The organism is Janthinobacterium sp. HH102, assembly GCF_001758625.2.
In the GTDB taxonomy this organism is placed as follows: domain Bacteria; phylum Pseudomonadota; class Gammaproteobacteria; order Burkholderiales; family Burkholderiaceae_D; genus Janthinobacterium.
Map to the genome: position 1 here is coordinate 1,606,883 of NZ_CP062062.1, position 57,671 is coordinate 1,664,553.

Here is a 57,671-nt window from a genome sequence, read left to right on the forward strand (position 1 = left end):
GGTATCAGCGAAATATTAATTAAGTAATAATTTTTCGGGGTGCTTATGAGGGTAAATTGAAAATTGAATTTGTCCGATAACCAGTGCCAGCACGGCTCAAAGCCGAGGATAGGAATCCCCCTCTCGCCAGCCGGCTGTACTGAGGCTGGCTTGGCACGCGGGCGCGTTTTTGCATTACTCCCCTCATACATTGTCCCTTCTCAACTCCCCCTCAGTTTCCCGCATGTATCGTAAGCCTCTCCCACAAAGCCAGGAGAGCCCCATGTCCTACACCTGCACCAAAGTCACCGACCTGGAAAAAACCACCATGGTCGGCAACCATCAATGCGTCGCGCTGGTCCGTCACTACGCGGGTGCGCCTGCCACATTGGCCTGGAAGCAGGGGGAAGCGGTGCTGGGAAATCGTTTGCTGCGCAAGGGCACGGCCATTGCCACGTTCATCAACGGTAAGTATGCGAATCATCAGCAAGGCAATCACGCTGCCCTGTATATGGGGCAGGCGCTGGATGGGATCATTGTCATGGACCAGTGGACGGGCAAGCGCCCGGACATCGTGACTTCGCGCACCTTGCGTTCCAAAGGCCAGTACAAGAATGGCTTGCATATTGACCCCAGCAACAATGCCGATGCTTTTTTCGTCATCGAATAGGGAAGTATCCATGCAACCTAAACGTTTGTTGACCGGCGCCGCCTGCTGCCTATTCCCCGTGTTCGCGCAGGCTGCCATGCCCGCCCCCGCCCCCGCCGCTGATGCTTGCCCGGACAGCGTGCCCGAGGCGTCGATCAGCCTGAACGCCGTGCCAGCTGGCTGGACGCCGTATATCGGCAGTCCGCTCTACCTGAGTGCAGCGGCGCCGATCGATGGCGCACCGGAGCGCAGGGGGCAGCTCGTGCCCAGCGGGGAGCGCACGAAGCAAGGGCGTACAACGCTCAGCTACCGGCTGGAAGGCCGCTATCCAGACGGCAAGTGGTTGCAATGCAGCTACGGCGTGCATGGGGAAGTCACGCTGTCGAGGAGAATGGACGACAGCGTCAGCCTGTGCGAATTCACCTACAGAAAAGGCCGCAAGGCGGGGCAGAACGAGATCGATATCGTTTGCCGGTAAGTGAGTTGGTATCGGCGCTATTGCCTGGTGAATCGCAGGCCGCTGCAATCAGTGCCTGCGGCCGTGCATGTCGGCTTGCGCGTTCCGCTAAGCCGACCTACGCAACTGCCGCCTGCCCGTAGTGCAGACGCAAAAAAGCCCGCCGAAGCGGGCTTTCTCACTCTACAGCCAAGCCAAAAGCTCAGAACTGATTCATGGTGTTGTCTTTGCCAGCCGCCTTCAGCGCCGCTTCGCCGCTGAAGTAATCCTTGTGATCGTCGCCGATGTCCGAGCCGGACATGTTTTGATGTTTCACGCAGGCGATGCCCTGGCGGATTTCCTTGCGCTGCACGCCGGCCACGTAGCCCAGCATGCCCTGGTCGCCGAAGTATTCCTTGGCCAGGTTGTCGGTCGACAAGGCGGCCGTGTGGTAGGTCGGCAGGGTGATCAGGTGGTGGAAGATGCCGGCTTCGCGGGCCGAGTCGGCCTGGAAGGTGCGGATCTTCTCGTCGGCCTGGACCGCCAGTTCCGTCTGGTCGTATTCCACGCTCATCAGCTGGGCGCGGTCGTAGGCGGACACGTCCTTGCCTGCCGCTTTCATCGCATCGAAGATTTGCTGGCGGAAGTTCAGGGTCCAGTTGAACGATGGGCTGTTGTTGTACACCAGCTTGGCGTTCGGGATGACCTTGCGGATTTCGCTGACCATGCCGCCGATTTGCGCGATATGCGGTTTTTCCGTTTCGATCCACAGCAGGTCGGCGCCGTTTTGCAGCGAGGTGATGCAATCGAGCACGCAACGCTCTTCGCCGGAACCGGCGCGGAACTGGAACAGGTTGCTCGGCAGGCGTTTTGGACGCAGCAGCTTGCCTTCGCGCTTGAGGATGACGTCGCCATTGCCCAGCGCGTCGGCCGACACTTCTTCGCAGTCGAGGAAGGAATTGTATTGGTCGCCCAGGTCGCCTGGCTCATTGGTGACGGCGATCTGCTTGGTCAGGCCGGCGCCCAGCGAGTCGGTGCGGGCAACGATGATGCCGTCGTCCACGCCCAGTTCCAGGAAGGCGTAGCGGATGGCGCGGATCTTGGCCAGGAAGTCTTCGTGCGGCACCGTGACTTTACCGTCCTGGTGGCCGCATTGTTTCTCGTCGGATACCTGGTTTTCGATCTGGATGCAGCAGGCGCCCGCTTCGATGAACTGTTTCGCCAGCAGGTACGTGGCTTCCGCATTGCCGAAACCGGCATCGATGTCGGCGATGATGGGCACGACGTGGGTGATGTGGCCGTCGATCTTGGCCTGGATGGCTTGCTTGGCATCGCCTTGGGCCGCGTCCAGCTGGCGGAACAGGCCGCCCAGTTCGCGGGCATCGGCCTGGCGCAGGAAGGTGTACAGCTCGCGGATCAGACTGGTGACGGCGGTCTTTTCATGCATCGACTGGTCTGGCAGCGGGCCGAATTCGGAGCGCAGGGCGGCAACCATCCAGCCGGACAGGTAGAGGTAGCGGCGGTCGGTGCTGTTGAAGTGCTTCTTGATCGAGATCATCTTCTGTTGACCGATGAAACCGTGCCAGCAACCGAGCGACTGGGTGTACTTGGATGGGTCCGCATCGTAGGCGGCCATGTCGTTGCGCATGATCTTCGCCGTGTAACGGGCGATGTCCAGGCCGGTCTTGAATTTGTTCTGGGCGCGCATGCGGGCGGCGGACTCGGGATTGATGGCGTTCCAGGCGCTGCCTTGTTGCTCTTTCAAACCAGCAACAGCTTTGATGTCGTCTTGATATTGGGACATGTGAATCTCCTAAAAAGAAAAGCTATGTTTGAGAAAATCGCCGAGTGCGCCACAACGTCTTGTCGAAGCAAACTGCATGACTAAATAGTAGGCCGATTCGCGCCGATGTTCAAGTCTTATATAAGACATATAACTTAAATTAAGTCTTTGTTTTTCAATGGATTAATTATGATTTTTCATGATGTGGTATGAATTTTCAAAAAGTGAGAGCATCAATGGCTGAGCCTGCTGTTTGATATTTCGCGATGTGAAACGTCTTTTCAGAATTTGGTGCAGCGCGACAAATCGGGGCGAAAAAAAACCACCCGAAGGTGGCGTTGGCCGGCGTGTGGCTCCGTGCTGTGTGGTTTGGCGCAGTTGGCCAGCCGGGCTGGCCTCATCGTGCATGGCACCCACCCACAGCCAGATGGTGGATGCGACCTGGGCCTAGCGCTCAGGGCACTCCTGCCACCGGCCGATTCATGGTATTGCCGTCTGCACCTAGGGAAGGTGACTCGATTGCGCCGGCAGTCAATTCTGACAGCGGTACCGAGTACAAAATATGCCCGTCTCCAACGGTGATCTTTGTGGTCACCATCAACTTGTCGTCCTCAATGATTACATCTTTAAATCTGTAATGAAAAGCTACTTCATCTGGCGGCGTGACGAGGATGACGCGGTCGCAAATTGTTTCTCCCTTTTTGCTCACATGCAGCTTCAACGTGAATGCATCAAGCGTCATGCTGCAATCGAGGCGGCACCGTATGCCGGCGTGGCGAAAATTTTTGTCTTTGAATGTCCATGCATTGCGGTAACCGCCAGCCTTGAATGCATCCAGCCAGCGCAGCAAGTCGTCGAGCGGAATGGCCAATTCCGACGCTGCCCGCGTTAGCCCGATGACCAGCAGGTCGATGTAATACGCGGCAAGCAGGTGGGTAGGGATGGCGCGGCAGCGGTCGATGTCAAAGACGACAGGCACCGCCAGGGCATTGCTTGACACGAGATACATTGCGCGCAGCGGGGCGCTGCAGCCGATGATGCAAATTTTATTGAATTTTTCGCAATTGAACTTGAATGTTGCCAGCTGGCGTTCAAGGAAATTGCAGATATGGCGAGTCTGATCCCGGATGATGGCAACGTCTTGCGAGCGGCCCTGGAACTCCACCAGGTCGGGGTAGAGGTAAATTTGTTTTAATATCATGATCCGCTTGTGAAAGGTAACGTCAGCGATGCAGATTAACGGTATGGATTTACCCGTCGAGTATATTGCTTTTGCCGCAAGATATCGGAATGCGGCAGGATTTTGCAATTTGAGACTGAAGGAGGAGCTCGATTCTTTCGGTCGCACCTTGCAGACGGAATTGGCTCACATCTATACGGATGCCGTCGAACTGACTGCTCAGACAGCGAAGCTTGGGGCGTATTTCGTCGGCGATGGCTGCTATGGGGAGCCTGGAAGCGGCAGTGCTGGCCCGGGAGCCATGCCTGACATCGTTGATTTTACAGAAATCATTTGTTTCGGCATGGCCGGTGACGGCAGTCAATTCTGTCTCGATTTCAGGGGTGCCCGGGGCATGCCATCCGTCATCTTGTGGGACGATGATTACTGGCGAAAGATTTCAAATTCCTTTGAAGACTTTCTATTGCTATTTTCTTGATCGGTTGCCGGGGCAATTGCTGCAGCGCGCGAGGCAAGCCCGCGCGCTGCCCGAGTCTAGCGTCCTACCGTCTGCCGCTGGTCCTTGATGAACAGCGCCGTCAGCATGCCCACCACGCACACGCCGATCACGTAATAGGCGGGGCCCAGCACGTTGTTTTTCAGCATCAGGGTTACGACCACGGGCGTCAGGCCGCCGAAGATCGCATACGACAAGTTGTAGGAAAACGACAGTCCCGAGAAGCGCACCTGGGCCGGAAACGCCTGCACCAGCACGTAGGGCACGGCGCCGACGACGCCGACGAACAGGCCCGTCATCGCGTACAGGGGCAGCAGCAGGTCGGGGCGGCTGCCGACGGTGGTGTAGAAGAGATACGTACTGATGGCCAGCAGCACGGAGCCGGTGAAGATCACGCGCTTGCCGCCCAGGCGGTCGGCCAGCATGCCGGCGATGATGCAGCCGAAGGCCAGGCACAGGGTGGCCACGGTATTGGCCACCAGGGTGGTGCGCGGCGCGATGTGGTGGATCTTTTGCAGCAGGGCAGGCGTCATCAAGATGACGACGACGATGCCGGCCGACAGCATCCACGTCAGCAGCATCGATACGACGACGGCGCCGCGGTGGCTGCGCAGCACGGATTTCAAGGGCATTTCCGTGGACAGCGCCTTGCGCTGCTGCATTTCCGCAAAGACGGGGGTTTCATGCAGCCAGCGGCGCAAATACATGGCGCCAAAGCCGAAGAGGCCGCCCAGCAAGAACGGATAGCGCCAGGCGCCATCGGTGATTTCTGCCGGCGTGTAGACGGTGTTCAAGCCCGTCGCGACGAGCGAACCCAACAAAATACCGACAGTCAGGCCGGCCGTCAGCACGCCGCAGGCAAAGCCCGTGAAACGGCTCGGTACGTGTTCGGACACAAACACCCAGGCGCCCGGCACTTCGCCGCCCACGGCCGCGCCCTGGAAGACGCGCATCAAGAGCAGCAGCAGCGGGGCCGCCAGGCCGATGCTGGCATACGTCGGCAGCAAGCCGATCAGCAGGGTCGGCACGGCCATCATCAGGATGGACAGCGTAAACATGCGCTTGCGGCCCAGCAAGTCGCCGAAGTGGGCCATGACGATGCCGCCCAGCGGACGCACGACGTAGCCGGCGGCGAAGATGCCGAAGGTTTGCAGCAAACGCAGCCAATCCGGCATTTCCGGCGGGAAGAACAATTGGCCGATGGCGTTGGCAAAGAAGACGAAGATGATGAAATCGTAGAATTCCAGCGCGCCGCCGAGGGCGGCCAGCGACAGGGTTTTATAGTCTTGTTTGGTGAGGGGACGGCTTGCGGCGTTGATGGCGGCGGTGTTGGAAGTAGGCATGTGTCTCGTTCTTGTATGTTATCGGAGATTGCCAGATCTAGCATACGCATTTCCGCCGCGTGAGTAAATGCGGCGCGTATGGGGAGCAGCCTCAGCTGCTCTTAATACAACGCCGCTATCATCAGCGTTGACTTCATTGGAAAGGACACAGTATGCACATCATGATCGTGGGCGCCAGCCGGGGCCTGGGACGCGCGCTGGTGGACGGTTTGCTCGCTGACGGACATGCCGTCATCGGCGTATCGCGCCAGCAACCTGCCGACTTGCCTGCCGGCCAGGGCACACAGCTGCAATGGATCGCGGCGGACCTGGCCGCGCCCGCCGAGGCCGTCGAACGCATCGCGCGCGAAGCGCCCGCCGTGCTGGACGCGGTGATCTACAACCTGGGCGTGTGGGAAGAAAAGGCCTTCAGCGATGACTACGCTTTTCTCGGCGATGCGGACGAGGCCATCGTCGACATGGTCAATACCAACATCACGGCGACGATATTGCTGCTCAAGCGCCTGGTGCCGCGCTTGCTGGCCAGCAGCAAGCCGCAGCTGATACTCACGGGGTCGACGTCCGGCCTGCGCCAGAGCGGCCGCCCGGAAGTGACGTTCAGCGCCTCGAAATTCGCCCTGAACGGCATCGCCGACGCCTTGCGCGAAGGTTTCCGCGCACAGGGGCTGGCCGTGACGGCGCTGCAACTGGGCTATTTGAATACCTACGATGGCTTGTCCGTGCCGCTGGCGGACGCTGCCGCGCGGGGCGAGGGTGAGCTGATTCCCGTACATGACGTCGTTGCCGTCGTGCGCATGCTGCTGAACTTGTCGAATGCCTCGTTCGTGCGCGAACTGGTGCTGCCGGCGCTGCGCGACGAGCGCTTTTAGCCCCTAGGCGTCTATGCCGTAGACTGCGCTCCAGCCGAGACGCTCTTCCAGCCACTCGTCCGCTTCGGACGAGTCCATGTGCAGCAGCAGGGCGCCCAGCCGCAGCTGGCCCTTGGCCAGGGCCAGCACGGCGAACACGGATTCCAGCATGACGGGGTCCAGCTGGCCCTGCAGGTCGCGCGCGGCGATGGCGGGCAACTGCGCCCAGGCCGCCTGATAGCTGGCGGCCAGCCAGTCCGGCAGCGGCGGATTGTGCTTGCGGTGGCGTTCCAGCTCGATCAGGGTGATGAGCGCATAGAAATCTTCCGCGCGCGATGGTGCGTTGCCCAGCAGGTGGACGAGCTGGGGCACGGCAGCATACGAGGCGACGCCCACGTCGCCCTGGTGGTGCAGCTCTTCCCACAGCTCATGCCAGACGTCCTCGCCCGCCTGCATGGCCTTGAGCGCCCCGGCCACGTCGTAGGGCATGCGGTAGCCGCCTTCCAGGGTGGGCCAGATGGGATCGTCGAGTGATAACAGCATGGGTTTCCTTGATGATTGGGGAACGCTCGCCTGAGCAAACGCGCACTATACAAGCACTAAGCAAGCACCCGGCGCACGCAGCGCGCGTAGCCGTCAAACGCGCGCGCGTTCTGGTAGGCGACGCCCGTGTCGAAATCCTTGCACCAGGCTTCGTCCTCGATGTCGCCAGGCTCGCTTGACCAGTGCCAGTTCGGCCGGAACGCCTCTTTCAATGTCGCATACAGCAAGGTCTGCTCGCGCCGATCCGGCAGGCTGTGGCCCAGGCTGGCAGCCCAGTTGGATGCGGCTTGCCAGGAATGGTTCTCCTGCTCGTACTCGCCCGGCAGCAGCACCAGGTGGTAATCGGGCGCGCCATCCCAGCCGAGGATCAGGCCGGCATAGCGTTCGCCCGGCTGCAGGGCGATGGGCGCGTCGGCCGATGGCGCCAATGTGACCCGGCGCACGGCGCAGGCGCGGCCTGAATAAGTCTTGCGATAGTTGTACTGGGTGCCGTTGTCGAAATCGTGGCTCCACGCCATGCGGGGCAGGATGGCGTCCGCTTCCGACGACCAGTACCAGGCATCCGGGAAGGCATGGCCCAGGTTGGCGTGCAGCAAGGCCAGCTCGCTGCGCGTCGGCAGGCAGGCGCCGCGCGCCGCGGCCCAGGCTAGCGCGGCTTGCCAGGGCAGGGCATCGGCCTCGCCGGGCAGCAGGAACAACTGGTAGCCGGCGGCGCCATCCTGGCCCGGCATGATGCCCGCGTAGCGTTCGCCGGCAGCGGCGCCCAGCACGCCCGGGCAATGCTCAAACCAGCCATCGTCTTCTTCCGTGGCAATAAATGCCGCGATCAGCGCCTGCTGCGCGGGCGGCGCGGCGGCCAGCAGGGTGTTGAAGCAGGTGATGGCCGACGCATGGGGTGTGCCAGCGCCGTTGGCGATACCGACGAGAAAGTCACCCGCCCAGTCGGGCAGGGTGGCGATCAGGCGCGGCAGTTCGTGCAGCAGGGCGGTGCAATACGCCGTCTCGCCGAAACGCCAGGCGGCGCGGCTGGCCGTCTGGTAGGCGCCGTAATCGTGCTCGGCCTGTACGGATTGCACAATCGCCAGCGCGTAGTGCGCGCCCTCATTCCCCGTCAGCGCATCGAGCATGGCGCAGTAGCGCTGGAAGCGCCGCTGGGCTTCATCGGGCGGCGTGGAGGTATCGTCATCCTGGACGATGTTGCCCACAATTAGTAATTCGGCTTTCCAGAGTTCAAAGGCTGTTGGCATGGCTGTGGCTGGCGAGAGTGGCGGCGGACATGATTATGCCCCGACCATTGGTGTTTCAGCGTGCTGATTGAACATGCTACAGTCCGCCTTTGCCGCCAGCCCGGTGCGGCTTTGCCTGGATCAATGCGCTATGCCCAACTGGACTTCTCCGCCGCAACTCGTCGCCCTGGCCGCCTTTTATGCGCGGGCGCAAGCCCATCCTGAAACGATCAGCGACGCGGCCTTCCTCGAGGCCGTCAAGGCTGCCCACTGGCCCACCAATTGCTGGAGTTATGTGGAAGCATCGTTCGCCATCATCGCGCCCGCCTGCCTGCTGCGTCCGCATCTGACCGCCGGGCTGATCGTATTCCCCATCGATGCCATGATCGCGGGCGGCCTGGACGATGCGGGGCAAGTCATCGCGATTGGCCGGGCCTGCGCGACGCGCGACGCGCCGTACGTGGAGGTGAGCGAGGAGGGCAAGCGCTGGCTGACGCAGGTGTGGCCGGGCTTGGACGAACTGATCGGAGAGGTATTTGCGGCCAGACTGCGGGCGGCGCTGGCCGATGACGAGGAGTAAACGCTGACGCTTGACGCCGAAAGCCCGTTTACGTTAGGGTATACGTAACTACTTACCTATATTCTGCTCAACATGTCCTCCAACCTGCAAACCTACGGCTCGCTGATGCTGGCCAGCCGCCTGCGCCGTCTTTCCGATCAACTGTATGCGGGCGTCGATACCAGCTATCTGGCGGCCGGCGTCGAGCTGACGTCGCGCTGTTTCCCCTTGTTATTGCTGCTGCGCGACAACGGTCCCACGGCGATCACGGCCCTGGCCGCGCAAATCGGGCAGACGCATCCGGTGGTGGTGCAACTGGGGCGCAAGCTGCTCGACGCGGGCGTGGTGACGGAGCTGCCGGACGCCAAGGATGAGCGGCGCCGGCTGCTGGCGCTGTCCGACGCGGGGCAAGCCTTGCTGCGCGACATGGCGGCCCTGTGGGACGACGTGCGCGCGGCCGTCGATACGGTCTTCGAACACGGTACGCCGCAACTGATGGCCAGCCTGGACCGGGCCGAAGCGCGCTTGCAATCGCAAGGTTTCGGCGAAACGATCGCCGCCTGCCGGCGACAGCGCGAGCGGGCGGCCGTGGAGATCATCGCGTACGACGCCCAGTACGCGGCCGACTTCAAGCGCCTCAATATTGCCTGGCTGGAACGCTATTTCTATGTCGAGGCGCTCGACGACAAGGTGCTGTCCGATCCGCAACGCTCGATCCTCGACGATGGCGGGCAGATTTTCCTCGCGCGTTTGGACGGCAAGATCGTCGGCACCTGCGCCCTGATCCGTGCCGGCGGAGACAGCATCGAGCTGTCGAAGATGGCCGTCACGCCGGAATGCCAGGGCCTGGGCATTGCGCGCCGGCTGATCGAACGGGCCTTCGACGCCTTCGAGGCCAGCGGCGCCAAGCTGCTGTTCCTCGAGTCGAACAGCAAGCTGGCGCCCGCCATCCGCCTGTACGAAAGCAGCGGTTTTACCCATGTGGCGCGGCCCGCCGGCGACGCGCATTACCAGCGCGCCGACGTCTACATGGAGTGGCAAGGCAGGTAGCACACGCCAGGGCGCCACGCGGCGCTCCCCATCGGCCGTCTCCCGCGTTACAATACGTGCTCCCATAACGGAACCACGGTTCCACTATCGAGAGACGCCGACGCCGCATGCCTTCCTTTCCGATGCCCTTCCCGCAGATGATCGTTCCCCCGGAGCCCACTCAGGCGCGCAGCAAGCAGGCGTTCGAGCGCCTGCTGCTGGTGGGGGAACAGTTGCTGGCGGAAAACCGTTTCGATGAAATCGGCGTGGCCGACCTGGCCAAACTGGCGGAAACCTCCGTGGGCACGTTTTACCGTTTATTGGGCGATAAGGACACCCTGAGCCGCTTGCTGCTGCAGCGCTTTTTTTCCGACATGGTGGAAAAGGTCGAGACCCTGACGGAACTGCGCCAGTGGGAAGGGCGCAGCCTGGAAGAGTTCATCCGCGCCATGGTGGCCATGTTCGTGGCCGTGAATGGCGGGCGCAGCGGCGTCTTGCGCGCCTTGATCACGCGTGCGTCGCAGGATGCGCAATTTCGCGACAGGGTGCACCAGATCAATCATCTGATCTCGCAACGCACGGTCGCCGTGCTGGCCAGCAAATCGTCCAGCATCCGCCACCCGAACCCCACGCAGGCGATGATGGTCGTGCCGCCCGTGCTGCTGGGCATCCTGAACCAGCATACCTTGACGGGTTCGCTATCCTTTTTGTCGGGCGCGGCGCTCGAGGATGAACTGGTGCGTGTTGCTTTAAATTACCTGACTTGAGATATTTAGCGATTTAACTTGAAATCGGAATTCGGATTCCGTATTATGTTTTCCAACAGCAGGAAAACATATTCCTGCACCTGAACACAAAGCATGTTCAACAGCAAGGAGACAGAATGCGGCGTCACACGACATCCGATGTTCCATTGCATTACCTCGACCTGGGCAGGGAGCAGGGCGATCCCGCGCAGTCAGAGCCTATTTTTCTGTTGCACGGCCTCGGTTCCTGCGCCGAAGACTGGCGTCCGCAGATCGATGCCCTCGGCAGCAGCTTTCGCCTGATCGTGCCCGACCTGCGCGGCCATGGCGCCAGTCCCGCGCCAAACGGCGACTGGCAGATCGGCGACTTCGCCAACGACCTTTTCAATCTGATGGACCAGCTCGACGTGCCACGCGCGCACATCGTCGGCTTTTCCCTGGGCGGCATGGTGGGCCTGGAAATGGCCAACCGTGCCCCGGGCCGGGTGGCCAGCTTGTGCCTGATCAATTCTCAACCATTTCAGGGCAGCAAGCCGGCAGCGCTGCTGTTTGCCTACTGGCTGCGCCGCACGGTGATCGCCACCTTCGGCCTGAAAGCCATGGGCAAGATCATCGGCAAGAAACTGTTCCCCGAGCCGGCCCAGCAAGCGTTGGTCGAGCGCTTCGCCACGCAGATGGCGGGCATGGACAAGCGTGCCTACCTGGCCGCGCTCGATGCCATTTTCCACTGGGATATCGACATCCATTTCCAGGCCCTGGCCATGCCCGTCTTCATCATGGCGGCCGACCAGGATTACACGCCCGTCGCCAGCAAGCGGGCCTTTGCCGCACAGTTTCAGCAGTGCGAGATCGAGATCATCGCGAACTCGCGCCATGCCACGCCCCTGGACCAGGCGCAGCGTGTGAATACCTTGTTGCAGTCCTTCCTCGCCACACATTCAAAATAAACAGGCCACTCGCCGCACGGGCAGGGGCCGGGAAACAGTCATCGCAGGGCAGGTGCTCGCTTCACGTGCGCGGGTACCTTGACGTCTTGTGATCCTGGCCTCCGGCCGTCTTCCCTGGTGGTAAGCAAGCCTGACATTGGAGACGCTATGAAACTTGCTTTGAAATTGATGCCCGCCGCCCTTGCCGTTGCCGGTGCCTTCAGCTTTTCCACCCAGGCCCAGGCGCAGGAGGCCAGCCAGGCCACTGCTGTCAGCGCCCAGGAAGCCAGCGACGCAAAAGAACGCATGGAAACCGTGACGGTCTCTGCCCGCCGCCGCGAAGAACGGCTGCAGGACGTACCGCTGGCCGTCACGGCGTTTTCCGCCAAGGCCCTGGAACGGGCGAATATCCAGAACCTGGCCGACCTGCAGGAGCGCGTGCCGAACCTGACCGTGTACGCTTCGCGCGGCACGAATACCACCCTGACCGCGTTTATCCGCGGCGTGGGCCAGGCCGACCCCGTCTGGGGCGTGGACCCGGGCGTGGGTATTTATTTTGACGACGTCTACATGGCCCGTCCGCAAGGCGCGCTGCTCGACGTGTTCGACGTGCAGCGCATCGAAGTGCTGCGCGGCCCGCAAGGCACCTTGTACGGCAAGAACACCATCGGCGGCGCCATCAAGTACATTTCGCGCCCCCTGGCGAAGGAAAACGGTGCCTCGGCGGAAGTGGGCATCGGTAATTACAACCAGCGCAACTTCAAGGCCGCCTTCAATGTGGCCAACGAGAGCGGCACCTGGCGCGCGCGCCTGGCCGCCGCCAAGCTGGACCGCGATGGTTTCGGCCGCAATACGTTCAATGGCGAACAGGTCAGCGACCAGGACAGCACGGCCGCGCGCCTGTCCGTCGGCTACTTTCCGCAGGACATCCCGCTCACCGTCGTGCTGAGCCTGGACGCCACGGACGACAAATCGGGCGTGCGCGGTTTCCAGCGCATGGGCGTAAGCGCCTTCGACCCGCTCAAGCGGCCCGCCAGCAAGGATGCATATGACATCCAGAGCGGCATGCCGGGCAACAACTTCACGCATAACCGCGGCGGTTCGCTGGTGGCCAACTACACCTTGTCGAACGACTGGTCCGTCAAAGTGATCGGCGCCAAGCGGCGCAGCACCTCCGAGCAAACCATCGACTTTGACGGCTTGCCGCTGCCCATCGCCGACGTCTTCGGCGACTCGCGCGACGAACAGAAAAGCCTGGAATTGCAGGCCTCGTACAGCGGCGACTACGGCGCCGGCGTGATCGGCCTGTACCGCTTCGAAGGCACGGCCGGCGGCGGCATCTACAACAACTTCCTGGGGCGCCAGTTTACGGCCGCCGTCAGCACGGTGGAGACGGACAGCACGGCGCTGTACACGGACTGGACCTGGCCGCTGGGCAAGGTGTGGAGCATCAATGCGGGCTTGCGCCACACGCGCGAGGAAAAGCGCGCCATCGTGCTCAACCGCGCTTTTGCCGATGTGGGCTTCACGCGGCCCATCCAGACGGCGGCCGACTTCGACAAGTCCTTGTCGGTGAGCAATACCTCGCCGAAAATTTCCGTGCGCTATGAAGCGTCGAAGACGACGAATTTCTACAGCAACCTGTCGCGCGGCTTCAAGTCGGGCGGCTACAACGTGCGCGCCAACAACCTCGTGGTGCCCGATTCCGCGCGGCCCTACAAGGATGAAAAACTCGACGCGCTGGAGGTGGGCATGAAGTATGCGGCGCCCGACGACACCTTCGACGCCAACGTGGCCCTGTTCTACAACCGCTACAAGGATATTCAATTGTCAGTCTTCACCAGCTATGTGCAGCCGGGCGGCGTGCCGGGCTTCTATGGCGACTTCACGAATGCGGGCAAGGGCACCGTGAAAGGCGCGGAGTTCGAATTCTCGTGGCGGCCGAACCGCCAGTGGGAAGTCAACGGCTTCCTCGCCTTGCTCGATGCCAACTATGACGAGTTCATGAGCGGAGGCAAGAACATTGCGGATACGCAAAAGTTCAGCAATACGCCAGCCCGGCAAGTGGGCTTGAACGTGACGCGCACGGACCGCGACGTGTTCGGCGGTGCCTTGCGCAGCATGGTCGGCTATGGCTATCGCAGCAAGGTCTACCCGACGACGGACTTGAGCGAAACCCTGGCGCAGGGCGGCTACAGCATCTGGACGGCCGGCGTCGTGTGGGAAGCGCCAAAGAACTGGACCTTCAGCTTGCATGGCAGCAACCTGGGCAACAAGCGCTACCGCACGGATGGCTACAACATTCCCGCCGTGTTCATCCTCGACGGTTTCTATGGACCGCCGCGCCAGATCATCGCCAAGGCCGGTTACAAATTTTAGAGTTCTTCACTGCCGGGGCTGGACCCGCTGGGTCCGGCCTCGCGGGTCGGAAGTGCCGGCTTGACGGGCGTCAAGCCGGGTCGTTGTCGCTGTTTTCGTCGTGAATAATAATCAGGAGACTGGCATGGCACATCTGCATCAACAACTGCGTCACTTGTTATCTGCACTCATCGCCGCCTGCGGCTTGCTGGCCGCGTTGCCGGCTGCCGCCGGGCAGTGGGACTTCGGCCTGTACGCGAGCCTGTGGGGCTCGCGCGAATACCAGGTCTGGCTGCCGAGCAATTACAATCCGAATACGCCGCTGCCCGTCGTGCTGATGCTGCACGGCTGCGGTTCCGAGCCGAACAGCATGGCTGCCGTCAGCCGCTACAACCAGCTGGCCGACAGTGAAAACTTCATCGTCGTCTACCCGCGCCAGAACGTCACGGCCAACCCCATGCGCTGCTGGAATTTCATGTTGCCGCTGAACCAGGAGCGGGGCACGGGCGAACCGGCCGTGCTGATGGGCATCTTGAACAAGGTCAAGAGCAAATATGCGGTGCAGGACAGTCGCGTGTACGTGACGGGCATCTCGGCCGGCGGCGCCATGGCGTCCATCATGGCCGCCTGTTATTCCGACGTGTTCGCTGCCGTGATGGTGCATTCGGGCGGCATGTACAAGGGCGCCACCGGCCTGCTCACGGCTGCCGACTCGCTGTTCAACGGCAGTTCCTTCGACCCGAAAGTGCGCGGCAAGGATGCCTGGCGCTGCTCCGGTTCGCCGCGCCGGCTGATGCCAACGATGGTGTTCCACGGCACTTCCGACATCGTCGTCAATCCCGTCAACGGCGAACAGACCATCGAGCAATTCCTGCAGACCAGCGATTACGGCGACGATGGCCTCGACAACGACAGCGTGCGCTACCGTGCCGACAGCATCGTGCGCCAGACGGTGCCGTACGGCCGCAGCTATACCATCGACACCTACCTGCACAACGGCGCCGTCATCGCGCAAAAGTACACGGTCGAGGGCATGAACCACGCGTGGAGCGGCGGCCCTCCCGGCTGGCCATTCAGCGATGAGCTGGGCCCGGACGCCACCGTGATCAGCTGGAATTTCTTCAAGAATTACCAGCGCTGATGCTGTAAGGAACTAGCAGCTTGTACAATGGGGCGCAGCAATTGCGCCCCATTTTTATGCCCGTGAAAGATCCCATGCCTGCTTGCCGTTTGCTGTCCTGTCTTGCCGTTGTATTGCTGTCCGCTTGCGCCGGCGGCCCGTCCGCGCCATCGGCTGCCTACACGCAAGCGTTCGAGCGTGCCGCCCAGCAAGACAGCATGCGCAGCGAGTGCGACTGGAACGTGCGCTATGCGCCCGTCGCACCCAAGGACGCCAGCGTGGCGCAATTGCAGGCCATCGCCACGGCGCGCCTGGCGGCGCTGCAGCTGTCGCCCGCCTGGACCTTGTCCATGCCCGGCAGCGAGGCGCACGCCTTTACGGACTCGGCGCAGGACCGTGCCGGGCTGCAATTGTTGCTCAGCATCGTCTTGCCGGCCATGGAGCGCTACCCGGCCGGCGTCTTCGCGCGCACGGGCTTGCGCCACGTCGTGCTGGTGAAGGACTTGAGCGTGGACGGCCAGCGCCGCCTGGCCATGCCGGCGCCGGAAATCGACAGCGTCGTCTATGCCGACAACCTGCTGGCCGCCCTGTGTCCGTCCGGCATGGAGCTGCGCGTGCACCACGAGTATTACCACTTCATCGAATACCGGTTGTTCAACGATTTCTATTACCGCGACCCCGCCTGGCTGGCCCTGAACCCGCCCGGCACAGCCTATGGCCAGGGCGGCGCCAAGGCCTACGGCAAGGGTTTCCAGAACCTGGGCCACCCGCAGCCCGGGCTGGTGAGCCTGTACGCCGCCTACGGCCCCGAGGAAGACAAGGCGGAGGTGTTCGGCTGGATGATGGCGCCCGCGTATGCGTTGCGGCTGCAGCAGTGGACGGCGTTTGATCCCACCCTGCTGGCGAAGCGGCAAAGATTGATGGAAGTATTGGGAACCTTGGAGAATTCTTACTAAATATCAAGTATTTCCTTGCCGTCCCATGGCATTGTCGTTTCTCCAGCTTGATTAAATGCAAGTAAGAATGAGGAGAACGCCATGGACGGTGATGATTCGATATCGGGTGGCGAACGTCCCTTGCGCCTGCGCCTGGGCGTATCCCCAAAGGTGCCCGCCGGTGCGCTGATACCGCAGCGCGTCGCCGGAAGCGAGGCCATCTGTGGCGGGATCGAATACCGTGTGCTGTGCGTCTCGACGCATGCGGATTTGCCGCTGAGCAGTTTCATCGCCTTACCCGCCGCTATCGATATCGTCACCGACCAGGGGAAGTTGCGCAGCATCTGCGGCATCGTTACGCAAGCGAGTGCCGGTGACAGCGATGGCGCGCTGGCCAGCTATCAGCTGGTGCTGACGGACGCCTTCGCCATCATGGAAAAGCGCAGCAATACGCGTGTTTTCCGGCGCCTGACGGATATCGAGATCATCAAGATCCTGCTCGACGAATGGATACGCAGCAATTCCGTGCTGGGGCATGCCTTCCAGTATGTGTTTGCCGATTTCTTCGAGGCACAGACGTATCCACAGCGCGAATTTGTCATGCAGCACAATGAGTCCGATGCGGCCTTCGTCCGGCGCCTGCTCAAGCGCAGCGGCGTCGCCTGGTTTTTTCGAGCGGAAGGCAATGCGGATGCGCATGCCGAGCCGGCACATACCCTGGTGCTGTTCAACCATGCCGATGGCTTGCGGAAAAACATGGCCGATACCGTGCGCTATCACGCGGACCGCGCGACGGAACAGCGCGACACCCTGACGTCGTGGAACGAAGTCCGCAAGTTGCAGGCGGGCAAGGTGACGCGCCATAGCTGGAATGAGGAACATCCACGCGCGCGGCCGTTCATGACTGCCGACGCCATGGGGCAGGGCCGGCAAGGCATGCATGGCAATGCCGTTGCCGCCAGCCTCGATGATTACCGCGTGCTGCCGCCACGTGCGGGGAGCGATCATGATGCCTTGTGCCAGTTGGGCATGCTGGCCATGCAGCAGCATGACTACGAAAGCCATTGTTTTCATGCCGAGGGCAGCGTGCGCGACCTGTGTCCGGGCGAATACTTTAGCCTGGCCGAACATCCCGATATCGACGCACTTCCGCCGGCCGAGCGCGATTTTGTCGTGACGGCGCTACAGGTGGCGGCGCAGAATAATTTACCCCGGGAACTGGCCGCCAGGGTGGCGCGTTTGTTCGCGCGCAATCGCTGGCTGGCCGATGATGCATCGCTGCCGCAGCGCGAACTGGCGACGGCGGTGGACGATGGCCCCTTGCGCATGCATATCGAATTGAGCGCTGTGCGGCGCGGCGTGGCCATCGTTCCGGCCTACGACACGCGCATCGACCTGCCGCCAGTTACCATGCAAAGCGCCGTGGTGGTGGGGCCGGCGAATGAAGAGGTTCATTGCGACGCCATGGGCCGGGTCAAGGTGCGTTTTCCCGCCACGCGCAAGGTGGACCATGAGCATGCAGGCGGCACGGGCGCATCCGACACGGATGCCGATTCGGCCTGGGTAAGAGTCGCGTCGAGCTGGGCGGGAAGCGGACCTGGCAGCATGCAGCCGTGCGGCTATCTGGGCTTGCCCCGCGTGGGCAGCGAAGTCCTGCTGGCTTTCCTCGGCGGCGACCCGGACCGGCCCATCATCGTGGGACAGCTGTACAACCACAGTGCGTTGCCGATCGCATTGAGCAAGGCGGGCGACTTGCCCGGCAACCGTTATTTGTCCGGCATCCAGAGCCGCGAGATCAAGGGCACACGTGGCAACCAGCTGCGTTTCGATGATGTGCATGGGCAAATCAATGCCCAGCTTGCCAGCGACCATGGCTCCACCCAGCTCAACCTGGGCTGGCTGACGCAGGACCGGCGCAATGGCCAGGGAGAGGCGCGCGGCGAGGGCGCCGAGCTGCGTACCGATGAGCAACTGGCGATGCGGGCGGGCAAGGGCATGCTGATTTCTGCCTGGAAGCGCCTGAACGGCGACGGCGGGCACATGGCACGCAGCGAATATCTGGGGCTGATGGAAAATTGCCTGGAATTGTTTCGCTCGCTGGGCAGCTATGCTGCCACGAATCAGGCGCTGGAGAATACGGATGAAGCGCAGCAGGAGCTGCAGCACAGCTTGAAAAGCTGGGAAGGCGGCAGCAATACGCAGCCCCGTGCCGAGCTGGGCGGTGCGGCGGCGATTGCTGTCACGGCGCCGGCCGGCATCAGCTTTGCCAGTTCGAAGGCCATCATCAGCTATGCCGCCGGCAGCATCGATACGGTGGCGCAGCAGCATCTGCAAGCGGTGGCGGGCCAGCGCTACAGTGTGAACGCGGGCAAGGGCATTTCGCTGTTTGCCCATGCGGACGGCATCCGCGCCATCGCCCACCATGGCAAGTTCCTGCTGCAAAGCCAGCATGACGACATGGACCTCAACGCGGCGAAAAATTTGAAGCTCACCGCCAGCGAGGGCAAGCTGACGGGCATGGCCGATGAAATTGTGTTGATTTCCAAGCATGGCGCTTTCATCCGCATCGGCGACGGCATCACCTTTGGCAGCAAGTCGCCACTGAACTTCAATGCACCCAATTTCGTCTTCAATGACCCGCAAAGCATGGCAGTGCAATTGCCAAGCTTTGCCGAAGGCAAGGCCGATCAGCAATTCATCTTTCAATATGAGGGCGACGACAGTCCCGTCGATGGCGTGCCGCCAGCCCCCCAGCTGGCGCCGCAAGTCCAGTTTGCCGTGAAGCTGGAAGATGGCTCGTCGGCCGATGGCCGCAGCGACGGGGACGGCAAGACGGAGGTGCTGGAGCGCGCGGCCATGCACCTGGCCGCCATCGAAGTGTTCAACAACAAGGATTGATGACGCCAGGAGAGTGCAATGGGCAGCTATCCGAAAGTGCCGTACGTGGTGGGCGAAGACGTGACGCTCCTGCATTGCGAACGCAGCGTCTGCAAGAAGGTGAAAATACGCCGCAACTTGCCGGGTAATATCATCGTTATTCACGGCGTCAACGATGTGGGCGTCAGCTACAAGGCGGTGGAGCACGGCTTGTGCGAGGGATTGACGCAAAGGCTGGGGCGCGGCTTTACGCCAGCTTCTTACCGTATGCCTGTGGCGGCAGACAAGGACAGGCTGGAAGACGATCCCGACGCCGTGTTCTTCAAGCGCACTATCGCCAAGGATACCAACAGCCCCGTGATCCCGTTTTACTGGGGCTACCGTGAAGTGGGAGTGAAATGCAAAACGATCAACGGCCAGTTTGTTGACCGCTACGGCAACCGCCTCGACAAGGACCTGTCCAAGGAAGGCGGTCCCTTCGGCAACGCCACCAGCAGCTTGCCCGACATGTGGCGTCCGGGTATCTATGCGCCTGCGGATCCCATGGGCGATGCCTTGCGTCCATTGAGGACGGCGCCTGGCCGCATGTACATGGTATTGGCGGCCCAGCGTCTGGCCGCGCTCATTTCCATGATCCGCGATTATGATGCTGACGATACCGTCAGCATCGTCGCGCACAGCCAGGGTTGCCTGCTGTCGCTGCTGGCCCAAGCCATGCTGATGGAAAAGGGGCTGGCGCCGGCCGATAATTTGATACTCACGCATCCGCCGTACAGCCTGGTGGACAGCCTGCCTCTGCTGATGCGAGGCGCGGCCTGGTTCGACGGCGGCGAGGATGCGGCGATGAAGCCTTATTACCATTTGCTCAGTGGTGCGCAGACCATGGGAGCGCGCCTGAAGACTTTGGCGAATATCGTGGCCGGTGTGGCAAAGGGCAGTGGCCAGGCTTGCCAGCCGCCGCTTGCCGAACTGAAGAAGGACGAACATCGTGGCATGGTCGGCAGCCGCTGGCAGAGTGCCGACGACCGCGACAATCGCCGCAAAGTTTATCTGTATTTTTGTCCCGAAGACATGACTGTGGCACTGGATAATATCCAGGGCATGGGGTGGGATGGCGTACCGGATTATGCATCGGGAAGTGAACTCATAGAGGAAGAGGAGACGTCCAGCATTGATGGAAACAGCGTTTTTACTGGACATACCCGCATCGTGGAACGCGAGCAGGTACGCAATGCGCTGGCGGAACTGGGCGGCAGATTTTATCAGCGGATATTCAGCAATAAGGCCAGGCTGGATCCGGCCACTGGAAAGACCACGGTGTCGTTGGTAGGCAAGCCGCCGCCTTTTGACTTTCCACTGCGTCTTACAACAGAAAGCGAACAGGCACACGTTGATGTTTCATTACGAAAATATCGTGCGCAACACAAGGCGGTGGCTTGGCCTATCAATACCAGGTTGAGCAAGACGGAACAGCGTAATGGCATACGCACCATCACTGGCGAAGCATTGAAACAGCCGGTGCCGGCCGATTTGCGCGGCACCTCGCAAATCGATTCGCCCAATATTCCCAAAACTTCGATGATGCGAAACCGTAAACCTGAAGATCAGGGACCTGTGGAAGAAGTCGATCCCTGCGATGCATCAGTAGCACTTACCAGCGGAAGCGGCCTGCACACAAGCGTCGAGGATCGCCCGGATCCGGCCGGCTATCGCCGCTTTCCAGAGCGCGATGAAGCTATACGCGGGGCCGAATTAGCCTTGATGACGACTGCCTATAACAAGGAAAAGAAACTCGATGGCAAAGGGCCGCTCGATCAACGCAACGTCATTGCAGCCACCCGCTACACGGACGGAAATGTCTTGGCAACCATCCAGGAAAGCCCGAATGAGGCCCGCTTGCGCTGGCAGCGGGAGGTCAGCGCCAAGTCTTTTCATAGTTCTATTATCGGTAGCGCGAAGAATCATAGTCAAGTGACCGCGTATGACGTGGCGATTGGCAGCGGCAAGGCTAGTTCGGATCCGCAGTTTTATGCGTATTTATGTGCGGTGGCGGATTGGCGGGTGAAGAACCTAAAGAGCAATGAAAAAGGGCGCAATGGAATACGGATAAAAGAAAAGTTCATATTGGAGTTTGCGCCATATTTGTCCGTCGAGCCTGCCTGGAGAAGTGCCGTGATCAATGGCACCATTAACTATTACAACACTGGAGTTTTGCCCGCAGGATTACCCTTGCTATCAGGGCCATTGTGGAAAATTGTAGTGTCACAAACAAAAAATACAAAAATAGTGACTGAAAAAAAAGCGAAATAAATGGATTGTCGTAGCCCCGTCGGTAATAATTTTCTTCCGACTATTGTTCCTTCGAAACTGCAGGCCGAAAGGTGATAATCATGATGACGCTTCGTTGGTTGGGAATATCAATAGTTGTTGTAATTTTATTTTTTGGTTTGTTATGGCTCAGTGCCTTATCGAAGAGCCAGGCGCGTGAAATTGCGTCACAGTTGCAGGCGCAACAGCCAAAGAAACCTATGGAGCCAGAGCAAGAGTACGTGCTGGAAGTGATCGGATTGGGAGTGACGCTGGATAAATATCGTCAGGGCAAATTGTGGGAGGCCTTGCAAAAAGGAAGTGCTTACACCAGCATACGCGAACAAGATCCCAAGAAATACCCGTGGACGGGCGATGACAAGGACGGGGAAGGTGGCAGCAGGGCCTATGACGCGCTGGAAAATGGTGTAAATTTTACCCCATTATACTGGGGGCTGCCATCGTTCTATGCAGGTACTCCCATCCTTGACCCGGCGGCACAACCGAGCTTAACTGAGCCGATGGCGGGACTCGTGGCTGGCGCTGGCACATCTGGAATGGCTTGGCACTTGTTTTCGATTGCTTCCTGGAAGCTGGATGAGCATCCTGACCAATTGCTGATTGATGTGTTTGATTTTTTCGATAGGCATCCTGATGTACCCTACATCGTTTTACATTCCGAGGACAGTGTTGGCACGCGGGATGGCAACCGGAAGCCAGGCACTGCAAGGAAATTGGTAAACGGATATTTCATTCCTGATATGCCTGATGCCACGGCAGTATTTATCCTGGCACGGCGCGAACGTGTTGATTTTTTGCGGCAAGCGATATGGGACGATCCCGGAAATAAGTTCGTACAAGAGCAATTCAGAGCGATGTATTATCAATTGATGGAATCTCTGGCGAAACCAGATAAGGAACTAGGAGCGGAATTTCCTCCCATACCTCGCCAACCCACCGTCGCCGAATGGCTCGGCGCTGCCGCCTCTTTCGCCCAGCGGCCCGATATCCGTGGCGTCGGCTTGCACACCTTCGATAAACTCAATCCCTGGGAAAATCGTCCGCCGCGCGACTGGAAGCCGACTCCGTGGTTCCCCATTCCGTGGAACCGGGAACAGATGGAAACCTTCGACCGATTGCCTTCGTTTGGATTCGTGCACAGGCCCGTGTTCGTCAAGTTCGCGGATGAGGAAGGCAAGCCCGTCACGCGGTGCGATGCGCGCCAGAATATTTTTAACGCGGGCTGGCGGCAAGCGCTGCAGACCTTGCCGGAAGCCGAGCGCGGCAAGGGGCCTGCGCGCATCGTGGCCGGCACGGGAAACCAGCCGGAACAGTCGCTGATGTTGGAAAGCATGCTGCATGACTATGCGGCACAGGGCGGCCCCGAAATCGACAGCAGCAAGAGCGCGCAGTTCATCAATACTGATCTTCGCCTGGGCAACACGGGCGCGGCCACGTGGTTCATGCAGATGGCCATCGGCGTGATGGGCAGCTACCGCGATGGCGGCGCCAGTGCGGCGATTAATTTACGCGACAGTAATGAGGCCAGCATTATTTTTATTACGCCACCATCGGATGCCAAACGTCAGCAGCAGGATGCCAATGGTGATATCTTCCGCAGCCGCATCACGCCGGCCGTCGATCCGGCCAACTACGTGGCGCCATCGGTGGAAGCCATCCTGGAAAGCTCGGCGGGCAAGTAGAACGGGAGGTAGCATGCGCAAAGTCATCCGTTTGGGCGACGCAACGTCGCATGGCGGCAAGGTGCTCAGTTGTGCCGCCACGCACTTCACGGTCAATGGTATCGCTGTCGCCTGCGTCGGGGACTTGTGCAGTTGCCCCATCAAGGGGCACCAAGGCTGCAAGATTGCCAGCGGCTCGTCCCGGCATCGCATCAACGGCATCGCCATCGCCTTTGAAGGCGACACCACTACCTGCGGCGCCAGGCTGCTGGCTGGCGGCGTCAACTTCCGTACCTCCTGACGCGGCGCGCTCCTGGTATTTCCTGCTAACTATATAATCGGCGCTTGGGCGATACCCGTCCCTGAACGTCGATTGAAGGAATGCCATGCCCAGATATATCGTGCGCCCTTTGGCGCTGTGTGTAGTGTCGGCTGTCTGCCTCTCTGCCAGTGCCGCCGAGGCGGTGGTGGATGCGCAGCAGCGCGCGTCGTTGCTGGATTTTTATGCGCAGCAATATCCGGGCGAGCCGGCCACGCGCACTGTGTTTGAGAGCGTGCTCGTGGTGGGCGGCCGTGGCAGCGAGGTGGTGGGCAGCGTGGAAACGCCGCCGTATCGCGGCCATGGTGCGCTGTGCCGGACTCAGCGCACCAAGTTCGTGCTGCACGGCGAAGGCAAGCAGGCGCGCTGGCAGGAGGCGGGCATGGAGTATTACGCCTGGCTCGACCGTGGCACTTGCCGCGCGGTGGCCGAGCCCGTGCGCATGCTGCAACGGATTCCCGATGTGGAACTGGAAGGCGTGTTGCTGTACCAGAAGCCGTTGCTGGAGCGGGCGCGATTATTGATGGCGGGTAACACGGCCTGCGCCCCATTGCGCGCGCTGAAATTTACGCTGGCGGCCGTCGACGTGGGCGCCGCCGCACCGCGCGCCGAAGAGCGCTACGCGCTGGTGTTCAAGAGTGACCGCGACAGCTACACCCGCGTCTGGCTGCGCAAGAGCGGCGCCCAGTATGACGCCTGGAATGTGACTTGCCCGCCAGTGCTGTAAGCTGCGCTCCCTCGATTTATTTTTTGACTATTGTAACCATGAACGAAAATTCCACTTCCGCCCGCAGCTGGGGCACCATCGTCACGCATAGCGACGAGATGGCCATCATCTACCGCTATGTCGACACCTTCCATGACGACTGGGACCTGTCGTCGCAGCCGGACCGCATCATCATCGCCTGGCGCTATGAGGACGAGACGGGCATGCCCGCGCCGAACGAGCGCGAGCACATGGAGGAGCTGGAAGCGGCGCTGGCGCCCGTGGTGGAAGAAGAGGGTTTCGCCACCCTGGCGCTCGTATCGACGGGCGAAAACTTGCGCGAATGGATTTATTACACGCAGTCGGGCGAAGAATTCTTCAATCGCCTGAACACGGCGCTGGCCTCGCGCCCGAAATTTCCGATTGAAATCCGCAGCGCGGCCGATCCCGCCTGGTCGACTTATGCCGGCTTCATGGCCGCCCTGCCCAAGTAATTACGCCAGCGCGGCCGTCACGATGCGCGTGGCGGCCGTGATGATGTCCTGATTCGTGTCCGCGTTTTTCTGTTCGCGCGTGTAGTACACGGCGATGAGCAGCGGCGCGCCGCTGGGCGGGTAGGCCACGCCGATGTCGTTGACGCTGCCATAGGCGCCCGAGCCCGTTTTATCGGCTACTTGCCAGCCGGCCGGCACGCCGGCGCGGATGCGTTTGTCGCCCGTGGTGTTGCCGCGCATCCATGTGGCCAGTTGCTGGCGCTGCGGCGCCGGCAAGCTATTTTCCAATAACACTTGTTGCAAGCTGTGCGCCATCGACGCAGGGCTGGCCGTGTCGCGCATTTCGCCGGGGATGGCGCTATTCAATTCTGTTTCCCAGCGTTCCAGCTGGAATACCGTATTGCCGATGCTGCGTGCAAACGCCGTCACGGCTTGCGGCCCGCCCAATATTTTCATCAGGAAATTGGCCGCGCTATTGTCGCTGTACTGCAACGTGGCGGCGCACAGCTCGGCCACGCGCATGCCATCGGCCAGATGTTTTTCCGTGATGGGCGAATAGGTGACCAGTTCTTTTTTCTCGTAACGCACGAGCTGTTCCAGCAAGCCCGGCTGGCTGACGCTGCGGGCCAGCACTGCGGCCGCCAGCATGGCCTTGAAGGTGCTGGCCAGGGGGAAGCGTTCGTCGGCGCGGTAGGCAACGCGCAGCTCGCTGCCCTGGCGCCAGGCGGCAACGCCGAGGCGTCCGCCTGCGGCCTGTTCCAGCGCGGCCAGCTGCGTGTGGGCGCTGGCGATGCTGGTGGCGGGTGCGGCAAACAGCAGCGGTGCCGGGCACAGCAGGGTGGCGCCAGCGGCCAGCAGGAGGGTGCGGCGGACGTGGTTCGGGGAGTCAGTCATGGTCTGTAGGTATTTTCGGAGTGGAAAGGGCGGCCAGCAGTTCGCCGATGGCGAGCAGGTTGGCCGGTTTGGTCAGGTGGTGGTCGAAACCGGCCGCGCTCGATTGACTGCGGTCGTTTTCGGCGCCCCAGCCCGTCAATGCGACGAGCACGACCTTGGCGCCGGCCGGTATCCGGCGCAGCGCGCGCGCCACTTCGTAGCCGTTCATGCCGGGCAGCCCGATATCGAGGAAGATGACGTCTGGCAAAAATTGCGGCGCCACGGCCAGCGCCTGCGCGCCATCGTGGGCTACGTGCGTGGCATGGCCCATCATGTCGAGCACGGCGGCAAGGGTTTCGGCCGCATCGACGTTGTCGTCGACCACCAGTACGCGGAAATGGCGGCCGCTGGCGGCGGGGGCGGGCGCGTCCGGTGCGGCGGGGCTGGGGCTTCCTCCTTCAGCAGCGGCAGGCGCACGGTAAACGTGCTGCCCAGGCCGGCGCCGGGACTGGCCGCCGTGGCGCTGCCGCCATGCAATTCGGCCAGGCGCCGTACCAGCGACAGGCCGATGCCCAGGCCGCCCTGGGCGCGGCCCATGTTTTGTCCCACCTGGGTAAACATGTCGAAGACGGTGGCGATCGACTCGGCGGGGATGCCCACGCCGCTGTCTTCCACCTCGATCAAGACCTCGTTGCCGTCGCGTACCGCGCGCAAGGCGATGTGGCCGCCGGCGGGCGTGTACTTGGCGGCATTGTTGAGTAAGTTGCCCAGCACTTGCGCCAGCCGCGTGGGGTCGGCCTCGAGCGGCAGCGCCTGCTCGTCGAGCGTCACCTGCAACTGGTGATGGTTCGCTTCGATCAGCGGCATGCTCGTTTCCACGGCGCTGGCGATGATGGTTTTCAAGTCTGCGCGTTCGAGCTTGAGCTCGATCTGGCCCCGCGTGATGCGCGCCACGTCCAGCAAGTCGTTGACCAGGTGCACCATCTGATTGACTTGCCGCTCCATCACGTCGCGCACGCGCGCCACGGTGGCGGGCTTGTCGGCGGCCAGGCGCATGATTTGCAAGCCGTTGCGGATCGGTGCCAGCGGATTGCGCAGTTCGTGCGCCAGGGTGGCCAGGAATTCCGTCTTGCGCCGGTCCATCTCGGACAGATTGTCGGCCAGCTGGCGCAGCTGCTGTTCCGAGCGCTTGCGCTCGCTGATGTCGCTGAACAGCACCGTCAGCAGGGGGCTGCCGGGGCCGCCGAGGCGCGCCGCAAAAACTTCGAACCAGCGTTCCATGGCCACGGCTTCGTTTTCGTAGCGCACGGGCTCGCCCGTCTTGACGACCTGGTCGTACAGGTCGAACCAGTGCTGGTCATGGTCGGGCACGAAGCTGCGGATGGTCTTGCCGATGGCATTGTCGAGGCCCGACTGCTTGACGAAGGCGGCGTTGCCTTCCAGGTAGCGGAAGTCCACGGGACGGCCCTGCTCGTCGTACAGCATTTCAATGACGCAAAAGGCCTGGTCCATCAGCTCGATCAGAGTGCGATAGCGTTCCTCGCTGCGCCGTAGCGCATCTTCCACCTGTTTCTGGCGCGTGATGTCGAGCAGCACGCCGGGCAATTGCAAGGGGGTGCCATCGGGCGCATATTCCGCGCGGCCCCGCGCGATGACCGAGCGGTACTGGCCATCGCCGGCAGCGACGCGGTAGCTGGCCTCGAACGGCGCGTGCGCGTGCAGCGCCTGGGCAATTTGAGCGCTGACTTGCTCGCGGTCATCGGGATGGATGATGTCCAGGTAGCGCGCCAACGGCGCCGCCGTGGTCGCATCGGCATTGACGGGGAACAGGCGCGCCATATTGCTGTCGGCCGTCACGCGGTCGGCAACGATGTCCCAGTTCCAGGTGGCCACTTCGCCGGCCGCCAGGGTCAGGCGCAGGGTTTCCTCGTTCTGCTTGCTGGCCGTCAGGTCGAGCGAGATGCCGGACAGGGCGATCACATTGCCGGCGCCGTCGCTGGTGCAGGTGCCGCGCATGTGCGCCCAGTGCAGCGCCCCATCGGGCCAGCGCACGCGGATATCGATCTCGAAATCGCTGGCGCTGGCAATGGCTGCATGCACCACCGCTTGCCATTGCTGCAGATCGCCGTCGAGCATGGCACCGGTCAGCTGCGCATAATCGATGTGGCTGTCAGGTGGCAGGCCCAGATTGGCCTTGAACGCATCGGAGCCGGCCATACTGCCGCTGCCCAGGTCGATCTCCCACGTGCCCATGCGGCCGCCCTGCATGGCCAGGCGCAGCCGCTGTTCCGTCTGCCGCTGCTGCGTCACGTCGCAATGCGAGCCCAGCCATTCAACGATGCTGCCGTCGGGCGCCAGCACGGGCAGCATGCGCACGAGCATGTTGCGGTAGCTGCCGCTGACGTGGCGCAGCCGGTATTCCGCTTCGAACACGGTCGTCAGATGCGACGGCATGACGTAAGGCAAGTTGCGGTCGTCCGGATGCAGGGCATTGAGCCAGCCGCGGCCCCGCAGTTCGGCTTCCGTCTGGCCCGTGAAGGCGCGCCAGGACGGCTGGTCGGCATCGAACTGGCCGAAGGTTTTCGTGCTCCAGACGATGTCGCAATGGGCGCCCAGCAGCCTATGCGCGGCCTGCGCGGCGGCGGGGAAGGAAATGATGTCGTGGCTGTGCTGGCTCGGTTCTGGCATGGATAAGGTCGGCAATGGTGCGGCGCGCCGCCGCTGCACTGGGATGGGGCAGCACGGCAAGGTCAAGTATGGCGATATTACAGTCAAATACCGGCCGGAGCCTGTCTTGCAGGCAGCATTTCGCCGCCGCGGCGCAATGGCGGCGCCAGGGCCGGAAAATGGGCAAAACAGCAAGCTCCTGAGCGTATTGTGGCTGAATAACCACTAGTCAGGCTTTTATGTTGGTGAATAAATATTTTACATAACAATATTCTTGCAGCGCATAAGCCGCTTGAATTAAATTGGCGCCTTACTTAAAAGTTGGTGTTCATCAGACATCCGAGAGATGCGGCCGGAACCGCTGTCAACTTGAGTGACAGCCAGGACAGAGCCAGTGACGCCGAGAGCGGGGGAACATCCGCTCGCGCTGCTGCACCGTGATGGTGCAAACGATCGTCCAGCGCCGTATATAACCCGGAGACAGGTTGCAAGAAAGACAGATTTCGCAATTCTTTTTTAAACTTCTGGGAAACCACATGATCAAGATGTCCAAGATGCACAAGCGTTTGTGCGCCAAAAGCGCTGCTATGCTGGCACTGTCCGCTGCCTTGCCTATCGGCTCGGCTTATGCTGATGAAGTCGCTGCTGATACGACCCCTGCCGCCAGCCAGCTGGAAACCGTGACCGTGACGGCACAGCGCCGCAAGGAAAATATCCGCGACGTGCCCGTTTCCGTGTCGCTGCTGCGCGACGAGAAGCTCGACGTGCTCGTGTCCAGCGGCCAGGATATCCGCGTGCTGGCCGGCAAAGTGCCGAGCCTGAACGTGGAATCGTCGAATGGCCGCACCTTCCCCCGCTTCTACATCCGCGGCTACGGCAATACCGACTTCAACATCTTTGCATCGCAACCTGTTTCCCTGATTTACGACGATGTCGTGCAAGAAAATCCCATCCTCAAGGGCTATCCGATTTTCGACGTGGCTGGCGTGGAAGTACTGCGCGGCCCGCAAGGCACCTTGTTCGGCCGCAATACGCCGGCCGGCGTGGTCAAGTTCGAATCCGTCAAGCCGAAGCTGGACAAGGTTGAAGGCTATTACAACGTTTCCGCCGCCACGCACAACACGACCAACTTCGACGGCGCCGTCAACGTGCCGCTGAGCAAAGAATGGGCGCTGCGCTTCTCGACCCTGCGCCAGCACCGCGACGATTACGTCGACAACACATTTACGGGCCAGAAAAACGCGCTGGACGGCTACAACGAACATGCTGAACGCGTGCAATTGCTGTACGCACCGAACACCACGTTCAACGCCCTGTTCAATGTGCACCAGCGCAACACCACGGGCAGCGCGCGCGTTTTCTACGCCAACCTGATCAAGCAGGGCACGAACGACATCGTCGACGGTTTCGACCCGAACAAGTCGTTCACGAATGCGCCGAATTTCCAGCGTTTGCGCACCAACGGCGCCAGCGCCCGCCTGAGCTGGGATCTGGACGGCGTCAAGTTGTACTCGATCACCGGCTTTGAACAGGTCGGCAGTTACGTGTCGCATGGCGACATCGACGGCGGCACGCCGACGGGCCCCGGCTTCATTCCTTTCCAGGTAGAAACGGCCGGCGGCATCACCAGCGTGAAACAATACTCGCAGGAGTTCCGCGCCGAATCGAAAAATGCCGGTCCGCTGAACTGGCAGGCAGGCGTGTACTACTTCAACGAAGATGCCAACGGTTTCACCGACAACTTCGATACCGACACGCACGTGCTGACCACGCACCTGGCCAGCCGCCAGAAGAACTCAGCCTGGGCCACGTTCGGTTCCGTCAACTACGCCGTTAACGATGACTTCATGCTGCGCGCCGGTTTGCGCTACACCAAGGACAAGAAAGATTTCAACACGGTGGAAGCGACCAACATCGTGCAGGTCAACCCGACCAGCGCCGATGTCAGCAAAGCCAAGGTCAACTGGGACTTGAGCGGCACCTATAAATACAACAAGGACGTGAACTTTTACGCGCGTATCGCCACCGGTTTCCGCGCGCCAAGTATCGCCCCGGCCAGCGACAAGGTGTCCGTGACGGTTGCCGATGCGGAAACCATCACTTCGTACGAAGCCGGTATCAAGGCCGATTTGTTCAACCGCCGCGCCCGCGTCGCGTTCAGCGTGTATGACTACCAGGTGAAAAACCAGCAACTGACGGTGGTGGGCGGCACGTCGAATATCACGCGCCTGATCAATGCAGCCAAGACGAACGGCCGCGGCGCCGAGCTGGAACTGGAAGGCTTTGTCACGCCGAGCCTGAAGATGTCGCTGGGCGGCAGCTACAACTTCACGGAAATCAAGGACCCGAGCCTGTCGATCGCCACCTGCGCGCAAACGCGTTGCACCGTGACGGACCCGCTGACCACCGGCAACCGTGCCATCATCGACGGCAATCCATTGCCGCAAGCGCCGAAGTGGACGATCACCGCCACGGGCCGCTATTCGATCCCGATGGAAAACGGCGAATTCTTCGTCTTCACGGACTGGGCTTACCGCAGCAAGATCAACTTCTTCCTGTATGAGGCAACCGAGTTCACCGGCAAGCCGATGGTCGAAGGCGGCTTGCGCGTGGGTTACACCTGGGATGCCGGCAAGTATGAAGTGGCCGCGTTCGGCCGCAACATCACCGACACCCAGCGTATCACGGGTGCCATCGACTTCAACAACCGCACGGGCTTCATCAATGAGCCACGTCAATTTGGGGTGCAATTCAAAGGCAACTTCTAAGAACACATAAGCAAACCTGCTGCGCGTCGTGTTTTGCGGCCTGCGATGCTCACTGTGCTAAAGCACAGCTGCGCTTCTCGGCCGCAACTCACCGCCGCTCGCTACGGTTCTCTTAAGTGTTCGGTTCCAGGCGCCGGCCATGTGCTGGCGCCTGCATTGCTACCCGCCCGGCTCGCGCCGCGGCGGGTTTTTTTATGCGTGCCCGGGAAGGCGCGCCAGCCGCTGCGCCCAGGCGGGCACGGCTTGCCGCCAGAAATCTTCCACGTCGTCGGCGCGCACGTCGAGGCCGAGGAAGCGGGCCGCCGGCAGCAGCGCCGATGCCAGCAGTTCGGCCGCATCGGTGCCCGTATCGAAGGCGAGGGCGCCCGTCTGTTTCGACAGTTTCTCGCCGCTGTCATTGACGACGACGGGCACGTGCAAAAAGCCGGGATAGGGCAAGCCCAGCACATCCTGCAGATACAGCTGGCGCGGCGTAGAGTCGAGCAAGTCCGCCCCGCGCACCACCTGCGTGATGCCCTGCGCGCCATCGTCGACCACCACGGCCAGCTGATACGCCCAAAAGCCGTCGCCGCGCAGCACGATGAAGTCGCCCACCTCGCTGGCCAGGTCTTGCCGTTGCGGACCAGCCCAGCGGTCGCTAAAGCCGTACACGGCTTGCGGCCCCTGCGGCACGCGCAGCCGCCAGGCCCGCGCCGCCTTGCCCGGCGCCAGGCCATGGCGGCAGGTGCCCGGATACACGGCGGCGCCCCCCTTGGGCGCGCCCGCCTGCAGCACCGAATCCTGGATCTCCTTGCGCGAACAGCCGCACGCATACACGAGGCCAGCATCCTGCAACTGTTTCAGCGCCGCCTCGTACAGCGGCAGCCTGCGGCTCTGCCATGTCGCCTCGCCATCCCAGTGCATGCCGCAGCGCCGCAGGCTGGCCAGGATACCCAGATCGGCGCCCTCGACATTGCGGTCGTAGTCCAGATCCTCGATACGCAACAGCCACGTGCCCTGATGCACCTTGGCATCGAGATAACTGGCCATGGCGGCAACAAGCGAGCCCATGTGCAGGGGACCGGAGGGGGAGGGGGCGAAGCGGCCGATGTAGGGAGCGGTGGGGGAGTTCGGAGACGGCATGCTGTAAGTGTAGGCGGTGGTGACAGGCACTGATGGTTTATTGCGCAGGATCGGTAGCTTGGCGACAGCGGCAAGTATCGTGCAGGGCGATGGGCAAGTCAAATCCTGGGTTGTTCCAGGTGCTGCCTAATTGATAATCAAGTGTGTAACGTTATCTTCAACATATGAAATTTCTTCATTGCAGTAATGCGGGTCATTCAGCTCTCGGAAATGTAAATCCTTGTCGAGTTTCTTCGTTCTGAACTTGTTACTCAGCAGTGCTACAACGCTCCCCTCATCTGGCCAGTTTGAAGAATATATTGCTATCAATGCATTTTCAAAAGAAATTTCATTGAGAAGACAGATTTTTAATCTTCGAGGTAGCTTCTTCAATAAATTCAGCCATTGTATCTCACTTGTTTTTGGGAAAAAAGTATCACTATTTTTTATGATTCCATTATTCGTTGCTGCACTTTTATCGATTTATCTATATTGATATGCGATTCACAATTATCATTCATTTTCAATCGGATGGGTGATTTTCTGGCTATTTTGTACTGCAAGATTATGCATGATGAGGATGTTTTTATGTCATGTTGTACGATAACGCTTCCCCACGGAAATTGAAATATTATTTCTGATAACCCTTTCATTTTTCCGGGAATGCCAGACTTTCTTTGAATTTTTTTGACTAACGATGATTCACTCACGCCGTTGCCTACAGAATTATTTTCAAAGTAATGCATTATTACGTAATCTATTTCGGGGAAATTTTCTTTTACAATAATCAACTCGACAACGTAATCGCCTACCCATCCATTGATATCAAAAATATACATTCCAGCCCCTGTTGTTGTGGGTTTGGTGTGGAATGTATTGATAATGCTATTTATGAAATAGTTTGTTGGAGTTTTTTTCGATAATGCAATCTCTCCATTGACGAGCAGTAATCCATCAATGAAATCAAAAATATAGCTTGGGATTTCAAATTTTTTCATTCTGTTATGCGGAATTTTGAATGAGGCATCTCGTATGAATTATTACAGTGATTCAGCACGGTTGGTAGAGGCAAATATTGTTCCCCATCGGATCTTCGACGTTCAGAAAACTTGCGTAGGGAGCCTCTACATAATTGACGAAAAAACAGTTTTTTCCAGTCGCTCCTTGAGCGTGTCAATATTTTTCGTTCGTAAAGTGATAGATTGATCGTGCCACCTTTGCTACCTACGCGATGTGCTTGCTCAATTTTTGAAGGATGCATGAATTCTATTGAGAATTTTTTGTTGGACTCGTGTGTCATTGTCAGACGGCGACTGGTGCCTGAATTACACTGAATGATGCTATCCATCGTAATAAAAAATCCGAGATTATCAATGTAAAATTCTTTTGCTTCGTCAAAATTCAGGCAGAGTATTCCTATATTGATAGTGTCTAAAATGTGACTTTTTATGGGTCTCATGGTTATTCTTGCAATAGAGGATAAATACGAAAAATATTATTTTCAAATTACATAAGCCAGGATTTTATTGTGAATAAAAAATTTTCACAGGCTTCATGTTCTTCTTTGAAAAAGCGAAGCCCTGTTTTTATTCCTCGTTCATAATAAAAAACCTCCCAATATCCATTTTTTTCTCTGATGCACAGACTCTCATCCTGAGTCGGATCGCCAATCGAGAAAGCATTTGATGGTATGTTTAAAATTGCCATCTCGTGTCCTATATCGGAAATACTCATATATATGGTAATCTGAATTTAATATTGGTTTTATTGATAGGCGCAAAAAACTGATGTGGTTTGATTATGTGGGTCGTGGCAGGCGTCTATTTTCCCCCACGGCCCTGATTGCGGCAGAACGATGCCAAAATCATCCAGAAACCAGCGTCTCACTCTTCTTGTATATTTTCCTTCTGGTTTAGACTGAAAACCATCCATGCAATTTTCCGGACCAAAATCCCAGCATTTTATGGGGCCATCATCTTTCTCAAAAAAACAAATAACGATTATTCTCAATTTCTTTAGTTTGAAACTTGTTTTGTAGGCGATTACCTCTTCTTCATGCATTACCCATGCTTCCCAGTCTTGATCCATCGAGTGTAGATTTTTTCTTTTCATCCCTCTAAATAGAATGATTGATTCGTTTGCAGAAAAATATCCATCTTCAAATTTGACATCACGAATTATATCCATTGTCAATAATTTTAATTTTGTGAATTTTTATCAGTTTATTATTTTCATCAACCAGGCTTATCTTATAGTTTTCTGATTTGGCATAAAAGTAAGCGGAGAAGAAACTTGGATTTAGAAAAATGCAAAAAACATATTTCCAACTCTTCTGATCTGACTTTTCATTGATCAGTAGATTAATTATTTCTGGCGTGATTAGTTTGGCATTCCAAGTATTGGATAGCTTAATGTGGATATCAGTTCCCTTGTTGATTTCAAACTTCATGCTTGACAAAAATTTCTTATGTGGGCAAATAAGAATTTTCATTTTTGTCCTTTGATTTATTGGGTATAAAAATAATGCATATTCCAAAATACGCCAATTGACGCCATTGCTGACTGAATAGATGCTGAAGCTGAAATGCTGCCCCATGGGAAGTTAAATACGGAGAAAGTTTTTTTTGCCTCGTCAGAATTTTTTTTCAACACTTTGGCAAGTAATCTGGCCAGGCTGTTCTTGTCGGATATCAACTGATTTTCCGTCGAGTTGTATCCATATTTTTTGGTATTTCCTCCATCCCACGATAGCCATACACTCTTCATGCAATAATTTTCAAAGATAAAATTTATGCCAAACTCAAACTCATTCAAGCTTCCGCACGTTGATAAATTGTGCACATAAGTGTTTGTTTTATTGTTTTCTATTTCAATGTCATTTTCTTTTGCAATTTTAATAAAATCAGATTCGTTAAGTGGCGCCATCATGATGCCGTCTAATAGGAGATAACCATTTCTTGTATCAAAAGATATTTTTTTCATTTTTTAAAACCTTGCCGGATGCCCTGGTTAAGGAGTGATAATATGATAATTCCCAACCGGAAACTATGCGTTGGCCGCTAGCGGATTAGATTTTCGCATATCCACTCTAGAGTTTTTGCATAGGAAATATTTCCTTTTTTCCGTTCTTGAGTCGCATCATGAAGAAAAGAGTTCTTTAGTTCCAAAGTTCCATTTTGCGTGACCCACATGCAGATTGAATCAGAGATAGCATGATCTGTATTGGCTTCATCAAGTATTTTTGCCATCATGTGCAAACCTTTCAAAATATGATTTTTTAACATATGGAATTCGGCCACAATCATGCGCAATCTCAGGGATTTGCTTTTTTCGAAGCTATCGAGAATTTTCTCTTGTTCGTGGCTTGGTGAGTTGTGTAGGTAGTAACTAAATACAGGTTCAATATGGCCATTGAAAACGTTGTCGTCGTCGGCAGATACATTGATGGTGATGATGTTTTTGCAATTTTCAACATGGCTGCGTTTGGCGGACTTTGCCATGCTATAGATAATCCGATGTAGTTCCGCGCAATAAAATTGGTGTTCGAGCGAGCGAGCAAAAAAATCAAGCTCGTTGCTTGTAAGTGGAGCAGTTTTCTTTGCGATAATTTTTCTTCGCAAACTTTTAAGATATTTTGCTTCCAGACGCAATTTTTTCATAGTTAATTATAATGAACTCTAATTCATTGATAGTCTCGTTTTATCTATGATAGTTTGAACTGATGATTTTTCTCGTCTTTTTTGAAATGGTATAAGTGATGGATCTTCCCAATGATGTTTTTTCACCTAGTATTTTTTCGCCGGGTGAAAAATTTGGTACGAAAGTTATTTTAATATCTTCGTTTTTGTCTTGAATATATATTTCAAAATCTGAAATATTTCTTTGTTATTTTTTGAATTCATTCAAAACCACGAGCAATTTTTCAAGATTTTTTCCGGAAATTTTTTCTTCTAAGTTTTCTATGTTGGGTGTATGTTTTTCCATATCTCCATCGGAATAGGAAAGGTTTATTGGAGTACTCTGTTAATTAATATTTATTCTCTATCATATGTTTGTATTTTTGCCATATATTATCATTGTTGAGCAAAGTGATGATTTTTGATCTGCTTTGACTATTATGTATCCCCACGAGAAAGAAAAAAAATCCTCGTACTTAGTCGATGTTTCAGCTGGTTGATCTAGTGATTTTGAAATTAACTTACTTAGATATTTTTTTTCATTGATCATGTCCGAGTGACTGGAGTCATAGCCAAGTCTATTGGTGATTCCATCTGTCCAGATTATTTCAATAATGTAAAGAGTTTCATTTTTAAATCTGAGATTTACTCTTGTTTCCAGATTGAGAAATTGAATATTTTGCATGCTATATGTTTCAAATTCATTTATTTTCCCAAAGCTTTCAAGAAAATTTATGTTTTTTATTTCTTTGATTGATGTGTTTTTGTTTACGTGAAAATTCTCATTTATTTCAATATCTCCAGTATTTTTATTTATATTCATTTACGGCCTCGGAAATTTAAATATTTTTGCGTTGGCTTTGAGTTTTGGTATATCTGAATCATCAATAAAGTATCGGTTTCCTCCTCCTGCGCCTAGTAATGTATTTGCCAATGCTTTTCCCGTGCCTGCACAGATATCTTCCGATAGTTTGAATGCTTGAACCTGATCTCTCATCGGTCGCGCCCCTGGAGTGTTTCCGGAATGTGAGATTTGCGTTAAATTATTGTATGCCAATGCGCTTCCATTTGCGGAAATAAGTGTCATTCTGTCGCTGTAATAATTTCCGGGTTTGGGACCGTACGGATAAAGGGAATATAAGATAGTCCCTTTTTTTAAAACAATATTTGTATATGCATCGACTCCTGGGTAGGGCGGCTTACCTTGCCATTTTGTTGCTGAAGCTGATGGATTTTTACCAATACAAGGATTGCATGGTGTGTTTTTTGCACATTTCTTTGCTAACCCTAATGGGTCATTCCAGCCAGTGGGATTTGGTGCATATGTATATGTATTTAATCCACCAAGCAAGCCAACTGGATCTTGGGTCACGTACCTGGCTATATCCGGATCATAGTAGCGGTAACGGTTATAAAACAGCCCCGTTTCCCCATCCTCATACTGCCCCTGAAACCGCAGCGGCTGCTTGATTTCTCCCTCGACGTGCAGCAAGCGTCCCCATGCCTTGTAGCGTCCGCTCCAGACCACGTTCCCTTGCGCATCCGTCAGTTCGCGCGGCGTGCCCAGGTGGTCGCAGTGGTAGTAGGTGATGCGGTCGTGCGCTACCGCGCCGTCGGCTGCCGCCAAGGTATGCTGCCATGCCGAGGCATGCAGCGCTTCACTGTCCGCCTGTTCTTGCGCAATTGCCGCTTGCAGTTCGGCATCGTGCCGGGTGGCGGGTAAATCCCACTGCGCCACGCGTGGCAGATGTACGGCGCTTGCCTGGCGGCAGGCTGGCGAAGCGATCCTGGCCATCGGCACGAAGCTGTCCGGCTCGTACAGGTATGTGACCGTCTCTTCGTGTCCAAATTCCTGCGCCAGCGTGTCGCCGTCCCAGACGAAGAAGGTGGTGGCAGCGCTCGTGCGGGCGGGCTGGTCTTTGCTGATGTCTTGTTGCTTGCTCCAGCGTGCTTCTTCTACCCGCTTGGCGATGCGACGGCTGAAGGCGTCATAAAAGTAGCGGGCGCGGTGGCGCGACTGGCGCTCCATCCTGCTGGCGTGGCTGAGGCGGTTCTCGGCGTCGTAGTGCAGTTCCAGGTCGCTCCAAGTCGACTCCCTGCCTGGAGGATGGAAGCGTTTGCCGGTGGCGTTGCCTTGCTCGTCGTAATCGTAGTCGGTATCGCCATAGTTGTTCACGACGTTGCCGGGCGCGGGAGCCTTGTCGAGCAGATTGCCTGCGGGGTCGAAGGCGAAGCGTTCCGCCAGGCCCGGCTGCACGGCGGCCAGCAGTTGGCCGACGGGATCGTAGGTATAGCTGAGTTTGCCAAGCGGGCCGGCAGCGGTGGCGCCTGTCTGAAAAATGGTTGTCAGGTTGCCTTGCGCATCGTATTCGAAGCGGCGTTCGCGCACGGGGGCGGGTGCGTCGGCGCCGCGCGCCAGGGTCAGCTGGGTGAGCCGCGATTGCGGGTCGTACTGGCGCGTGGCGAGCAGGCCGCTGTTGCCCAGGGTGCGCTGTTTTTCGCGGTGCAGTTTGTCGCGCTCCACGTCGACCACGGCTTTGCCTTGCCACAGCACGCCATGCCATTGGCCGGAACCGTAACGCAGGGTATCGACGCGGCGTCCGTTCGGCAGGACCGTCTGGATGCGGTTGCCCAGCTCATCATAGGCGTGCGTCATGACGAAACTGGCGTCCGGCGCGCGCGGGACGTTGGGCAGCCTGCCGGCGTCGGGCAGGGATTGCAGGAAATATGCGCTGCGCTCTTCGGTCAGCTGGCCCAGCGCATCGTGGAAGAAACGCTGTTCGGCTTGCGGCGCGGACACGCCCGTCAGCCGCCCCAGCGCATCGTAGGCGTAGCGCACCACGCCATCCGACGTGGTCTTGACTGATAACAAACCGAGCGCGTCGCGCAGCAGTTCCGTGCGTTGCTTGCCGCACTCGGTGGCGCTCAGGTTGCCGGCCTGGTCATAGCTGTATTGCGTGCGCTTGCCGTCGAAGCCCGTTTCCGACGTCAGCCAGCCTTCCGTGTGATACGCGAGCCGGTAGCTTTCACCCTTGGCGTTGATCAATTCCGTCAGTTGCAGTGCGGCATCGTAGCGGTACTGCACCGTCTGGCCGATGGCGTCCGTGCGTTCCACGGGCAAGCCCTGGTCGTTGTAGCGGTAGCGCGTCTGCTGGCCGGCGCCATCCTCGTGCAAGACCAGATTGCCGTCCGCATCGTAGGCGTACTGTTCCCGCGTTTGATCGGGCGCCGTGAGGCGGATCAGCCGGCCCAGCGCGTCATACTCGTAGCGGGTGGCATGGCCCAGCGCATCGCGGGTCGTTTCCAGCCGACCCAGTGCATCGTAGGCATATTCGCTGGTGTGGCCGGAGCAATCCGTATAGGCTGTCAGCCAGCCCTGGCGGTTGTACTGAAAATGCTTGCTGCCGCCTCTGGCGTCGATCAGTTCCACCAGCTGGCCGCGCTGGTCGTAGCGGTAGCGCGTGACGTGGCCCAGCGCATCGGTGATGCTGACGGGGCGGCCTGCCGCATCGTATTCGCGGCGTGTGATATTGCCCAGCGCATCCGTGAAGGCGACGGGCTGGTTCTGGCCGTCGTAGTCGATGTTGCTGCTGTGCCCCTTGGCATCGGTGCTGCGGGTCAGGTTGCCGGCGGCATCGTAGGCGTAGCGCGTGGCGGCGCCGTTGGCGTCGATATCGGCCAGCAGCATGCCATCGCGGTCCCATTCGCGCCGGCCCAGCGAGGCTGCCTTGCCGTCGATCACGCGGCGCACTTCGGTGACCAGCCAGTTGGCGTCGAACGTATATTCGAGGACGCCGCCGTTTTCCGTGACGCGGCTTGTGTCGTTGTCCACGTAATCGATGCGCGTGTGCTCGCTGCCATCGCGGGCGCGCGTGGCGATGGCGCGCGCCTGGTAGCTGTTGGCCACAGTGACGGGATGGCGCTGCGCCAGTTCCTGTGCGCTCAATGGCGAGCCGCGCCAGCGGGCGCGCAGCGCGTCCAGGCTGATCCATTCCAGCTCGTACGTAAAACCCGTGTAGCTGCTGCACGACGTGAGCAGGTGGTGACGATAGCTGTAGCGGCGCGTGTCGCCCAAGGCATTCGACTGGCTGACCAGGTTGTAGCGGGGCGCGAAGGGCGGCTGGCTACCGTCCGTTTCGCTGGCATAGGCGTAGCGGACATGGCAGAGCCGGCTGCCGTCCGCCAGCACTTCGTCAACCCGGCAGATGCTGCAGGACAGTTCTGTCTCGCCGCGCATGGCTTCGAGCACGCTGCCATCGTCGCTGCGCAGGCGCAGCAGTACTTCGCCCGGTTTGGCCTCCATGAAACGGTCGATGCTGATGCCGCGTCCATCGCGCCCTTCGCTGCGCACGAGCGCAAAACGCTGCGTGGCAATCGGCGCCGACGGGGCCAGCATGGCGTTGACGCCGTCGTAGCCGTGCGGCAGCCAGCCGCCTTCAGTGCGCGCGTAGCGGTCGCTGCTGCCGTCGCGCCACAGCACGGTAAAGGAGTCGGTGCCGTCGCGCGTGAGCGTAAAACCTTCCTTGCGGCTATCGTGCCGCTGGCCCGCTTCCAGGCCAGGCAGGCGCAGGGCGCGGCCGCTGTCGTCGTGCAACACGATGCCGGCGTCGCTCAGCGACAGGCTGATGGTGTAGGGCGTGGACCAGCGTGCGCCCAGCAAGCCCCAGTCTTCGCATTCGGCGCCGGAGCGGTAGCAGCGCGTCCAGGCGATGGGGATGCTGCGCTCGAGCGCGAAATCCGTCTGGTACAGGATTTCCTGGCCCGTACCGAAATGCACGGGCTTGCGGCCCTTGACGGGTTTTTTCGCGGGGCCGCTATCTTTCGGGCAGCAGTCGGAGGGCGGCTCCGATTTCGGTTCTTTCTTGCCACGGCTCTTGCCGTCGTCGCCGCCGTTTTTCGGGGGTGGTTTGTCGAATTTTTGGGGCGGCTTGTCCGGTTTCTTGCCGACCAGCTTGTCCTTGACCTTGTTGATGGTCGGCGCCGTTTTTTTGCCGAGAAACTTGCTCAGTATTTTTCCGCCAGGAACCTTGCTGAATACTGCCGCCTGCAATACGTTGCCGGCGATATTCATGCCGATGTCCGCAGCGGTGCTCAGTAGATCTGGTGTTTTTCCTGTCAATATGTAGTCAGCCGCCTGGTCTAGCACCGTGGCAGAGGCTTCCACTGCCGTTCCACTGGCAACGGTCGCCGTGCCGGCAACGGCGCCTGCTGCCGCCCCCGCTTCCATCGCGGCGGCAACGGGGGCGCCCACTCCCGTTGCCGCCACGCCAACGCCAGCCACACCCAATACGGCGCTGCCTGTCAGGACGGTCCCGCCCGCGTCCACCAGGTCTTCGGCGGCGCCATGCATTTTCTTGGAACCATGATCCTTGTAATCGTGTGCCGCCTCCCGTATCGCCGCCTTCAGTTCCTTGAGCACGGGCTTGGCCGCTTCCGCACCCCGCTCGTAAATCTTGCCCACGGTATTGCGCGAATTCATCCATACTTCGCGTCCCATCTGCACCAGGCTGGCGCCGTTGGCGCGGTGGATGGGGCTGGCGACCTTGGTGTCGACCTGCTTGCCGACGGTGCCGCTCTTGACGCCGCCCGCCTTGCCGGCCGCGTCGCCCTTGACGGTGGGAATGGTGCTGCGCTGGTGCAGGATGACGGGTTCGCTGTGCGACTTGACGTTGGGCGAGGCGTTCTGCGCTTCCGCAAACTCGCCGATGATGTTGTAGGGAATAGGCGGCGTGCTGGAGCCGACGGGCGTCTTGCAAATGTCGGGGCTGAGGCTGACGCAATAGAAGCGCGAGGCTTTGGTGACGGTTTCATTCGTCATTTGTCTTTACCTTGTTCGGCCGCCTTGCCCAGTGCTTCCTGGGCCTGTTCCAGCAGTGCTATCCGTGCGATCTGCGCCGGCTCCATCACGTGCAGCAGGCGCGACTCCACCTGACCCGCGTCGGCCGGCACGATGGCGCGCCACACCAGTTCCACGCTGGCCGCCTCAGGATCGATCAGCACCATATCGATGGCCAGGCGCCAGACGAGCAACTGGTCGTTCTTGTCCGCCAGCAGCAGGCACAGTACTTGTTGCGGCAAGGCGAAGCGCAGCACGGTGTTGCCGCGCGGGTCGATGCGGGCCGACGGATGGTCGTGGCGGCACAGATTGGTCAACGTAAATTGTTCCAGTCCCGCCAGGTGCGGGCATTGCTGGTCGGGCGGCGTGCTGTTCCAGTACGCGAAATCGAAGTCTTCCGGTAACAATGGGACTTCGTCGGCACCCCATGTGTCTTTTTCCACGATGTGTCCGGCCAGTGCGCGGCGCGGCAGCCAGCCACGGCCGATAACGGCCAGCCCCGCCGGCGCGGGCAGCTCTTTGCCGCCCGCGCCTTGCCAGAACTGGGCGGCCGTACATGGCTGCGACGGCTGCGTGATGCGCGGTGCTGGCACCTCATTGATCTGATCCGCATCCAGGTACCAGTGCCGCGCAAAGCCGCGCCCCAGCGGATTGGCCTGGCAGGTATCATGCTTCGCCGCGTTGCAGTCGTCGGCCTCGATGCGGCATTGCCCGCCATACGCGTAGGCATAGTGCAGCGGCAATTGCAGGAACGGTTCCGGCGTGGACAAGTGCCACGGATTGGGCCGAAGCAAGCCCGCCGTGGCGACGCGGGCGCAGCCTTGGGCCAGGCGGGTGAGGATGGCTTTCTTGTGGAAGGCGCGCTCGCCGCACACCTGCAAGGTCTTGTCGATCAGGGTCTTCTTTTTTGACTGTACTTTCAAATTGACGAGAAATTGCGGCATCGCCTGCCCGCGAGGCGCGTGCGCCACGCCATTGACGATCACGTCGCAGCGCGGCTTGTATGGCGCGAAGTCGCTCTCCTGCACCGTGCCCGCCTGCGTGTCGCCATTCAGGTGGCGGTCTTCGGTGGCCAGCGGCGACTGGCGCGCCATGGGCAGCAGGCTGGCCACGCCATCGGCGCCGCACGGGCCCAGGGTGTAGCCCATGCGTGCCACCACCACATGAAAGGCCTCGCCAAACTGGTCGACCATGTCGAACTGGCTGGCCGCGTGCGGCGTGCGGTTGTCGAAGAGCAGGTTGGGAACGTTGAAATGGGCTGTGCCGGCGTCGTTCATCGTCAGCCCGGATTATTGTCGATGTCGTCGCCGTGAATCTGCACCTTGGACCTGCCGCGGATGATGATTTCATCGGCAACCAGTTCAATGCGTCCCGGCGTGATGGTGATGCTGGACGTGCCCACCGTCATCGTGTGCGAATCGGTGGCCGTGAGTGTGCTGTCGGCGCCGACGATGACGCTTTTCGCCAGGCCGATCTGCTCCGCCTGCGCCAGCACCACGGTGGTGTTCATGGCGCCGATGACGGTGGTCTGGTAGGCGGCGCCGATGGTCAGCACCTTGGCCAGGCCGATCGTTTCGTCCTTGGCCAGGGTCACCCGTTCCGAGCGGTGGCCGTCGATTTGCACCTGCTCGTTGCCGCCCACGTGTTCGCGGCGGTTGTCGCCGATGTCGATGTGTTCGTCGTGGTCCACACGCTCCCTGCGGTTGTTGTGCACGGTGATGTCTTCATCGTGGTCCACCGTCTCCGTGCGGTCGCGCTTGACGTGCACGGTTTCATCGCGGTCGACGGTTTTGCGCCGGTCGTTGCCGACCCAGTGCGATTCGTCATGCTCGACTTCGATGCGCTGGTCCTTTTCCGCATGCAGCCACAGCTCTTCCGCATCCTTGCGGTCTTCGAAGCGCAGGGCGTTGGCGTGCGCGGCGGAACCTTTTTTTGACGAGCGGCTCAGCATGCCACTTTGCGTCTTGTTGGCCGGTAGCTCCCATGGCGGCATGTTGCGCGCGTTGTAGACGCAGCCGATGATGATGGGCATGGCGACGTTACCGTCGAGAAATTGGACGGCCACTTCCATGCCCACCCGGGGCAGGCTGATGTGGCCGAAATTCGGGCCGGCCCAGTTCGATATCACCCGTATCCAGGGTGAACTCTTGTCGTCGAAGGTACCGAGTCGGTCCCAGTGGAATTGCACCTTTACCCGTCCGTAACCATCCGTGTGGATTTCCTCGCCGGGCGGCCCGACCACGGTGGCCGTCTGCACGCCGTAGATCTTCGGTTCGCGGCTATGGAAGTTGCGGCCGGGGCGCCAGGGGATGTCACGGGCGATGCAGGTGAATGTGTTGCTGTAGTGAGAGGTGGCGCCGTGTCCCTGCTGATAGTTGTTGCTGGCGTAGTGGTGCACGGACAGGATCAGGTATTCGCTGGCTGCGCTGTCGAAATGCCCGCCCAGGGTGAACCAGCGTCCCGGTTGCGCCGTGCGGTCGTTGCCCTGCGCCTCGAACAGCTGGCCCTGGGCATCGCGCTCTTCCATGCGGCGCTGGGCCAGTTGCTCGCCATCATCGATGTTTTTAAAACCGTAGCTGCCCGTGTTTTCATACACTTCCAGGGCGGGCACGGCGCCTTGCCGGTTCAATGAGTCGCGGCTGGCGCGGGCGCTGCGCGGATTCTTGAAATTGAAGCTGGCTACCGTCATTTGGCTTGGGGCCATGCGCCGCATCGTGCTCCATTGATGCACGCCATCGTCTTCCAGGGAACCGGCCTGGTGCTGGAAGGGCATTTCGCTCAGATCGCCATCGATGGGCTTGCCGGTGGTGCTGTCGTCGGACAGCCACAAGGTGTGGCCGTCAACGCGGTGTTCGTAGCGGTAGTGCCATCCCAGCTGCTCCCAGTGGCGGTGCAGCAGGTTGTGGTCGCTCTCGTTGTGCTGGCATGTATAGGTGATGGCGGGGTCCAGGCCGCTGGCGGCCAGCTTGTAGTCGCGCATCAGGTAGTCATCGAAGACCTTGTCCGTCAGCGCCGCCACCGTCAAGCCGTGGAAGGCGACATTGTTTTGCCGCAAGTGCAGGTGCGACAGCCATGGTTCCAGCACCATTTCATAGAAAGCAAAACCGCCGTCCGTGCGCAGGAAGCGGAATTCGAACACATAGCCATTGAAGTAGCGCAAGGTGCCGTCTTCGCGCACCAGTTCGATGGTCACCATCTTGCCCATCACTTTGTCGAGGGCGATGCAGGCGTCGTCGGACAATACTTCCACCACATAGGAAAAATCGCGCGACAGGCTTTCGCTGGCGGCCAGGCTGTTGGCCAGGAACTGGACGCCAGCAGGGCCGTCGCCATGCGGAAAGTGCAGGCGCAGCAGGCGCTGGCCCTGCATGTCGCCCATTAATGCCGTCCATGCCGCCGTCGTATCGGGGAACTGGCTCATCGTGCATCGCTTCACGTTAGGAATCGTTGGCCGACTGTAGCAATAGCGAACACAAGCGTTTTTGCGCGGCAACAAGATTCAATCGTTGAGTGAGGGCATCAATTGCATGTCGTAATGCATGTCATCGCGGTGGCGCGGCGTTGTTGCATCGCCGAGGAAACTGTTGCGGCCGAGGCCAGCTTGCCCGGTGGCCGTCAACGCCATTCCCCGCACATCGCTGGCGCGCAGTACCAGCACGATGTCGTAGCGCACGAGCGGCTGGCGGAACAGCATCAGCATGTGCCGCAGCGCCGCGCTGGCCGGGGCGCGCGGCAGGAAGCCGGCGTGCTGTTCCGCGGTGAGCGGGCCGAGGCGCAGGCGCACGGCCAGGTCGGGCCGGCGGCAGCGCTCGCCGACGGTGGCGCGCTGGCCCAGCACGGCGTTTGCCATGCCCAGCGCCGTTTGTTCGCGCGGCGCCAGCACGTCCATGGCGCCCGTCGCCTCGTCGATATGGCAGGGCACGCCGAAGTGGTCGGCGAGAATGCGCGCCATGACGACGGACGAGATGTTGCGCTGCTGGAGCAAGCCGCTGTACAGGCCGGCGGCGGCCTCGTCCTGGCTTGGGCGGCATGCGGCCAGGGCCAGCAGGCGCGTCAGGAAGTCCCCGCTGTGGCCGGCTTGCTCGATGCGGTATTTTTGCCAGGCCTGGTAAAACAGGACGACGGTGCGGCTGGAAAACAGGTCGAGAAAAGCGCGCGGGCTATTCTCGCGTTCGCTGTACTGGTGCGCGGCAATGCGCTCAGAGTAGTGGCTGGGCAAGCTGCCCTGACAACCCAGCAGGCCCATGAAGGTGGGCGTGATGTGGATATGGTGTACATGACCCGACAGCAGCGCTTGCAGCAAGGCATCGGCATCGGCGATGCCGCTTGTCGTGAGCGTCTCGACCTGGCTGGCTGGAAAGCGCGGCGAGACGCTATTGTCGAAGCGCATGACCTTCGCCAGCGCCGCGTGTTCATCGATGCCGTGTTCGGCCAGCCAGGCCAGCAGCAGGCGCAGCGCCTGGAAGCACTCGAAGCGCTGCGGCGCGTCGAGCAACTGCTGGATCACGCTGGCGTGGCGTCGGCGCTGCGTTCTGGGCATCGTAGGATTTCCTCGCCGCTGCGATGGGACAGCAGCGTCAGTTGGCTAAAGCAGTTGAGCTGGCTGTTCAGGGCGAAGTAGCGCTGCAGCACCTGCGCGAAGATGTACACGCTGCTGCCGACAAACGCTTGCTCGTCAATGCCCAGGCGGATGGCGATGCCGGGCATCAGGGTGGGAAACGGTACGGTTGGCATCCACGCGCGCGTGCTGCCGTGCTCGAGCGTGACGATGCCCTGGATCAGCCGTTGCGTGGTGGGCGAGCGGGGCAGGTCGTACAGGCTCAGCATTTTCTGGAAGTCGCCCAGGCCAGCCTGCGTCAGGCTCGAGTAATTGAGCGACAGGTGCGCGATCAGGCGCCAGTGCGTGTCCGCCGGGAAACGCATGCTGGGCGTGGGCTTGCGCAGGAAGCGCGCGGGGATGCCGTCGGGCACGTCCTCGGCCAGCAGGTCGCCGCTGGGCAAGCCGTAGTGCAGTTGCGTGGGCAAGTCGCGGTTGCTGCACAGCAGCTGCGTCGAAATGGTGGCGCAGGCGGCGCTGCCCGGCGAAAACTGCGGGTCGATCAGGCTCAGGCGCATTTCATGGCCGGGGCTGACGTCCGCCACGGCTTCGTCGCGGCGCGCCAGCCAATACTGTCCCTGCTCTGCCTGAGAACCCTGCAGCGATGCATACAGCGGCAAGAAGGTGCTCAGACGCTCGCCGGCCTCGTCCTTGCGCACCAGGGTGACGGTCTCGATGCTGTGGATGTCGTAGGCAAACGCATGCGTGGCATCGGCCACCAGCGCGTAGTCGGGCTCCGTGTGCGTGAGGCGGATCGGCACGCCGGACTTGGCAAACAGGTTGACGACGGGCGTGCAGCCGGGCAGCAGGTTGTCGCGGCTGACGCCGGACAGGAGCCGCGCCTCGTGGCTGTCGCTGCGCACGCCTTTGAGCGGCAGGTGCAAGGTGAACTGGCGGCACTGTTTCGGCAGCAAGGCGGCCAGCAGGGACCAGGCGACATCGATGAAATGGAATTTTTCCGGGAAGGCGAAATACTCGGTCAGCAGGCGTAGGGCCGGGTGCGAGCGGGCGGAAACGGGGATCAGCGCATCGTCGTCGGCATAGCCGGCCGGCGCCAGCGGCGTGCCGTCGACGGCCAGCCACGGACTGTGTTCGTCCAGCGCCACATACGCGCCCGTGCCGCGCAGGAACAGGGCGTCAAGCAGGGCCGCGCGCACGGACGGTTCGCCATCGGCAAACAGGCGCAGGCTGGACAAGCCGGCCTGGTCCAGGTGGTAGTTGTCGCTGCTGCTGGTGAACTGAATGCTGAGCAGGGCGCTGGCACTGGCGGGCAGGCGCAGGCCGGGCGGCGCGTCGATGAGCGGCGAAAAATGCAGGCGAGAAATAGCCAGCGGCGCCAGGGTCACGTCATACGCGCTGGTAAATTTGCAAGCCACGCCCTGCACCGGCTGCGAGCGCAGCACGGTGCCGCGCGCCACATGCGCCACCTGGGACAGCTGGCCGCCGCCTGGCGCTTCGTCTGCCGCGATGCGCACGATGGAGCATGAGGGAAACGGCCGCAGATAGTGCGGGTATAAAGTTTCCAGCAGAGAATTGGTGAATTGCGGATAGGCGTCGTCGAGGCGCTTGGCGACTCTGGCCGTGAGCAGGGCGACGGACTGGATCAGGCGCTCGACGTGCGGGTCTTCGCACGTCTCGCCGGCGATCAGCAGGCGCCCGGCCGCCTTCGGATAGCGGCTGGAAAACTCGCGCGTGTACTGGCGGAACAGGCCCAGCTCACGCTCATAATACGGCAGCAGTTGTTCCACGGTCGCGCTCTCCGCCAGCAGGAAAGCTTCATGCTGGCATCAGGCGCGACGGTGGGTGTTGATACGTGACAATGATTCTTAGAAATGGTATTCCGCGCGTATCATCGGCGTCTTCGCCGTCTGGCCCACGTTGCCCGTGGTGGCGGGCGAGTTGCCGAACTTGTTCTTCCAGTACTGGTATTCGAGGCCCACGCGGAAGGTGTTCTTGGCGCTGCCCAGGGCCGCGCCCACGTCGTACATCACTTGCATGTCGATATTCGTTTCCACGGCCGTGTCGCGCCCCACTTCATCCTTGCCTTTGGAATCGATGAGGTTGAAGAAACCTTCGAACGAGAACAGCGGCGACAAGGGGATGGCCCAGGCGCCCGTCAGCATGGCGTGCGTTTTATACGTGTAGCGGCCCGTCACTTGCGAGATGGGCGGGAAGGCGCCGCTGGGGGCATTGCTTTCGCGCAGCAACAGCAGGCTGGTGTTGAAGAAGCCGGGCACGTCCCACATCAGCGTGGGGCCGGCCACCAGCATGCGCTTGCGCGAGTTGTAGCCGACGTCATTCTTCGTGTTGACGTCGAAGCCCAGGGTCACGCCGACGCCGCGCACGGGGCCGAACTTGATGTCGCTGCCGCGCACCTTGCCGATGTCGATGGTGTTGCGGTACACCAGGTAGGCCTCTTGCGCGCCGGACGTTTTACCGAGTGCGCCGGGGTCCTTGCTGTCGGACATCAGGAAGTCCAGGTTGACGAAGTTGCTGCCGTATTTGTAGCCGCTGGCGTGCGTGATGGCAAAGATGTTTTTCTTGATGTCGTCCGGGTTGAACGGCTCGCGGTAGTCATTGCCGGCGCGCCAGCTCAGCGCGGTATCGCTCCATTCGGCAGCCTGGGCGGTCGCGCCCACGCCGAGGGTGGTAGTGAGGCAGAGCAACAGACAAGGTAGGTTTTTTGGCACTTTCGGCTCCTGATGGCGGTGTTGGAAAACGGGAACTGGGATGGCTGGGCGCAGGGGGGAACCCACTGGCGCGCATGTCGCGCTGCGGTGTGGCATTGCGCGCCGTTCAATCCATGATGCGAGAAGCGCCGCGCTGGGCGATATGTCTTATCTGCATACTTACTATCAGTTCTTGCATATAATCATCGCACCTTCTCAGCCTTGCGGGGCAAGGCGGCCGCTGTAAAGCTGATAATTTTTTTCAAAATTGTATACAGGTGTTGTTTTTTTGTGGAAATAGAAATGCGCGCCGCCACACCATCCCCCAAGCGCCGCGGATGCCGATACGATAGAGACAAGAGCTTGAATTTTTCCACCGGCGACCATGCCGGCGACCCCGCAGCGAGGCATGAAAAAAACAATGACGGCACGCCTGGAATTACACGACATCAGCAAGCGCTATCCGGCCGTGGTGGCCAATGACGGCATCGACCTCACCGTCGCGCCCGGACAAATTCACGCCGTGCTCGGCGAAAACGGCGCCGGCAAATCGACCTTGATGAAAATCATCTACGGCGCTGTGCAGCCCGATGGCGGGCGCATCGTGTGGAATGGCCGCGAGGTCGAGATCGCCAACCCGTCGGCCGCGCGCGCGCTGGGCATCGCCATGGTGTTCCAGCACTTTTCGCTGTTCGATACCTTGACGGTCACGGAAAACATCGCCCTCGGCTTGCCCGCCGGCACCAACATGGCGGAGCTGGCCCAGCGCATCGAAGACACAGCGCGCCAGTACGGCCTGGACCTGGAACCGCAGCGCCACGTGCACACGCTTTCCGTCGGCGAATGCCAGCGCGTGGAAATCGTGCGTGCCTTGCTGGCCAAGCCGCAACTGCTGATCCTCGATGAGCCGACGTCCGTGCTGACGCCGGGCGCCGTGGAAAAGCTGTTCGCTACCCTGCGCCTGCTGGCGGCCGAAGGCTGCAGCATCCTGTACATCAGCCACAAGCTCGACGAGATCCGCGCCCTGTGCCATACGTGCACTGTGGTGCGCGCCGGCAAGAACGCGGGCGTGTGCGATCCCTCGCAAGAGTCGGCGGCCAGCCTGTCGCGCATGATGATCGGCGCGGAGCCGCCCGCCGTCACGCGCGTCGCGCGCACGCCCGGCGCCGCCATGTTGAGCGTGCGCAATCTGCATTTGCCGAAGAGCCACCCGTTCGCCACGCAATTGATCGACATCCATTTCGACGTGCGCGCGGGCGAGATTGTCGGCATCGCTGGCGTGTCCGGCAATGGCCAGCAGGAATTGCTGGCCGCCCTGTCGGGCGAGGACCTGCGCGCGGCTCCGGCCAGCATCGTGCTGAACGGCACGCCTGCCGGCCGCTTGCCGCCGGGCCGCCGGCGCGCCCTCGGTTTCGGCTTCGTGCCGGAAGAACGGCTGGGGCGCGGCGCCGTGCCCGACATGGGGCTGGCCGACAACGTCTTATTGAGCTTGCAGACCCCCGCCACCATCCGCCACGGCTTCCTGCGCCGTGGCGCGATCGCGCAGCGGGCAGCCGCCATCATTGCCCGCTTCCAGGTGAAGGCAGGCGGGCCGCAGGCGCTGGCGCGCAGCTTGTCTGGAGGCAACTTGCAGAAATACATAGTCGGACGCGAAGTCATGCGCGAACCCACGGTGCTGGTGGTGGCGCAGCCGACCTGGGGCGTGGACGTGGGCGCGGCCGCGCAAATCCGCGCCGAACTGCTGGCGCTGCGCGACGCTGGCTGTGCCTTGCTCATCGTGTCGGAGGAACTCGATGAGTTGTTCGACATCAGCGACCGCCTGCTGGTGATGGCAAAAGGAAAGATTTCACCGTCGCTGGACGTGGGCGAGGCCAGCGTGGATCTCGTTGGGCAATGGATGAGCGGGCTGTGGCCGCAGGAGGCTGCCCATGGCTAAGTTTGCCTTGCGCCTGGAAGCCCGTCCTGCACCGTCGCGCCTCATGTCGTGGCTGTCGCCCGTGCTGGCCGTGCTGTTGACCGTGCTGTGCGGCGCCTTGCTGTTTATCGCGCTGGGCCATGACCCGCTGGCGGGCCTGGCCGTCTTCTTCGTCGAACCTTTGCGCGACGCGCATGGCTGGTCCGAGCTGGGTATCAAGGTGGCGCCTTTGCTGCTGATCGCCGTCGGCCTGGCCATCTGCTTTCGCGCCAACATCTATAACATCGGCGCGGAAGGGCAGCTGACCCTGGGCGCCATCTGCGGCGGCGCGGCCGCCTTGTACCTCGATGACGGCGTGGGCGGCGCGGCCCTCATCGGCATTTCCCTGCTGGCCGGCATGGCGGGCGGCATGGCGTGGGCGGGCCTGGTGGCGTGGCTGCGCGACCGCTACAATGCCAGCGAAATCCTCGTCTCGCTGATGCTCGTCTACATCGCGCAATTGCTGCTCAGCTATCTCGTGTATGGCGTGCTGCGCGACCCGGAAGGGTTCAATTTTCCCCAGTCGAAACTGCTGTCCGACGGCTTGCTGTTGCCGATGGTGATCAGCGACACACGCTTGCACGTGGGAATCGTGTTTGCCTTGCTGGCCTCGCTGGGCGGCTGGCTGTATCTGTCGCGCAGCATTGCCGGTTTCCGCCTGCGCGTGGGCGGCATGGCGCCGGCCGCCGCCCGCTATGCGGGCTTTTCCTCGCGTAAGACCTTGTGGTCGTCCTTGCTGATCTGTGGCGCCCTGTCGGGCCTGGCGGGCGCCTGCGAAGTGCTGGGACCGATGGGGCAGCTCACGCCCACGGTCTCGCCCGGCTACGGCTTTGCCGCCATCATCGTCGCCTTCGTGGGGCGGCTGCATCCGGTCGGCGTACTCTTTTCCAGCTTCGTCATGGCCCTGTTCTATATCGGCGGCGAACTGGCGCAGTCGCGCCTCGGTTTGCCCAGTGCGATTACGGGCGTGTTCCAGGGCATCCTGCTGTTCGCCTTGCTCGCCTGCGACGTGCTGATCCAATACAAACTGCGCTGGAGAAAACATGGATAACCTGGCCCTGACGATAGCGCCCTTGATCGCCGCCAGCATCAATGCGGGCACGCCGCTGATGCTCGCCGCGCTCGGTTTATTGGTGAATGAAAAGGCGGGCGTGGTGAACCTGGGCGCGGAAGGCATGATGCTGGTGTCGGCCATCACGGGCTTTGCCGTGGCCGTCAACACGGGCAGCCCCACCCTGGGCTTTCTGGCGGGGGCGGGCGCCAGCATGGTCCTGTCGGGCTTCTTTGCCTGGCTGACCGTGTGGCTGGGCACGAACCAGTACGCGACGGGTCTGGCTTTATCGCTGTTCGGCGCGGGCGCGTCCACGTACATCGGCCTGAAGTATGTGGGCAACAGCCTGCAGAACGGCCGCTTCGGCATCCCTTTATTGGAAGACATTCCCGTGCTGGGGCCGGCCCTGTTCCGCCAGCATCCGATGGTGTATCTGTCGCTCTTGCTGTGCGTGGCCATCGCGTGGTTTCTGTACCGCACGCGGGCAGGATTGGTGCTGCGCGCCGTGGGCGAGTCGCCAGCGTCCGCGCATGCGCTCGGCTATCCCGTGCGGCGCATCCGCCTGGCGGCCGTGCTGTTCGGCGGCGCCTGCTGCGGCCTGGCCGGCGCGTTTTTGTCGCTCGTGTACACGCCGCTGTGGGTCGAGGGCATGGTGGCGGGACGGGGCTGGATCGCGCTCGCGCTGACCACCTTTGCCACCTGGCGCCCCGCGCGCGTGGTGGGCGGCGCCTATTTGTTCGGCGGCATCACGATATTGACGTTCCACGCGCAGGCGCTGGGCGTGCCCGTCGCGTCGCAGCTGCTGTCGATGCTGCCGTATCTGGCAGCCATCTTTGTGCTCGTGCTCATTTCCAGCAATGCCAATTACATCAAGCTCAACATGCCCGCTTCGCTGGGGAAAAATTTCAATCCCGGAAATTAATCACTCACCACAAGGAAAACCATGTCCAAGAAATTACTATGCGCCGCCGTTTGCAGTGCCACGCTGATGTCCGCCATGCCTGCCATGGCCGCCGCGCCGGCCGCCGCTCCATTGAATGTCGGTTTTGTTTACATCAGCCCCATCGGCGACGCGGGCTGGACCACCCAGCACGACCAGGCCCGCAAGGAGATGGAAAAGGCGCTGGGCAACAAGATCAGCACCAGGTTTGTGGAAAACGTGCCGGAGAGCGCCGATGCGGAGCGCGTGATCCGCGACCTGGCGCAAACGGGCAGCAAGCTGGTCATCACGACTTCGTTCGGCTACATGAATCCCACCTTGAAAGTGGCGAAACAATTTCCTAATGTGAAGTTCATTCATTTGACGGGATACAAGACGGCCGTCAACGTGGCCAACACGAATGCCCGTTTCTACGAAGGCCGCTATCTGGCTGGCGTATTGGCGGGCAAGATGAGCAAGACCCACGTGGCCGGCTACGTGGCGGCATTCCCCATCCCGGAAGTGTTGCAGGGAGTTAACGCCTTCACGCGCGGCATGCGTAGCGTCGATCCGAAGGCGGAAGTGAAAGTGGTGTGGGTCAATAGCTGGTTCGACCCGGGCAAGGAACGCGACGCGGCCATCACCCTGATCGGCCAGGGCGCCGACGTAGTCACCCACCACACGGACTCGACCGCTGTGGTGCAGGCGGCGGAAGAGAAGGGCAAGTATGCGATCGCCTACCACTCGGACATGAAAAAGTACGGGCCGAAGGCGCAGCTGGCCGCCGTCACCCACCATTGGGGCGACTACTACACGAAGCAGGCGCAGGCCGTGCTGGACGGCACGTGGAAGTCCAGCAGCACCTGGGGCGGCATCAAGGATGGCATGGTCAAGCTGGAAGGCATCAATGCGGCCGTGCCCGCCGACGTGAAACAGTTTGTATTGGCGCGCGAGAAAGACTTGGTTGCTGGTAAGCTCAATCCTTTCAGCGCGCCGATCAAGGATAACGATGGCAAGGTGCGCCTGGACAAAGGCGTGCTCGACGATGCGGCGCTGACGAAGATGGATTATTTTGTCGAAGGCGTGGCAGGGAAAGTTTCCGGAAAGTAATAGGGTTGCGTATAAACTTGCTGTAATATTGCCGGAAACGGGAGCAGGGCCGGGGATACATGCGCGTTCCCGGCCCACCCACACAGCAGAGCCTAATAGGCCCGTACCGGAGATTGACCCATGGACAGACTGGAAGTATTCAAGATTATCGCGTTGCAAGCGAGCAAGGGTGAGCTGACGTTCCCCGCCAACGTCAAGGCCACCTTGAAGCTGCAGGAAGCGCTGGACGACCCCGATTGCCATATCGAAGCGGCCGCCCGCATGGTCATGGCCGAGCCGCTGCTGTCGGCGCGGGTCGTGGCATTGGCCAACTCGGCCGCCTACAACCGTTCCGGCAATGAAATTGCCAATGTGCGCGCAGCCGTTTCGCGCCTGGGCTTTGCCACCTTGAAATCGATGGTGGCGTCCGTCATCGTGCGCCAGCTGGGCAGCCAGATCACGGACCCGCAATTGCGCGCCAAGGCGGCCAGGCTGTGGGAACATACGGCCCACGTGGCCGCGCTGAGCCAGGTGATCGCCCGGAAAGTCACGCACGTGGACGTGGAAACGGCCATGTTTGCCGCCATCGTGCACGAGGTGGGCGGCTTTTATCTGCTGTCGCGCGCCGAGGAATATCCGGGCCTGCTCGACGACAATACCGAAGACTGGATCGAATACGGCGAAAAGCTGATCGGCCGCGGCGTGCTGCGCCAGCTGCAAGTGCCGGACATGGTCTTGCAGGCCGTGGAAGGCATGTGGCACGGCGGCAGCACGTTCCCGCCCCGCACCCTGGGCGCGACCCTGGTGCTGGCCAACGATCTGTCGCCCGTCGGCTCGCCCCTGCACCCGCCGGAAAGCGCCGCGCGGCGCCAGGCGGCGGCGAAGATCGACTTCGGCATCGGCGGCAGCACTCTGCACACGATACTCGAGGAATCGGCCGAAGAGATCGAATCGCTGGCGGCCGCCTTGCTCGTGTAATTTACTCGGCCATGACATCCCCGCCTTGCCGCGGGGATTTTTTTCGTCCGCATTTTGCCGCGCCTGCCCCATGGCATACAATCGCCGGCCCGGCCATCCGCCGGACTGAATGTCTCCTCTTATCCAAAGGATCTTATGCAGAAGCTGTTTTCTTCCCTGGCCTTGACTGCGCTGGCGTTTTCCGCCCAGGCCGCTACCGGTTTGCCCGTGGTGCAGGAAGCGCCCTTGCGCGCCCACCTGGCCTTCCTGTCCAACGATTTGCTTGAAGGCCGGGGCACGGGCCAGCGCGGCGCCGACTTGACGGTGGCGTACCTGGAAACCCAGGCGCAGATGGCCGGACTGCAACCCGTGCGCGGCAACAGCTACCGCCAGAGCGTGCGGATCGCCGGCGTGAAGTCGCTGCCTGCCGAGAGCAGCCTGCAGGCGGTGGCCGGCGGCAAGGCCGTGCCGCTGGCGTTCGGCCCCGACTGGGTCTGGGCCACGGGCGACTCCGTTGCCGCCCACACCTTCGACGCGCCGCTCGTCTTCGTCGGCTACGGCATCACGGCGCCGGAAGAGGGCTGGAATGATTTCAAGAGCGTCGATGTCAAAAACAAGATCGTCGTCATGATGGTCAACGACCCGCAGCCGACTGCGCTTGATCCGAACCGCTTTGCCGGCAAGGCGCTGACCTATTACGGCCGCTGGACCTATAAATTCGAGGAAGCCAGGCGCCAGGGCGCGGCGGGCGTATTGCTGATCCACACGAAACCATCGGCCTCGTACCACTGGAGCGTCGTGCAGAACAGCTGGAGCGGCAGCGAACGCTTCCAGTTGGCCGATCGCACTGCCGGTACGCCCCTGCAGGGCTGGATCGCGGAAGACGCGGCGCGCCGGCTGTTTGCGGCGGGCGGCCAGGACCTGGACGCCTTGCGCGCCAAGGCGGAAAGCAAGGATTTCCAGGCCGTCGCCTTGAACGCCAAGCTGTCGGGCGAGATGAAGTCCATCGTGCGCAAGGTGGAGCAATTCAATATCGCCGGCATGGTGCCGGGCACCGACCCGACATTGAAAGATGAAGCCGTCATCTACAGCGGCCACTGGGATCATCTGGGCAAGCAAGGTGACTCTGGCGACACGATTTACAACGGCGCCGTCGACAACGCTTCCGGCATTGCCGGCTTGCTGGCCATGGCGCAGGAAGCGGTGAAAAAGCCGGCGAAGCGCACGCAGATCTTCCTGTGGGTGGCGGCCGAAGAGCAGGGGCTATTGGGCAGCGCCGCCTACGCGGCCGATCCGCTGTGGCCGCTGGACAAGACGGCCGCCGCGCTGAACCTCGACAGCCTGAACTTCGTCGGCGCCACGCATGACATCGGCGCGCAGGGCAGCGAGCGCACGGAGCTGGGGGCGATGGCCGCCACGGTGGCGAAAGCCATGGGCATGCACATTGCGGCTGCGCGTCCCGACCTGGCCGGCGGCTATTTCCGCAGCGACCATTTCAGCTTTGCCAAGGCGGGCGTACCCGCGTTTTCCATCAATGGCGGACGCGAGTACATCAAGGACGTGGCCGCGTCGAAAGCCAAGGCGGCCGCCTACGGCCCCCGCTACCATCAGGTGACCGATGAGTACGACGCCAGCTGGGATCTGTCCGGCATGACGCAGCAGGCGCAATTCACCTTGAACCTGGGGCAAGCCGTGGCGAATGCGGCCAGAATGCCGGCCTGGAAGGCGGGCGATGCGTTTGGCAAGGCGCGCGGGCCGGCCGCGAAATAAGACGTGGTCTGTGCAAACAACGTTGTCGGATTACGCGCGGCCTCGCCGCGCCTCGGCGGTCCCGCTAATCCGACCTACGCCTGTTCGCTTGGAGCAAGTGCGTAGGTCGGGTTAGCGCGCCAGCGCGTAACCCGACAACATTGTTTGCGCCGCAGCCCCGCAGCGCCGGATCAAGCCGCCCGTTCCAGCCTGCGCTGCGTATGCCGGTACTTGCTCCACACGATCAGCAGCAACAGCGGCATGGCGCCGCCGACCATGCACAGGGCGGGCCAGCCGCCAGCGGCGAAGCTGGCGCTGGCCAGCGCGGAGCCAGCCGAGGCGCCGATGAAGCCGCCCGCGATGAAGACAGTGGTGACCCGCGCCCGCGCATGCGGAGCCAGTTTATAGATGATGGACTGGTGCGTCACTTGCAAACCCATCACGCCCATGTCCAGCAGCACGATACCGATCAACAGCAGCGCCAGCGAATGGGCGCCGAAGCCGATCAGGGCCCAGCCCGCGATCGAGGCGACGGCCAGCAGCCACGTGGCCTGGCGCGCATAGCCGCGGTCGGCCATGCGGCCCGCCGTGTTGGCGGCAAAGGCGCCTGTGGCGCCCGCCAGGCCGAACAGGCCGATCTGCATTTCCGAATAGTGGTACGGCGCGCCGCTGAGCAGGAAGGTCAGGCCCGTCCAGAACACGCTGAAGGTGCCCAGGCCCAGGCCCGAGAACAGGGCGCGCTGGCGCAGCAACGGTTCCTGGCGGATGATGTCGGCCAGGGAAGCCATCAGCTTGCCGTACTGCAGCGTGCCACGCGGCGCTTCGTTCGGCAGGATGCGGCGCAGCATGACGAGCAGGGCGGCCACGACGATGGCGGCCAGCACGTAGACGGTGCGCCAGCCACCGCTGATCTGCGACACGGTACCGGAGACGGTACGCGCCAGCAAGATGCCCAATAATAAACCCGTCATGACGGTGCCCACCATGCGGCCCCGGCTGTGGTCGGGCGCATACGAAGCCACCATGGCCGTGACCACCATCAAGGCGCTGGCCGTGATCCCCATCAAGACGCTGGCGACGGCAAAGACGATGATGTTCTGGCTGGTGGCGGCCAGCAACAGGGCACCGATCTTGGCAATCAGCATCCACGTCAGCAACTGGCGGCGGTTCAGTACGTCACTGAGGGGGACCAAAAACACGATGCCCAGCACATAGCCGATCTG

At 60.3% G+C, this 57,671-nt stretch carries 49 protein-coding genes (1 of these 49 cut by a window edge); 25 read left to right on the forward strand and 24 right to left on the reverse strand.

The genetic code is table 11. The annotated features are described in order from the left end of the window. Positions 1–262 precede the first annotated feature (262 nt). Both JAB4_RS07220 and JAB4_RS07225 read left to right on the forward strand, forming a co-directional pair. On the forward strand, positions 263–649 hold the full coding sequence (locus tag JAB4_RS07220) for a BPSL0067 family protein (protein ID WP_070218183.1): 387 nt from the start codon (positions 263–265) through the stop codon (positions 647–649). A gap of 10 nt (positions 650–659) precedes the next feature. Next, positions 660–1,106: an STY0301 family protein gene (locus JAB4_RS07225; RefSeq protein WP_139143717.1), complete on the forward strand. Its 447-nt coding sequence runs from the start codon at positions 660–662 to the stop codon at positions 1,104–1,106. Between the two features lie 181 nt (positions 1,107–1,287). On the opposite strand, the gene JAB4_RS07230 is transcribed toward JAB4_RS07225, so the two are convergent. Together JAB4_RS07230 and JAB4_RS07235 are read right to left on the reverse strand one after the other, a co-directional pair. After that, complete coding sequence (locus tag JAB4_RS07230; protein ID WP_070218181.1) at positions 1,288–2,868, reverse strand: isocitrate lyase; 1,581 nt, start codon at positions 2,866–2,868, stop codon at positions 1,288–1,290. A 433-nt stretch (positions 2,869–3,301) separates the two neighbouring features. Further along, positions 3,302–4,048, reverse strand: a complete 747-nt coding sequence (locus JAB4_RS07235) for a hypothetical protein (protein ID WP_070218180.1) — start codon at positions 4,046–4,048, stop codon at positions 3,302–3,304. 43 nt (positions 4,049–4,091) lie between these two features. On the opposite strand from JAB4_RS07235, the gene JAB4_RS07240 reads away from it, so the two are divergent. Continuing rightward, the gene (locus tag JAB4_RS07240; RefSeq protein ID WP_175444780.1) at positions 4,092–4,505 is read left to right on the forward strand and encodes an SMI1/KNR4 family protein; all 414 of its coding nucleotides are present in this window, start codon (positions 4,092–4,094) and stop codon (positions 4,503–4,505) included. A gap of 56 nt (positions 4,506–4,561) precedes the next feature. On the opposite strand, the gene JAB4_RS07245 is transcribed toward JAB4_RS07240, so the two are convergent. After that, a complete protein-coding gene (locus tag JAB4_RS07245; protein WP_070218178.1) occupies positions 4,562–5,866 on the reverse strand; it encodes an MFS transporter in 1,305 nt (434 codons plus the stop codon). A gap of 152 nt (positions 5,867–6,018) precedes the next feature. Between JAB4_RS07245 and JAB4_RS07250 the strand changes: the two genes are divergently transcribed. Continuing rightward, a complete protein-coding gene (locus JAB4_RS07250; protein ID WP_070218177.1) occupies positions 6,019–6,735 on the forward strand; it encodes an SDR family oxidoreductase in 717 nt (238 codons plus the stop codon). Between the two features lie 3 nt (positions 6,736–6,738). On the opposite strand, the gene JAB4_RS07255 is transcribed toward JAB4_RS07250, so the two are convergent. Next, the gene (locus tag JAB4_RS07255) at positions 6,739–7,257 is read right to left on the reverse strand and encodes a hypothetical protein (protein WP_070218176.1); all 519 of its coding nucleotides are present in this window, start codon (positions 7,255–7,257) and stop codon (positions 6,739–6,741) included. Between the two features lie 56 nt (positions 7,258–7,313). Continuing rightward, positions 7,314–8,504: a DUF1566 domain-containing protein gene (locus JAB4_RS07260; RefSeq protein WP_139143716.1), complete on the reverse strand. Its 1,191-nt coding sequence runs from the start codon at positions 8,502–8,504 to the stop codon at positions 7,314–7,316. A gap of 130 nt (positions 8,505–8,634) precedes the next feature. On the opposite strand from JAB4_RS07260, the gene JAB4_RS07265 reads away from it, so the two are divergent. The 13 genes from JAB4_RS07265 to JAB4_RS07325 all read left to right on the forward strand — a co-directional run bounded on the left by JAB4_RS07265 (position 8,635) and on the right by JAB4_RS07325 (position 24,541). Further along, positions 8,635–9,063, forward strand: coding sequence for a hypothetical protein (locus JAB4_RS07265; RefSeq protein ID WP_070218175.1), 429 nt, complete (start codon positions 8,635–8,637; stop codon positions 9,061–9,063). A gap of 72 nt (positions 9,064–9,135) precedes the next feature. Then, positions 9,136–10,092: a bifunctional helix-turn-helix transcriptional regulator/GNAT family N-acetyltransferase gene (locus JAB4_RS07270; RefSeq protein WP_070218174.1), complete on the forward strand. Its 957-nt coding sequence runs from the start codon at positions 9,136–9,138 to the stop codon at positions 10,090–10,092. 107 nt (positions 10,093–10,199) lie between these two features. Next, a complete protein-coding gene (locus tag JAB4_RS07275; protein ID WP_070218173.1) occupies positions 10,200–10,838 on the forward strand; it encodes a TetR/AcrR family transcriptional regulator in 639 nt (212 codons plus the stop codon). 116 nt (positions 10,839–10,954) lie between these two features. After that, positions 10,955–11,764, forward strand: coding sequence for an alpha/beta hydrolase (locus JAB4_RS07280; protein ID WP_083287264.1), 810 nt, complete (start codon positions 10,955–10,957; stop codon positions 11,762–11,764). A gap of 147 nt (positions 11,765–11,911) precedes the next feature. Continuing rightward, positions 11,912–14,122, forward strand: a complete 2,211-nt coding sequence (locus JAB4_RS07285) for a TonB-dependent receptor (protein WP_217494572.1) — start codon at positions 11,912–11,914, stop codon at positions 14,120–14,122. 124 nt (positions 14,123–14,246) lie between these two features. Next, entirely contained in the window at positions 14,247–15,242 is a 996-nt protein-coding gene (locus JAB4_RS07290; RefSeq protein ID WP_070218171.1) for a PHB depolymerase family esterase, read from the forward strand. Between the two features lie 74 nt (positions 15,243–15,316). Next, positions 15,317–16,177 carry a hypothetical protein gene (locus tag JAB4_RS07295; protein WP_070218198.1) on the forward strand — a complete coding sequence of 287 codons (861 nt, stop codon included), beginning with the start codon at positions 15,317–15,319 and terminating at the stop codon, positions 16,175–16,177. An 81-nt stretch (positions 16,178–16,258) separates the two neighbouring features. Beyond that, complete coding sequence (locus tag JAB4_RS07300) at positions 16,259–19,054, forward strand: type VI secretion system Vgr family protein (protein WP_070218170.1); 2,796 nt, start codon at positions 16,259–16,261, stop codon at positions 19,052–19,054. Positions 19,055–19,072: 18 nt separating this feature from the next. After that, complete coding sequence (locus JAB4_RS07305; RefSeq protein WP_070218169.1) at positions 19,073–21,343, forward strand: DUF3274 domain-containing protein; 2,271 nt, start codon at positions 19,073–19,075, stop codon at positions 21,341–21,343. 80 nt (positions 21,344–21,423) lie between these two features. Further along, a complete protein-coding gene (locus tag JAB4_RS07310; protein ID WP_083287263.1) occupies positions 21,424–23,043 on the forward strand; it encodes a DUF2875 family protein in 1,620 nt (539 codons plus the stop codon). 13 nt (positions 23,044–23,056) lie between these two features. Further along, entirely contained in the window at positions 23,057–23,323 is a 267-nt protein-coding gene (locus JAB4_RS07315; protein ID WP_070218167.1) for a PAAR domain-containing protein, read from the forward strand. An 85-nt stretch (positions 23,324–23,408) separates the two neighbouring features. Further along, positions 23,409–24,068: a hypothetical protein gene (locus JAB4_RS07320; RefSeq protein WP_070218166.1), complete on the forward strand. Its 660-nt coding sequence runs from the start codon at positions 23,409–23,411 to the stop codon at positions 24,066–24,068. 38 nt (positions 24,069–24,106) lie between these two features. Then, entirely contained in the window at positions 24,107–24,541 is a 435-nt protein-coding gene (locus JAB4_RS07325; RefSeq protein WP_070218165.1) for a DUF695 domain-containing protein, read from the forward strand. Here the strand turns inward: JAB4_RS07325 and bla are convergent, their stop codons facing one another. From bla to JAB4_RS07340, 3 genes are read right to left on the reverse strand one after another with little or no spacing between them, the layout of a single operon-like run. Beyond that, positions 24,542–25,435: a class A beta-lactamase gene (gene bla / locus JAB4_RS07330; protein WP_070218164.1), complete on the reverse strand. Its 894-nt coding sequence runs from the start codon at positions 25,433–25,435 to the stop codon at positions 24,542–24,544. Then, positions 25,428–25,799, reverse strand: a complete 372-nt coding sequence (locus JAB4_RS07335) for a response regulator (protein ID WP_193725210.1) — start codon at positions 25,797–25,799, stop codon at positions 25,428–25,430. The genes bla and JAB4_RS07335 overlap by 8 nt, the downstream gene beginning before the upstream one ends. Further along, the gene (locus tag JAB4_RS07340) at positions 25,745–28,102 is read right to left on the reverse strand and encodes a PAS domain-containing protein (RefSeq protein WP_193725211.1); all 2,358 of its coding nucleotides are present in this window, start codon (positions 28,100–28,102) and stop codon (positions 25,745–25,747) included. The genes JAB4_RS07335 and JAB4_RS07340 overlap by 55 nt, the downstream gene beginning before the upstream one ends. Between JAB4_RS07340 and JAB4_RS07345 the strand changes: the two genes are divergently transcribed. Beyond that, on the forward strand, positions 28,101–28,310 hold the full coding sequence (locus JAB4_RS07345) for a hypothetical protein (RefSeq protein WP_070218162.1): 210 nt from the start codon (positions 28,101–28,103) through the stop codon (positions 28,308–28,310). The genes JAB4_RS07340 and JAB4_RS07345 overlap by 2 nt on opposite strands. Before the next feature lie 307 nt (positions 28,311–28,617). Continuing rightward, positions 28,618–30,849, forward strand: a complete 2,232-nt coding sequence (locus JAB4_RS07350) for a TonB-dependent receptor (protein WP_070218161.1) — start codon at positions 28,618–28,620, stop codon at positions 30,847–30,849. A gap of 192 nt (positions 30,850–31,041) precedes the next feature. On the opposite strand, the gene gluQRS is transcribed toward JAB4_RS07350, so the two are convergent. The 15 genes from gluQRS to JAB4_RS07425 all read right to left on the reverse strand — a co-directional run bounded on the left by gluQRS (position 31,042) and on the right by JAB4_RS07425 (position 48,726). Next, positions 31,042–31,971, reverse strand: a complete 930-nt coding sequence (gene gluQRS, locus JAB4_RS07355) for a tRNA glutamyl-Q(34) synthetase GluQRS (protein WP_070218160.1) — start codon at positions 31,969–31,971, stop codon at positions 31,042–31,044. A 425-nt stretch (positions 31,972–32,396) separates the two neighbouring features. Next, entirely contained in the window at positions 32,397–32,948 is a 552-nt protein-coding gene (locus JAB4_RS07360) for a hypothetical protein (protein ID WP_139143862.1), read from the reverse strand. Next, the gene (locus JAB4_RS07365; protein WP_139143861.1) at positions 32,945–33,409 is read right to left on the reverse strand and encodes a hypothetical protein; all 465 of its coding nucleotides are present in this window, start codon (positions 33,407–33,409) and stop codon (positions 32,945–32,947) included. Before JAB4_RS07365 ends, JAB4_RS07360 begins: the two co-directional genes overlap by 4 nt. A 47-nt stretch (positions 33,410–33,456) precedes the next feature. Next, positions 33,457–33,657 carry a hypothetical protein gene (locus tag JAB4_RS07370; protein ID WP_071650130.1) on the reverse strand — a complete coding sequence of 67 codons (201 nt, stop codon included), beginning with the start codon at positions 33,655–33,657 and terminating at the stop codon, positions 33,457–33,459. Between the two features lie 57 nt (positions 33,658–33,714). Further along, positions 33,715–34,137, reverse strand: coding sequence for a hypothetical protein (locus JAB4_RS07375; RefSeq protein WP_139143860.1), 423 nt, complete (start codon positions 34,135–34,137; stop codon positions 33,715–33,717). Beyond that, on the reverse strand, positions 34,121–34,441 hold the full coding sequence (locus JAB4_RS07380) for a hypothetical protein (protein ID WP_139143859.1): 321 nt from the start codon (positions 34,439–34,441) through the stop codon (positions 34,121–34,123). The genes JAB4_RS07375 and JAB4_RS07380 overlap by 17 nt, the downstream gene beginning before the upstream one ends. Positions 34,442–34,455: 14 nt before the next feature. Beyond that, positions 34,456–34,932: a hypothetical protein gene (locus JAB4_RS07385; RefSeq protein ID WP_139143858.1), complete on the reverse strand. Its 477-nt coding sequence runs from the start codon at positions 34,930–34,932 to the stop codon at positions 34,456–34,458. Between the two features lie 77 nt (positions 34,933–35,009). Continuing rightward, a complete protein-coding gene (locus tag JAB4_RS07390; RefSeq protein WP_070308544.1) occupies positions 35,010–35,609 on the reverse strand; it encodes a hypothetical protein in 600 nt (199 codons plus the stop codon). A 385-nt stretch (positions 35,610–35,994) separates the two neighbouring features. Further along, positions 35,995–36,450 (reverse strand): hypothetical protein, encoded by a 456-nt coding sequence (locus JAB4_RS07395; RefSeq protein WP_139143857.1) that lies wholly within the window; start codon positions 36,448–36,450, stop codon positions 35,995–35,997. Next, positions 36,451–41,445 (reverse strand): PAAR-like domain-containing protein, encoded by a 4,995-nt coding sequence (locus tag JAB4_RS07400; RefSeq protein WP_070218159.1) that lies wholly within the window; start codon positions 41,443–41,445, stop codon positions 36,451–36,453. Continuing rightward, positions 41,442–42,740, reverse strand: coding sequence for a DUF2169 domain-containing protein (locus tag JAB4_RS07405; RefSeq protein ID WP_070218158.1), 1,299 nt, complete (start codon positions 42,738–42,740; stop codon positions 41,442–41,444). The genes JAB4_RS07400 and JAB4_RS07405 overlap by 4 nt, the downstream gene beginning before the upstream one ends. Before the next feature lie 2 nt (positions 42,741–42,742). Continuing rightward, on the reverse strand, positions 42,743–44,884 hold the full coding sequence (gene tssI, locus JAB4_RS07410; RefSeq protein WP_070218157.1) for a type VI secretion system tip protein TssI/VgrG: 2,142 nt from the start codon (positions 44,882–44,884) through the stop codon (positions 42,743–42,745). Between the two features lie 78 nt (positions 44,885–44,962). Continuing rightward, positions 44,963–46,003 carry a type VI secretion system baseplate subunit TssG gene (gene tssG / locus JAB4_RS07415; RefSeq protein WP_070218156.1) on the reverse strand — a complete coding sequence of 347 codons (1,041 nt, stop codon included), beginning with the start codon at positions 46,001–46,003 and terminating at the stop codon, positions 44,963–44,965. Continuing rightward, positions 45,967–47,808 (reverse strand): type VI secretion system baseplate subunit TssF, encoded by a 1,842-nt coding sequence (gene tssF / locus JAB4_RS07420; RefSeq protein ID WP_070218155.1) that lies wholly within the window; start codon positions 47,806–47,808, stop codon positions 45,967–45,969. Before tssF ends, tssG begins: the two co-directional genes overlap by 37 nt. Before the next feature lie 78 nt (positions 47,809–47,886). Further along, positions 47,887–48,726 (reverse strand): outer envelope protein, encoded by an 840-nt coding sequence (locus JAB4_RS07425; protein WP_227742111.1) that lies wholly within the window; start codon positions 48,724–48,726, stop codon positions 47,887–47,889. A 424-nt stretch (positions 48,727–49,150) separates the two neighbouring features. Here JAB4_RS07425 and JAB4_RS07430 point away from each other — a divergent pair, with 424 nt between their 5' ends. The 6 genes from JAB4_RS07430 (at position 49,151) to JAB4_RS07455 (ending at position 56,469) form a co-directional block, all read left to right on the forward strand. After that, positions 49,151–50,665, forward strand: a complete 1,515-nt coding sequence (locus tag JAB4_RS07430) for an ABC transporter ATP-binding protein (protein ID WP_139143864.1) — start codon at positions 49,151–49,153, stop codon at positions 50,663–50,665. Continuing rightward, positions 50,658–51,734 (forward strand): ABC transporter permease, encoded by a 1,077-nt coding sequence (locus tag JAB4_RS07435; RefSeq protein ID WP_070218152.1) that lies wholly within the window; start codon positions 50,658–50,660, stop codon positions 51,732–51,734. The genes JAB4_RS07430 and JAB4_RS07435 overlap by 8 nt, the downstream gene beginning before the upstream one ends. Continuing rightward, positions 51,727–52,656: an ABC transporter permease gene (locus tag JAB4_RS07440; protein WP_070218151.1), complete on the forward strand. Its 930-nt coding sequence runs from the start codon at positions 51,727–51,729 to the stop codon at positions 52,654–52,656. The genes JAB4_RS07435 and JAB4_RS07440 overlap by 8 nt, the downstream gene beginning before the upstream one ends. A 21-nt stretch (positions 52,657–52,677) precedes the next feature. Further along, positions 52,678–53,763, forward strand: a complete 1,086-nt coding sequence (locus JAB4_RS07445; RefSeq protein ID WP_070218150.1) for a BMP family ABC transporter substrate-binding protein — start codon at positions 52,678–52,680, stop codon at positions 53,761–53,763. Between the two features lie 120 nt (positions 53,764–53,883). After that, a complete protein-coding gene (locus JAB4_RS07450) occupies positions 53,884–54,720 on the forward strand; it encodes an HDOD domain-containing protein (protein WP_070218149.1) in 837 nt (278 codons plus the stop codon). 135 nt (positions 54,721–54,855) lie between these two features. After that, positions 54,856–56,469 carry a M28 family peptidase gene (locus tag JAB4_RS07455; protein WP_070218148.1) on the forward strand — a complete coding sequence of 538 codons (1,614 nt, stop codon included), beginning with the start codon at positions 54,856–54,858 and terminating at the stop codon, positions 56,467–56,469. Positions 56,470–56,639: 170 nt separating this feature from the next. Here JAB4_RS07455 and JAB4_RS07460 read toward each other — a convergent pair whose 3' ends face one another. Then, positions 56,640–57,671, reverse strand: partial view of an MFS transporter gene (locus tag JAB4_RS07460; RefSeq protein WP_070218147.1) — the 3' portion only. The gene runs 183 nt beyond the window's last position; the window shows 1,032 of its 1,215 coding nt (coding positions 184–1,215); its start codon lies off the right edge, out of view; the stop codon is at positions 56,640–56,642.

What these genes read in the sequence shown, in the direction of transcription:
- JAB4_RS07270 (WP_070218174.1), top strand. Translation starts at nt 9,136, where the DNA reads ATGTCCTCCAACCTGCAAACCTACGGCTCGCTGATGCTGGCCAGCCGC.
- JAB4_RS07380 (WP_139143859.1), bottom strand. Translation starts at nt 34,441, where the DNA reads ATGAAAATTCTTATTTGCCCACATAAGAAATTTTTGTCAAGCATGAAG.
- JAB4_RS07230 (WP_070218181.1), bottom strand. Translation starts at nt 2,868, where the DNA reads ATGTCCCAATATCAAGACGACATCAAAGCTGTTGCTGGTTTGAAAGAG.
- JAB4_RS07225 (WP_139143717.1), top strand. Translation starts at nt 660, where the DNA reads ATGCAACCTAAACGTTTGTTGACCGGCGCCGCCTGCTGCCTATTCCCC.
- tssG (WP_070218156.1), bottom strand. Translation starts at nt 46,003, where the DNA reads ATGCCCAGAACGCAGCGCCGACGCCACGCCAGCGTGATCCAGCAGTTG.
- JAB4_RS07370 (WP_071650130.1), bottom strand. Translation starts at nt 33,657, where the DNA reads ATGGCAATTTTAAACATACCATCAAATGCTTTCTCGATTGGCGATCCG.
- bla (WP_070218164.1), bottom strand. Translation starts at nt 25,435, where the DNA reads ATGACTGACTCCCCGAACCACGTCCGCCGCACCCTCCTGCTGGCCGCT.
- JAB4_RS07435 (WP_070218152.1), top strand. Translation starts at nt 50,658, where the DNA reads ATGGCTAAGTTTGCCTTGCGCCTGGAAGCCCGTCCTGCACCGTCGCGC.
- JAB4_RS07325 (WP_070218165.1), top strand. Translation starts at nt 24,107, where the DNA reads ATGAACGAAAATTCCACTTCCGCCCGCAGCTGGGGCACCATCGTCACG.
- JAB4_RS07340 (WP_193725211.1), bottom strand. Translation starts at nt 28,102, where the DNA reads ATGCCAGAACCGAGCCAGCACAGCCACGACATCATTTCCTTCCCCGCC.
- JAB4_RS07240 (WP_175444780.1), top strand. Translation starts at nt 4,092, where the DNA reads ATGGATTTACCCGTCGAGTATATTGCTTTTGCCGCAAGATATCGGAAT.
- JAB4_RS07445 (WP_070218150.1), top strand. Translation starts at nt 52,678, where the DNA reads ATGTCCAAGAAATTACTATGCGCCGCCGTTTGCAGTGCCACGCTGATG.
- JAB4_RS07360 (WP_139143862.1), bottom strand. Translation starts at nt 32,948, where the DNA reads ATGAAAAAATTTGAAATCCCAAGCTATATTTTTGATTTCATTGATGGA.
- JAB4_RS07245 (WP_070218178.1), bottom strand. Translation starts at nt 5,866, where the DNA reads ATGCCTACTTCCAACACCGCCGCCATCAACGCCGCAAGCCGTCCCCTC.
- JAB4_RS07365 (WP_139143861.1), bottom strand. Translation starts at nt 33,409, where the DNA reads ATGAGACCCATAAAAAGTCACATTTTAGACACTATCAATATAGGAATA.
- JAB4_RS07455 (WP_070218148.1), top strand. Translation starts at nt 54,856, where the DNA reads ATGCAGAAGCTGTTTTCTTCCCTGGCCTTGACTGCGCTGGCGTTTTCC.
- JAB4_RS07440 (WP_070218151.1), top strand. Translation starts at nt 51,727, where the DNA reads ATGGATAACCTGGCCCTGACGATAGCGCCCTTGATCGCCGCCAGCATC.
- JAB4_RS07320 (WP_070218166.1), top strand. Translation starts at nt 23,409, where the DNA reads ATGCCCAGATATATCGTGCGCCCTTTGGCGCTGTGTGTAGTGTCGGCT.
- gluQRS (WP_070218160.1), bottom strand. Translation starts at nt 31,971, where the DNA reads ATGCCGTCTCCGAACTCCCCCACCGCTCCCTACATCGGCCGCTTCGCC.
- JAB4_RS07400 (WP_070218159.1), bottom strand. Translation starts at nt 41,445, where the DNA reads ATGACGAATGAAACCGTCACCAAAGCCTCGCGCTTCTATTGCGTCAGC.
- JAB4_RS07395 (WP_139143857.1), bottom strand. Translation starts at nt 36,450, where the DNA reads ATGAATATAAATAAAAATACTGGAGATATTGAAATAAATGAGAATTTT.
- JAB4_RS07450 (WP_070218149.1), top strand. Translation starts at nt 53,884, where the DNA reads ATGGACAGACTGGAAGTATTCAAGATTATCGCGTTGCAAGCGAGCAAG.
- JAB4_RS07300 (WP_070218170.1), top strand. Translation starts at nt 16,259, where the DNA reads ATGGACGGTGATGATTCGATATCGGGTGGCGAACGTCCCTTGCGCCTG.
- JAB4_RS07250 (WP_070218177.1), top strand. Translation starts at nt 6,019, where the DNA reads ATGCACATCATGATCGTGGGCGCCAGCCGGGGCCTGGGACGCGCGCTG.
- JAB4_RS07295 (WP_070218198.1), top strand. Translation starts at nt 15,317, where the DNA reads ATGCCTGCTTGCCGTTTGCTGTCCTGTCTTGCCGTTGTATTGCTGTCC.
- JAB4_RS07390 (WP_070308544.1), bottom strand. Translation starts at nt 35,609, where the DNA reads ATGAAAAAATTGCGTCTGGAAGCAAAATATCTTAAAAGTTTGCGAAGA.
- JAB4_RS07350 (WP_070218161.1), top strand. Translation starts at nt 28,618, where the DNA reads ATGATCAAGATGTCCAAGATGCACAAGCGTTTGTGCGCCAAAAGCGCT.
- JAB4_RS07290 (WP_070218171.1), top strand. Translation starts at nt 14,247, where the DNA reads ATGGCACATCTGCATCAACAACTGCGTCACTTGTTATCTGCACTCATC.
- JAB4_RS07385 (WP_139143858.1), bottom strand. Translation starts at nt 34,932, where the DNA reads ATGAAAAAAATATCTTTTGATACAAGAAATGGTTATCTCCTATTAGAC.
- JAB4_RS07280 (WP_083287264.1), top strand. Translation starts at nt 10,955, where the DNA reads ATGCGGCGTCACACGACATCCGATGTTCCATTGCATTACCTCGACCTG.
- JAB4_RS07345 (WP_070218162.1), top strand. Translation starts at nt 28,101, where the DNA reads ATGGATAAGGTCGGCAATGGTGCGGCGCGCCGCCGCTGCACTGGGATG.
- JAB4_RS07260 (WP_139143716.1), bottom strand. Translation starts at nt 8,504, where the DNA reads ATGCCAACAGCCTTTGAACTCTGGAAAGCCGAATTACTAATTGTGGGC.
- JAB4_RS07265 (WP_070218175.1), top strand. Translation starts at nt 8,635, where the DNA reads ATGCCCAACTGGACTTCTCCGCCGCAACTCGTCGCCCTGGCCGCCTTT.
- JAB4_RS07235 (WP_070218180.1), bottom strand. Translation starts at nt 4,048, where the DNA reads ATGATATTAAAACAAATTTACCTCTACCCCGACCTGGTGGAGTTCCAG.
- tssI (WP_070218157.1), bottom strand. Translation starts at nt 44,884, where the DNA reads ATGAGCCAGTTCCCCGATACGACGGCGGCATGGACGGCATTAATGGGC.
- JAB4_RS07285 (WP_217494572.1), top strand. Translation starts at nt 11,912, where the DNA reads ATGAAACTTGCTTTGAAATTGATGCCCGCCGCCCTTGCCGTTGCCGGT.
- JAB4_RS07275 (WP_070218173.1), top strand. Translation starts at nt 10,200, where the DNA reads ATGCCTTCCTTTCCGATGCCCTTCCCGCAGATGATCGTTCCCCCGGAG.
- JAB4_RS07375 (WP_139143860.1), bottom strand. Translation starts at nt 34,137, where the DNA reads ATGGATATAATTCGTGATGTCAAATTTGAAGATGGATATTTTTCTGCA.
- JAB4_RS07315 (WP_070218167.1), top strand. Translation starts at nt 23,057, where the DNA reads ATGCGCAAAGTCATCCGTTTGGGCGACGCAACGTCGCATGGCGGCAAG.
- JAB4_RS07405 (WP_070218158.1), bottom strand. Translation starts at nt 42,740, where the DNA reads ATGAACGACGCCGGCACAGCCCATTTCAACGTTCCCAACCTGCTCTTC.
- JAB4_RS07310 (WP_083287263.1), top strand. Translation starts at nt 21,424, where the DNA reads ATGATGACGCTTCGTTGGTTGGGAATATCAATAGTTGTTGTAATTTTA.
- JAB4_RS07430 (WP_139143864.1), top strand. Translation starts at nt 49,151, where the DNA reads ATGACGGCACGCCTGGAATTACACGACATCAGCAAGCGCTATCCGGCC.
- JAB4_RS07305 (WP_070218169.1), top strand. Translation starts at nt 19,073, where the DNA reads ATGGGCAGCTATCCGAAAGTGCCGTACGTGGTGGGCGAAGACGTGACG.
- JAB4_RS07255 (WP_070218176.1), bottom strand. Translation starts at nt 7,257, where the DNA reads ATGCTGTTATCACTCGACGATCCCATCTGGCCCACCCTGGAAGGCGGC.
- JAB4_RS07220 (WP_070218183.1), top strand. Translation starts at nt 263, where the DNA reads ATGTCCTACACCTGCACCAAAGTCACCGACCTGGAAAAAACCACCATG.